This window comes from Myxococcus sp. CA056 (assembly GCF_013336715.1).
Lineage (GTDB): Bacteria > Myxococcota > Myxococcia > Myxococcales > Myxococcaceae > Myxococcus > Myxococcus llanfairpwllgwyngyllgogerychwyrndrobwllllantysiliogogogochensis.
Window position 1 is genome coordinate 1 of sequence record NZ_JABUMT010000018.1, and the last position, 57,671, is coordinate 57,671.

Below are 57,671 nucleotides of genomic sequence, written 5' to 3' on the forward strand. Positions count from 1 at the left end.
CGAGCTGGGTGAAATCGAGTCCTCCCTCCGCGCGCATCCCGAGGTGCGCGAGGTGGCCGTCGTCATTCGGGAGGACGTGCCCGGCGACAAGCGCCTGGTGGCCTACGTCGCCACGACCGACGGCAACCCGCCCACCGGCGAGGACCCCAAGGCGTGGCTGCGGCAACGGCTGCCCGAGTACATGGTGCCCGCGCACGTCATGTACCTGTCCGCCCTGCCTCAGACGACGCACGGCAAGGTGGACCGCAAGGCCCTGCCGGTTCCGGAGACGTCCGTGACGACGACACCGGAGGATGCGGCACCGCGAAGCCCGCTGGAGGCCCAGCTCGCGACCATCTGGGCGGAAGTCCTGCATCGCGACACCGTGGGCCGCCACGACAACTTCTTCGAGCTGGGCGGCCACTCGCTCATGGCGACGCAGGTGGTGTCGCGCATCCGCGCCGCGCTGGGCGTGGAGCTTCCGCTGGCCAGGCTGTTCAGCGCCCCCACGGTGGCGGAGCTGGCGGCGAAGCTCGGTTCGGCCACGAAGGTGAAGGCCCCGGCCCTCACGCGCGTCCCGCGCACGGACGACCTGCCGCTGTCGTTCGCCCAACAACGCCTGTGGTTCATTGACCAGCTCGAGCCGGGGTCCACGCTGTACAACAGCCCGCTCCCCCTGCGCCTGGAAGGCACGCTGGATGAGCGCGCCCTCCGTCAAACCTTCGACGAGCTGGTCCGGCGCCACGAGTCGCTGCGCACCACGTTCAGTTCCGAGGCGGGCCAGCCCGTCCAGAAGATCAGCCCCGCGACCTTCGTGCCCGTGCAGAAGGTGGACCTGTCGGACATGGACCCGGAGGACCTGCGCACCGCGGAGGCCTACCGGCTGGTGAACGAAGAGGCCCGTCGTCCGTTCGACCTGGCACGCGGCCCGCTGCTGCGGACGCTGTTGCTGAAGCTCCGGCCCCAGGAGCACATCCTGGTCCTCCACGTGCACCACATCGTTTCGGACGGCTGGTCGCTCGGCGTGTTCGTGCGCGAGATGACGGCGCTGTACGAGGCCTTCCGTCGAGGGCTCCCGTCGCCGCTTCCGGAGCTGTCCATCCAGTACGCGGACTACGCCGTCTGGCAGCGCTCATGGTTGCGAGACGACACGCTCACGGAGCAGGTCGGCTGGTGGAAGCAGCAGTTGGAAGGAGCGCCCTTCGCGCTGGACATGCCCACGGACAAGCCACGTCCGGCGGTGTTCAGTCACCGGGGCGCCCTCGTCGATGTGCGCCTTCCGCTGAATCTCTCCCAGGCCGTGGAGGCGCTGGCGCACAAGGAAGGCGCCTCGCCCTTCATGGTGCTGCTGGCCGCGTTCCAGACGTTGCTCCACCGGTACTCGGGGCAGGATGACATCCTCGTCGGCTCGCCCATCGCCAACCGCAACCTGGGGGACACGGAGGGGCTGATTGGCTTCTTCGTGAACACACTGGTGCTGCGCGCGCGCTTCGGCCCGAAGCAGGGCTTCCGCGAACTGTTGGCGCAGCTGCGCGACAGGACGCTGGGTGCGTACGAGTACCAGGGCGTTCCCTTCGAGAAGATGGTCGAGGAGCTCCAGCCGCGGCGCGACGCGAGCCGCACCCCGTTGTTCCAGGCCATGTTCACGCTCCAGAACGCGCCGCTGCCGGAGATCGTCCTGCCGGAGCTGTCCGTGTCTCCGGCCGACCTCGACGAAACGGGCCTCGCCCTGGTCGAGCTGGGGCTGGACCTGACCCGAACCCCCGAGGGCTTCAACGGTGCCTTCAGCTACAGCACCGACCTCTACGAGCCCGCGACGCTGGAGCGCTTCTCCCTGCACTTCCTGATGTTGCTGCGAGCCATCGTCGCGCAGCCGGAGACGCCGCTGTCGGAGCTGCCGTTGCTGTCACCGGAGGAGCGCCAGCAGTTGCTCCTGGAGTGGACGGGCGAGCGCGAGGAGCTGCCCGCCGATGCGCGCATCCACGCGCTCATCGAGGCGCAGGTGGCCAGGACTCCCGACGCGGTGGCGGTGGTGTCGGGCGAGGACTCCGTCACCTATCGCGAGCTGGAGGCCCGGGCCACGCGGCTGGCGCGGCGCCTGCGCGAGCTGGGTGTCGGCCTGGAGACGCGCGTCGCCGTGTGCATGGAGCGCTCGGTGGAGTTGCTGGTGTCGCTGCTCGGTGTGATCAAGGCCGGTGGCGCCTACGTGCCGTTGGACCCGGAGTACCCGGCGGAGCGACTGGCCTTCATGTTGGAGGACAGCGGCGCGCGCGTCGTGGTGTCGCGCGGACCAGCGCGCGAGAAGCTGGGAGACCTGGCCGGGCGCGACTGGCTGGACGTGGACACCGTGCCTCGCGAGGGTGACGTGGCGGCGCTCACGGTGGACGTGCCTCCGGAGGCGGCGGCGTACGTGCTGTACACGTCCGGCTCGACGGGGCGCCCCAAGGGCGTGGTGGTGCAACACCGCTCGTTGGTGAACTTCACGCGGGCGGCGTGGAAGACCTATCCCGTGGAGCCGGGCGACCGGATGCTTCAGTTCGCGTCCATCAGTTGGGACACGAGCGCGGAGGAGATCTATCCCTGCCTCACGCGAGGCGGGACGCTGGTGCTGCGCACGCCGGACATGTTGGACGCGCCGGCGGTGTTCCTCGCGAAGTGCGAGGCGGCGGGTGTGACGCAGCTCAACCTGCCCACGGCGTTCTGGCACGAAATCACCGCGAGCCTGGAGGAGGGCCGCGCCCGTTTGCCGAAGCAGCTCAAGTGGGTGGTGATTGGCGGTGAGCGCGCGGCCCCCGAGCGATTGGCCGCATGGCGGCGCGGCGCGGGCACGGCCATTCCCCTGCGGAACACCTACGGGTTGACCGAGGTGACGGCGGTGGCCACGGCGGTGGACCTGATGGCGGTGAGCAACGACGAGGGCGCGCGGGAAGTGCCCATCGGTCGACCGCTGACGAACGTGACGACGTACGTGCTCGACAGTGCCTTCGAGCCCACACCGACGGGCGTGGTGGGCGAGCTGTACATCGGTGGCGAGGGCGTCGCGCGCGGCTACCTTGGACGCGCGGACCTGACGGCGGATCGCTTCACCCCCAATCCCTTCGGCCAGGGCGAACGGCTCTACCGCACGGGCGACAAGGCCCGCTGGAAGCGGGACGGGGGCCTGGAGTACCTCGGTCGAGGCGACACGCAGGTGAAGCTGCGCGGAGTCCGCATCGAGCTGGGTGAAATCGAAGCGGCGCTCCGCGCGGTCCCCGAGGTGCGGGACGCGGTGGCGCAGGTGCGTGAGGATGTCCCCGGTGACAAGCGCCTGGTGGCGTACGTGGTGCCCTCCGGGGCGACGCAGGACGCGGTGCCGGAGCTGGACGTGCTGGCCTTGCATGACCAGCTCCAGCGGCGGCTGCCCGCGTACATGATGCCGGCGGCCTTCGTGCCGCTCGCCGTGTTGCCGCTCACGCCCAACGGCAAGGTGGACCGCAAGGCCCTGCCCGCGCCGGATGCGAACCTCCACCGCGTCACCCGCGCGCACGAGCCGCCCGCGACGCCCATGGAGGAGCGACTGGCGGAGCTGTGGCGCGAGTTGCTGCGAGTCCCCACGGTGGGCCGTCGCGACAACTTCTTCGAGCTGGGTGGCCACTCGCTGATGGCCACGCGGTTGGTGGCGCGCGTCCGCGACGAGTTCAGCGTGGAGCTGGGACTGCGAGCCTTCTTCGAGGCCCCCACGCTGGCGGTGCTCGCGGAGCGCCTCACCAGCGCGACGTCGAGCAACTCCCTGCCGGAACTGGGACGGCGTCGTGGACAAGGCCCCGTGCCCCTGTCCTTCGCGCAGCAGCGTCTGTGGTTCCTGGACCAGCTCCAGCCGGGCACATCGCTCTACAACATGCCCGTGGCGCTGCGCCTGTCCGGGCGCCTGGAGCACACCGCGTTCGAACGAGCCGTGGACGAACTGGTGCGCCGCCATGAGTCCCTGCGCACCACGTTCCTCGCGGTGGAAGGCGAGCCTCATCAAGTCATCCACCCCGCCCTGCCCGGAAACCTCCGGGTGGTGGACCTCACAAGCCGGTCCGCCGAACAACGGGCCGAAGAGACAACGCGGCTCGCGATGGAGGATGCGAGCCTTCCGTTCGACCTCGCCTCGGGGCCGCTCATGCGCACCACGTTGCTGGTGCTGGAGCCGAACGAGCACGTGCTGCTCTTGTGCATGCACCACACCATCTCCGACGGCTGGTCCCAGGCCGTGCTGGTGCGCGAACTGGTCCAGCTCTACGAATCGTGCCGCCAGGGCCTGCCGTCTCCGCTGCCGGAGCTGCCGATTCAGTACGCGGACTACGCCCTCTGGCAGCGCGACTGGCTCCAGGGCGCGACGCTCCAGACGCAGCTCGACTGGTGGAAGGGCCGGCTCTCGGGTGCCCCGGGCATGCTGGACCTGCTCACCGACAAGCCTCGCCCGGCGGTGCTCTCGCACCAGGGCGCCAGCATCCCCCTGAGCCTGTCACCCGCGCTCAGCAACGCACTGGAGGCCCTCGCTCAACGTGAGCGCGTCACTCCCTTCATGCTGTTGCTGGCCGGCTTCCAGACCTTGCTGCACCGGTACTCAGGGCAGGACGACATCCTCATCGGCTCGCCCATCGCGGGGCGCCACCACGCCCGGACGGAGGGCCTCATCGGCTTCTTCGTCAACACGCTGGTGCTGCGCGCCCGCTTCACGCCGGACCTCACGTTCCGGAGCCTGCTGGCCCAGGTCCGCGACATGACGCTCGGGGCCTACGAGCACCAGGACATCCCCTTCGAGCGACTGGTGGAGGAGCTTCAGCCGACGCGTGACTTGAGCCGCACGCCGCTGTTCCAGGCCCTCTTCGCCCTCCAGAACACGCCAGACGCGGAGATGGCACTGCCGGAGTTGATGCTGCGAAGCGTGGACGTGGAGTACACCGTCAGTCGCTTCGAGCTGGAGTTGGCCCTGACCCGAACGCCGGAGGGCTACAGAGGAGGACTGGCCTTCAAGACGGACCTGTTCGAGCGCTCCACCATCGAGCGACTGGGGGCGCACCTGCTGCGCCTGCTGGAAGCGGCCGTCGCCGAAGCGGACGCGCCGCTCTCCACCCTGTCGCTGATGACGGAGGCCGAACGCCAGCGCGTCCTCGTCGAGTGGAATGACACCCGCGCGGACTACCCGTCCGAGGCCACCCTGCCCCTGCTGTTCTCCGAGCAGGTCCGGCGCACGCCCGAGGCCATCGCCCTCCAGTTCGAGGGCCGGCACCTCACCTACGCGGAGCTCGACGCCCGCTCGAATCAGCTTGCTCGACACTTGCTGTCCCTGGGCTTGGGGCAGGAGCCGCGCCTCGCCGTGTGCATCCCGCGCGGCCTGGAGCTGTACGTGGCGCTGCTCGGCATCCTCAAGGCCGGCGGCTGCTACGTCCCGCTCGATGCGAGCCATCCGTCGCGGCGCATCGCCTTCATGCTCGAGGACTCCAGCGTCGCCGGTGTCCTCACCGTGAGCTCGGTCCAGGGCGTGCTGCCCTCGGGTGCCTGGCCCGTGGTGGCGCTCGACACCGATGAGGTGCGCATCGCGACCCAATCCGAGGCTCCGCTCTCAGTACCGCTCTGCTCGGACAACCTCGCGTACGTCACGTACACGTCGGGCTCCACCGGCGTGCCCAAGGGCGTGGCCATCACCCACCGGGGCGTGCAGCGGCTCATCGCCGGCATGGGTGTCTCGTCTCGCGAGCCCGGCGAGGTCATCCTCCAGGTGACTCCGCTGACGTTCGACCCCTCAGCGCTGGAGATCTGGAGCGCGCTGCTCACGGGAGCGCGGCTCGCCGTGTACCCGCCGGGGACACCGGAGGTGGCGGAGCTGGCCCGCGTCATCGACCAGCACCACATCACCTCCGCGGTGCTCGCCACGGCCCTCTTCGACGTCATGCAGCGGCACGAGCCGGAGGCCCTGTCCCGACTGCCTCGGCTGTTGGTGGGAGGCGACGTACTGCCCGTCCCCACGGCTCGCGAGCGGCTGGCGCGAGGGCTTGCGCTCATCAACGCGTACGGCCCCACGGAAGCGACCGTGGCGGCGACGCTGCAGGTGCTGTCACCGGGCATGCCCCTGGGCGACTCCATCCCCATCGGCCGCCCCATTCCGAACACCCAGGTCTACGTCCTCGACGCCTCGCTGCGGCCCGTCCCGGTGGGCGTGCCCGGCGAGCTGTTCATCGGAGGCCCGGGCCTGGCACGTGGCTACCAGGGACGTCCCGCGCTCACCGCCGAGCGCTTCGTGCCGCATCCCTTCTCCACCACGCCCGGTGAGCGCCTCTATCGCACGGGAGACCGCGTGTGCTGGACGCAGGACGGTGTGCTCCGCTTCCTCGGACGCATCGACCTCCAGGTGAAGTTGCGCGGCTTCCGCATCGAGCTGGGTGAAATCGAGTCCTCCCTCCGCGCGCATCCCGAGGTGCGCGAGGTGGCCGTCGTCATTCGGGAGGACGTGCCCGGCGACAAGCGCCTGGTGGCCTACGTCGCCACGACCGACGGCAACGCTCCCTCCGGCGAGGACCCCAAGGCGTGGCTGCGGCAACGGCTGCCCGAGTACATGGTGCCCGCGCACGTCATGTACCTGTCCGCGCTCCCGCAGACGACGCACGGCAAGGTGGACCGCAAGGCCCTGCCGGTTCCGGACGCGTCTGGCTTCGACACAGGGAGTCCGCACGAGCCGCCCGCGACGCCCATGGAGGAGCGACTGGCGGAGCTGTGGCGCGAGTTGCTGCGAGTCCCCACAGTGGGCCGTCACGACAGCTTCTTCGATCTGGGCGGCCACTCGCTGATGGCGACCCGACTGGTGGCGCGCATCCGCGACGAGTTCAGCGTGGAGCTGGGACTGCGAGCCTTCTTCGAGTCCCCCACGCTGGCGGGGCTCGCGGAGCGCCTCACCAGCGCGACGTCGAGCAGCTCCCTGCCGGAGCTGGGAAAGCCTCGCGGCCAGGGCATCGTGCCCCTGTCCTTCGCGCAGCAGCGCCTGTGGTTCCTGGATCAGCTCCAGCCGGGCACGTCGGTCTACAACATACCGGTGGCGCTGCGCCTGTCCGGGCGCCTGGAACCCACCGCGTTCCAGCAGGCCGTCGACGAACTGGTGCGCCGCCACGCGTCGCTGCGCACCACGTTCCGCGCGGTGGAAGGCGAGCCTCATCAGGTCATCCACCCCGCCCTGCCCGGAAACCTCCGGATGGTGGACCTCACGAGCCGGTCCGCCGAGCAGCGGGCCGAAGAGACGACGCGGCTCGCGATGGAGGATGCGAGCCTTCCGTTCGACCTCGCCTCGGGTCCCCTCATGCGCACCACGTTGCTGGTGCTGGAGCCGAACGAGCACGTGCTGCTCTTGTGCATGCACCACGCCATCTCCGACGGCTGGTCTCAGACGGTGCTGGTGCGCGAGCTGGTCCAGCTCTACGAGTCGTTCCGCCAGGGCCTCCCGTCACCGCTGCCGGAGCTGCCGATTCAGTACGCGGACTATTCCCTCTGGCAGCGCGACTGGCTCCAGGGTGAGACGCTTCAGACGCAGCTCGACTGGTGGAAGGGCCGGCTCTCGGGAGCAGCCGGCATGCTGGACTTGCTCACCGACAAGCCTCGCCCGGCGGTGCTCTCGCACCAGGGCGCCAGCATCCCCCTGAGCCTGTCACCCGCGCTCAGCAACGCGCTTGAGGCCCTCGCTCAACGTGAGCGCGTCACGCCCTTCATGCTGTTGCTGGCTGGGTTCCAGACCTTGCTGCACCGGTACTCGGGGCAGGACGACATCCTCATCGGCTCGCCCATCGCGGGTCGCCACCATGCCCGGACGGAGGGCCTCATTGGCTTCTTCGTCAACACCCTGGTGCTGCGCGCCCGCTTCGCTCCGGACCTCACGTTCCGGGGCCTGCTGGCCCAGGTGCGGGACATGACGCTCGGGGCCTACGAGCACCAGGACATCCCCTTCGAGCGGCTGGTGGAGGAGCTTCAGCCGACGCGTGACTTGAGCCGTACTCCGCTGTTCCAGGTCCTCTTCGCCCTCCAGAACACGCCAGACGCGGAGGTGGCACTGCCGGAGCTGACGCTGCGAAGCGTGGACGTGGAACACTCCGTGAGTCGCTTCGAGCTGGAGCTGGCCCTGACCCGAACGCCGGAGGGCTACAGCGGAGGCCTGGCCTTCAAGACGGACCTGTTCGAGCGCTCCACCATCGAGCGACTGGGGGCGCACCTGCTGCGCCTTCTGGAAGCGGCCGTCGCCGAAGCCGATGCACCGCTCTCCGCCCTGTCGCTGATGACGGAGGCCGAACGCCGGCGCGTCCTCGTCGAATGGAATGACACGCGCGCGGACTACCCGTCCGAGGCCACCCTGCCCCAGCAGTTCTCTGAGCAGGTCCGGCGCACGCCCGAGGCCATCGCCCTCCAGTTCGAGGGCCGGCACCTCACCTACGCGGAGCTCGACGCCCGCTCGAATCAGCTTGCTCGACACTTGCTGTCCCTGGGCTTGGGGCAGGAGCCGCGCCTCGCCGTGTGCATCCCGCGCGGCCTGGAGCTGTACGTGGCGCTGCTCGGCATCCTCAAGGCTGGTGGCTGCTACGTCCCGCTCGACGCGGCGCATCCGTCACGGCGCATCGCCTTCATGCTCGAGGACTCCAGCGTCGCCGGTGTCCTCACCGTGGGCGCGGTCCAGGGCGTGCTGCCCTCGGGTGCCTGGCCCGTGGTGGCGCTCGATACCGACGGGGGACGCATCGAGAGCCAGTCCGCGGAGCCACTCTCCGTGCCGCTGGCTTCGGACAGTCTCGCGTACGTCACGTACACGTCGGGCTCCACGGGAACGCCCAAGGGCGTCGCCATCACCCACCGGGGCGTGCTGCGCCTCGTCTCCGGCATGGGCTTCGCGTCTCGCGAACCGGGCGAGGTCATCCTCCAGGTGGCTCCGCTGACGTTCGACCCGACGGCGCTGGAGATCTGGAGCGCGCTGCTCACGGGGGCGCGGCTCGCCGTGTACCCGCCGAGCACTCCAGAGGTGACGGAGCTGGCCCGCGTCATCGACGAGCACCACGTCACCACCGCGCTGCTGGCCACCGCCCTCTTCGACGTCATGCAGCAGCATGAGCCGGAGGCCCTGTCCCGACTGCCCCGGCTGTGGGTGGGTGGCGACGTGCTGCCCGTCCCCAGGGCTCGCGAGCGATTGGCGCGTGGGCTCGCGCTCACCAACGCGTATGGCCCCACGGAAGTCACCGTGGTGACGACGCAACAGGCGCTGCCACCGGGCGAGCCCCTGGGCGACTCCGTCCCCATTGGCCGGCCCATTCCGAACACCCAGGTCTACGTCCTCGACGCCTCGCTGCGGCCCGTCCCGGTGGGCGTGCCCGGCGAGCTGTTCATCGGAGGCCCGGGCCTGGCACGTGGCTATCAGGGACGTCCGGCGCTCACCGCCGAGCGCTTCGTTCCGCATCCCTTCGCCACCACGCCGGGAGAGCGCCTCTATCGCACGGGAGACCGCGTGTGCTGGACGCAGGACGGCGCGCTCCGCTTCCTGGGACGCATCGACCTCCAGGTGAAGGTGCGTGGCTTCCGCATCGAGCTGGGTGAAGTCGAATCCGCCCTGCGCGCGCATCCCGAGGTGCGCGAGGTGGCCGTCGTCGTCCGGGAGGATGTGCCCGGCGACAAGCGCCTGGTGGCCTACGTCGTCACGGCCGACGGCAAGGCCCTCACCGGTGAGGAGCCGAGAGCGTGGCTGCGGCAACGGCTGCCTGAGTACATGGTGCCCGCGCACGTCATGTACCTGTCCGCGCTCCCGCAGACGACGCACGGCAAGGTGGACCGCAAGGCCCTGCCGGTGCCGGACGCGTCTGGCTTCGACATGGGGAGGGCGCACGAGCCGCCCGCGACCCCGTTCGAGTCGAGACTGGCGGAGCTGTGGACGGAGCTGCTCCAGGTCCCCCGCGTGGGCCGTCACGACAGCTTCTTCGAACTGGGCGGCCACTCGCTGATGGCCACCCGACTGGTGGCGCGCATCCGCGCGGAGCTGGGCCTGGAGCTGGGCGTCCGTACACTCTTCGAGTCCCCCACGCTGGCGGGGCTCGCGGAGCATCTCCAGCGCGGGCTGTCCATGGAACGAGGGCTCGCGGTGCTGCCGCCGCTGGTGCCCGTGCCGCGAGGAGGCGCGCTCCCGCTGTCCTTCGCGCAGCAGCGATTGTGGTTCCTGGACCAGCTCCAGCCCGGACAGGCGCACTACAACATCCCCTGGGCGCTCAAGCTCCTGGGCACGGTGAACCTGACGTCGCTCCAGCGTGCCTTCGACGCGCTGGTCCAGCGTCACGAGTCACTGCGCACGACCTTCACGATGGAAGGCGGTGAGCCGCGACAGGTCATCCATGCGACGGCGACTCCGCCGTTCCACGCGGTGGACCTGACGAAGCTGCCTCCCGAGCAGCGTGAGGCCGAAGTGCTCCGCCTCTCCACGGAGGACGCGCTCCGTCCGTTCGACCTGGCCGCGGGTCCCCTGCTGCGAGTCACCGTGCTGCACGTCACGCCGACGGAGCACGTCCTGCTCGTGTGCATGCACCACATCGTCTCGGACGGTTGGTCCATGGGCGTGCTGGTGCGTGAGCTGACCCAGCTCTACGAGGCCTTCCAGCGAGGAGCGCCGTCGCCCTTGCCGGAGCTGCCGGTGCAGTACGCCGACTACGCGGTGTGGCAGCGAGGCTGGCTCAAGGGTGAGGCCTTGAGTGAGCAACTCGGGTGGTGGAAGCGTCACCTCGATGGCGCCGCCCCTGCGCTGGAGCTGCCCACGGACAAGCCTCGTCCGGCCGCGCTCTCGTCCCATGGCGGACTGGCGTCCCTGCGACTGTCTCCCGCGCTGAGCGACGCGGTGGACGCGGCGACCCGCCGCGAGAAGGTCACGCCCTTCATGCTGCTCCTGGCCGCGTTCCAGGCCCTGCTCCAGCGGTACTCGGGACAGGACGACGTGGTGGTCGGCTCGCCCATCGCGGGCCGTCGACATGCACAGACCGAGGGCATGCTGGGTGTCTTCATCAACACCCTGGCGCTGCGCGCGCGCTTCACGCCGGAGCTGACCTTCCGAGGTCTGCTGGCCCAGGTGCGTGACACGACACTCGGCGCCTATGAGCACCAGGACCTCCCGTTCGAGCGACTGGTGGAAGAACTCCAGCCCGCGCGGGACCTGGGCCGGACGCCCCTGTTCCAGGCCATGTTCGTGCTCCAGAACGCACCGACTCCCGAAGTCGCGCTGTCGGACCTGACGCTCAAGAGCGTGGACGTGGAGCACAGCTCGACCAAGTTCGAGCTCAATCTCCACATGGTCCGAGCGACCGACGGCTACCAGGGCGGTCTCGTCTTCAGCACCGACCTGTTCGAGCCGGCCACCGCCGAGCGCCTCATGCACCACTTCCAGCACCTGCTGGAGCGCGCGCTCGCCACGCCGGATGCTCCGCTGGCCACGCTCTCGCTGCTCACGGATGACGAGCGGAAGCGACTGCTCCTGGACGCCCCCTCGGTCGAAGCGAGTGTGCAGCCGGGGCATCCCTTCCATCGCCTCTTCGAGCAGCAGGCCGCACGGACTCCCGAAGCCCCCGCGCTTCGCTGCGAGGACCAGGCGTGGAGTTACCGCCAGCTCGACCAACGCGCCAATCAGCTCGCGCATCATCTGCGCGCGTTGGGTGCCGGGCCGGATGTGCCCGTGGCCCTGTGCCTGGAGCGTGGCGTGGAGGTGGTCGCCGCGCTGCTCGCGGTCCACAAGGCGGGAGCGGCCTACGTCCCGCTGGAGCCGTCACAGCCCGCGGCGCGCCTGCGCGGCCTCGTGGAAGAAGTGTCCGCACCCATCGTCGTGACGGAGGCGCGCCTCGCGGGTGCCTTCGACGGACTCGACGTCCGGTGCGTGCGGATGGATGAGGACGCGGCGCTGCTCGCGAACCAGCCTGTCCACGCGACGGGAGTCGAAGTCGGCCTGGAGCACCTGGCCTACGTGCTCTTCACGTCGGGCAGCACGGGTCGGCCCAAGGGCGTCGCGGTGCCGCACGGCCAGCTCATGAGCTACGTGCACGCGGCCATCGACCGGCTGCGGCTGACCGAGTGCTCGAGCTTCGCGATGGTCTCCACCTTCGCCGCGGACCTGGGCAACACAGTGCTGTTCCCCGCGCTCGTCACGGGTGGGCTGCTGCACGTGTTGACGCAGGAGCGGGCACGAAGCCCGGAAGGAGTGGCCGAGTACTTCCAGCGCCACGCGGTGGACTGCGTGAAGATCGTCCCGTCGCATCTGGCCGCGTTGCTGACGGTGCCGGAGCCGCGACGTGTCCTTCCGCGCAAGCGACTGGTGCTGGGCGGCGAGTCGTCGTCGTGGGCCCTGCTGGAGAAGGTCCACGCGCTCGCGCCCGAGTGCGAGGTCTTCAATCACTACGGGCCGACGGAGACGACGGTGGGTGTCCTCGCGGGGCGGGTGGAGCTGCCGCCCGGTGACAAGGCCCCCGCTCAGGTCCCGCTCGGTCGGGCCTTGGGACAGACACGTCTGTACGTGCTGGACGCGGGCCTGCGGCCCGTCCCCGTGGGGATGCCCGGCGAGCTGTACGTGGGTGGCCCCCAGGTGGCCCGAGGCTACTTCGGGCGTCCCGAGCTGACGACGGAGCGCTTCCTCGCGGACCCGTTCAGCACGGCGAGCGAGGCACGCATGTACCGCACGGGAGACCGGGTCCGGTGGCTCGCGGATGGCCGCATGGAGTTCATCGGACGCATGGACTTCCAGGTGAAGGTGCGCGGCTTCCGGGTCGAACCGGGCGAAATCGCCGCGGTCTTGCGCGAGCACGAGTCCCTGCGAGACGCGGTCGTGGTGACGCGAGACGATGGCGCGGGAGACAAGAGGCTCGTGGCCTACGTCGTGGCCTCGACGCCGCCCGCGCCGGATGTGGCCACGCTGAGAACGTGGCTCCAGCAGCGCCTGCCCGAGTACATGGTGCCGTCCGCCTTCGTCGCCCTGCCCGCCCTGCCGCTGACGCTCAACGGCAAGGTGGACACGCGGGCCCTGCCGGAACCGTCCGTCGATGCGTCCGGAACGGAGTCCGCGCTGCCGCCGAGGACACCTCTGGAGCTGCGGCTGGTGCGCATCTGGGAAGAGGTGCTCGGAGTCCGCGCCGTCGGAGTCCGCGCCAACTTCTTCGAGCTGGGGGGGCACTCGCTGATGGCCGTGCGCCTCATGGCGGCGGTGAGCGAGGCGGTGGGCCGCCCGGTTCCGCTGGCCGCGCTCTTCCAGGCGCCCACGGTGGAGCAGCTCGCGGTCCTGCTCAACGACAACGCCCCTCTCACCCCGTCCACCGTGGTGCCCTTCGGAGCCCCGCGCACTGGCGGGAAGACGCCGTTCTTCTGCGTGCACCCCGTGGGAGGCAACGTCCTCGCCTACGCCGAACTGGCCCGTCGACTCGGAGCGGAGCGTCCCTTCATCGGCCTCCAGGCCCGGGGCGTGAACGGGGAAGCCGCACCGCGAGGCACCGTCGAGGAGATGGCCCAGGCCTACGTGACGGCGATGCGTGAGGTCCAACCCTCGGGGCCCTACCTGTTGGGAGGCTGGTCGCTCGGCGGTGTCATCGCCTACGAGATGACCCAGCAGCTCCGCGCGCAGGGGGAGCAGGTGGAGCTGCTCGCGCTCATCGACAGCTACGCCCCGGATGTGACGCGGGCCCAGGAGCCGTCGGAGTTGGATCGGTTGCAGGTGGTCGGCATGTTCGCGAGAGATTTGCTCGGGGCGTCGCTGACGAACCTCGCTCTCGACTTCGGCGCGCTCGCGGCGCTGGAGCCGGACGCGGTCCTGGAGCACCTGCTCGCGGCGGGCACCCAAGCGGGAGTCCTTCCTCCCGGAACGGACCCCGAACAACTGAAGTCCCTGCTCCGGGTGTTCGAGGCGAACCTGGGTGCCGCGCGTCGCTACGTGGCGAAGCCGCTGTCCACGCGCGCGGTGCTGTTCAAGGCCACCGAGCACGACGTGGAGCTGCCCACGGATGGCGGCTGGTCCGCGCTCATCGGTGAAGGACTGGAGCGTCACCCGGTGAAGGGAGACCACTACGGACTGCTGCGTGAACCCGGCGTGCAAACCCTGGCCGAGCGACTGCGGGATGCGCTGAAGTCCTCGCGCTGAGCAGGAACGTGAGGTGGCTGCCGCGACTCGGACATGGAGGTCCGACGCGGCAGCCACGTGAGGACTCGCTTCCACTGCGTCATGTGCATGTTCTCCATTCGTTGTGGGCTCTGAACCCGTCAACGGCTTGGAGAGACCTGGACGCCGTTGTGATGGGGCGAACTGTTAGCCGCTGGAGCGGAGCACGTGCGCAGCGGCTCGCGAGGCCTGTCTCGGGGCCGCGGTCGAACTCGAGTCACCCGCGACGAAAGGACGTGCGAGGGCGGTGAGACACCGGCCCGCTTCGCTACCAGGAGAGTACCCATGACGTGCAGGCAATGGCGCTGGCGTGTTGCCGCGACCCAGCGGGAGCTCGATGACGTGGCTCGCATCCGCTGGGCTGTCTTCGGCGGAGAACTGGGATTGCTGCCGGAGCAGTCCGCGCTGTCTCGGCGGGAGGTGACGTGCGTCGACACGCTCGACACCACGGTGCATGTGCTCGTCCATGCCGGCGACGAGCCGGTGGCGACCATGCGAGTCGCGTTGCCCAACGCGGAGGTGGCGGCGAACCTGGGTGCGAAGGTGGGGCTCGAGATGGAGCAGCGAGTGGACCTCTCGGGCCTGCTCCAGCCGGGAAGGCTGTTCGCGGAGCCCTCGCGCTTCTGCGTGTTGCCGAAGTGGCGGCGCTCGGAGGCCGTCACGTGGCTGCAGGCGGGCATGTACGCGGAGAGCCGGCGGCGCGGAGTGACGCACTGGATTGCGTCCGCGAACCTGGAGACGGACTCGCCCGAGGACGCGCTCCTCTCCTGGCAGGTGGCGGCCCACCGGGGATGGCTGAGTCCTCACTGGCGCGTGGCCGTGACCGACCCGTGTAGGGCCCCGGTGCGGCCCCGCAGTCCCTTCTACACGCCCGAAGAACGGGCACAGGCGGCGCAGGGGCTGTTGGACGGACTGCGGCTGCCCAGGGCGCCCTCGCTCTTCGCCAGGACGATGGGGGCGCGCTTCATCGCGGAGCCGCTCTACGACACGTATTTCCAGTGGTTCACGCTGCCGCTCGTCATGGCGCTCGATGAAATCCCGGCGGACTCCATGGCGCGATTCCACGCGATGGAGAACGACGTGAGTCCCACCGCCTAGACCGGAGCGGTTGCTCCCTTCCTTTCACCTTCAACACGCGGCGACCGGGAGCCCCATGGGCACCGGACAGGAGACGTACGTGCGAACACAGGCGAAGAATCACGCGGGAACGACTTGGTTGGTGGAGCTGGACGCGGAGGCGCGAGGGCTGGTGGCGGCGGTGGATGCGCGGCCCGACGGCCACCGCCTCTTCGAGGGCTCCCTTGATGCCGCGGGCTACATCCACTACCTCGTCCAGACCTACCACTACGCCCGATGGAGCACGCCGATCCTCGGCGAGGCGGGCGAGCGGCTGAAGCGGCTGGGCCGGCACCCGGAGCTGGCGCAGTTGCTGATCCAGAAGGGAGAGGAGGAACGGGGGCACGACCGGTGGTTGCTGTCGGACCTGAAGAACCTGGGGTGCTCGGAGGAGTCCGTGGAGACGGCGGCGCGGAGCCCGGCGGTGGAGGCCTATACGGGGTGGAACTTCTTCACGTCCCGCGCGGGCGTGCCGACGGCGGTGTTGGGGACCGCGTACGTGCTGGAGTACCTGTCGCAGACGCGGGCGGGCGTGTGGGCCAGGCGACTGAAGGAGGTTTCCGCCATTCCCAACATCCACAAGTCCGTGACGTTCCTGCGCAGCCACGGGGCACTGGATGGCGACCACGTGGCGGAGATGGCGCGGCTTCTCGAGCGATTGACGGAGCCCGAGGACCAGGAGGCGATCCTCTTCTCGGCCCGCGTCGCCCGGAGCGTCTACCCGTGCATCTTCCGGGAGGTCGGAGCCTCCACCCTACCCCTCGCGGGGTAGAGACAACCGCACGCAGGCTGGGGGAACCTCCCGTTCGAACCCTGGCCTTCGGGAGGACGCCTCACACGGGCCTGTTGAGGAGGGCTGCCTGGTAGAGGAAATCGGCGCGACCATCGACGCCCAGTTTGCCGAAGAGGTTTCGCACGTGGGTCTTCACCGTCTGGCCCGAGATCTTGAGCTCATCGGCGATCTGTCCGTTGGACCAGTTTCGAAGCACACCCCTCGCGATATCGAGCTCGCGGGGCGTGAGCTCGCGCTGCATGTGCAAGGGGAGCGGGATGGAGTGGGGAAACTCGGTCAGCAGGAGGGCCCATTGGCGGGGGCCGTCACTGGCGGGCAGCTCGACGAACCGGCACGTGCGGTAGCCCTCGGGATGATTGATGACCCATAAAGTCTTTCCGAGCCGCGAGTCCAAGTCCATCCGAACCAGGGCGTCCAGCCGCTCCTTGAGGACGCGAGGGAGGCCGGAGGCGTGTACGTCCGAAGGGGTGAACCAGCGCTCCAGCAGGGCCGTGGCGTGCGGGGAGCGGAACACCTCACGCGTGGGAGGCTCCAGGATGAGGAAGGCGGAGTCCTTGCGTTGGAAGAGCTCCTGGAGCAGTTGGGTGCGGGCGGTCAGGTCCTGGTAGTCCTGGCAGTTGCCCACGGAGTTGGCCAGGTGCCTGGTGAGGCTGGAGAGCGCGGTGATGCTCTGGGAGGAGAAGGCGGACCGCGTGTGCCGGTAGAACGCGAAGGCGCCGACGACGCCGGGGCGGATGGGCACGAGGACGGCCATGATGTGTTCCAGCGGCAGCGCGAGCTCCACGCTGCGTTGGTAGACGAGGGTTCGTTCGTACTCCCCGCGGGAGAGCAGCTGCGTGTCGCAGGTGGGCACTTCGGGCTGGGCGAGGATGGGGGCCCGGAGGAAGTCATGGTCGACCAGTCCGGCGTACTCCTTGAGTATCGGGATGGGGTGGCCGGGGACGTGCCATCGGAAGTCGAGCGAAGGCGCGACGCGCATGAGGCATAGGGCCATGGAGTCGGCCTGGACGAACTCGAGAAGCGGCGCTCGAGTCGCTTCAAGAACCTCCGGAAGGGACCGCGAACCGCCCAGGGCCACGGTGACGGTGTCCCGGACCCTGAGCTCGCGAGAGTTGAAGTCCCGTGGGTTGAACATCCGCCGCTCCTTGGCAGGCAACCCCGTGAGGTATGCGGGGCTGTCCCCCGTCCTTAGAGCCGGACTGAAAATCTGTCCCTCGCCCTTCGGGGCAATTGACGGAACCCTGGCAGCGCTCCTTCCACGCACAACGCCATTCCAGTTCGGAGCCCCTTCGAGTTGGAGGCGAGTGATTGAGCATTGAAGAGAGCAGGTCAATGAATTCGTTCAAGACCCATGGCGGGCCAACGAATACTTCTTTGCGGCCAGCCGATGATTTCGGTGGGGCTGGCAAGTCCATGCATCGAGACCGATTACCCCCTCACGGAGCCCCCTTGACCGCAGTCCACGCCGCTTCGTCCTCTTCCGTTTCACCCCCCCACTCTGCCGGTGCTTCAAAGAAAGCCCTGTGGACGGGGCGCATCTTGAGCGGCCTCGCCGTCCTCTTCCTGATCTTCGACGCCGTAGGCAAGGTGCTCTCCGCGCCGCAGTTCGTGGAGGGCACCCTCCAGCTCGGCTACCCCGCGAGCGTCGTCGTAGGACTGGGAGTGCTCCAGCTCGTGTTCCTCGCGGTGTACCTCGTCCCGCGCACCTCGGTGCTCGGCGCGGTGCTGTGGACAGGCTACCTGGGCGGCGCCATCGCGACCCACGTTCGAGTCGAGAGCCCGCTCTTCACGCATGTGCTCTCCCCCGTCTACTTCGCGGCGTTCCTGTGGGTCGGGCTCTGGCTGCGCAATGAGCGATTGCGCTCCGTCCTCCCCTTTCGTGAGGCGCAGTGACTCGGGGGCGGCGAATGGCGCAGCCAAGGCCACTCCGAAGAACTCGCAAGCAATCGCTGGTTTTCAACTGAGACATTCAACTCCGCAGGGACTTCAAGAGAACCCCATGAAGACAATGAACAGGTTCACGCTCGCTGTGATGGCCATCCTCTGCTCGACCCTCTGGGTGACGGGATGCGACTCTGAAAACCCGCCCCCCAAGGCCCCGGAGAATCGCACCCCGGGCGCCTACGCGTCGGTGAACGGCATCAATCTGTACTACGAGCGTCATGGCACCGGTAGACCGGTGGTGCTGCTCCACGGTGGATTGTCTACCATCGATACGACGGAGCCCTTTCTGTCGACGCTCGCCCGGAGCCGGCAGGTCATCGCGGTGGAGCTCCAGGCCCATGGCCGCACGGCGGACATCGATCGCCCGATGAAGTACGAGCTGATGGCGGACGACATCGCTGCGCTCATCAAGCACCTTGGGTTCGAGAGCGCGGACGTCTGCGGCTTCTCCCTTGGAGGCGGCGTCGCGATTCAGCTGGGCATCCGGCATCCGAGCGTGGTGCGCAAGCTGGTAGTCGTCTCGGCGCCCTTCAAGAGCAACGGCTGGTACCCCGAGGTCCGGGCTGGGATGGCCTCCATGGACGCCGACGCGCTGGCAGGCTCTCCCCCGCACGAGGCCTATGTCAGGGTTGCGCCCAGGCCGGGAGATTGGCCCGTGCTGGTGTCCAAGCTGAGGCAGCTGCTGGCTGGGGAAGAGTATGACTGGACGGACACCCTTCGAACCCTCAAGGCGCCGACGCTGATCGTGGCCGGGGACACCGACAACATGCCTCCAGCCCACCTCGTCGAGATGCTTGGAGTGCTGGGCGGCGGTAAGGCAGACGGCGCGATGGGCAACCCGCCGAGCTCCCGCCTGGCCGTGCTGCCGGGTGTGAGCCACTGGAGCATCCTGACTCGAACGGATCTCCTGGAGCCCATCGTCCCGGCGTTCCTCGACGAGCCGATGCCGGCCGCAAAGCCCTAACCTCCGGAGAATGCATGTCATTCAAAGCGTGTCTCGACTCCATCAAGGAGAAGACGGGCACTGACTGGAGGACTTCGCCAGGCTTGTCGCCAAGCAAGGACTGACCAGGCACGGAGAAATCGTGGCCTGGCTCAAGGATGTGGAGCCGGGCCCGACGCCGCCCCAACGCGTCAGTAATACTCTTCCGACTTGAAGAAGCGGTTTGGCGCGCATCCTACAGCGGCCCGAAATTCACGGTGGAAGTGAGATTGATCGCAATAGCCAGCGTCGAGGGATAGCCGCGACAGGCTCATGCCCGGTCGGTAGGAGTCGACGACCTGGCGCAACCGGATGATGGACGCAAGGTGCTTGGGTGACGTGCCGACGGTGCGGCGGAAGCGCTTCTCGAACGCGTCCTGGCTGATGTGGAGTGACTTGGCGAGCGCGCCAATCCGAAGCGAGCCGTGAGCCGCGCGGATGGCGCGCACTGCCGCTGCGACAATCTGATCGGGCTCCCGAGGCCTCAACCGTGCGCACAAGAACTGCTCCACAAGCTCCGACCGCTCCGTGGCATTCTCCGAATCCGCTATCCGGGACGAGAGGCGATCCACATCTGTGCGTGGCACCAGATCGTCGAGTGCCTGAATCGTATCAAGGAACTCGTGCAAGGGCTCCGCGAAGAACTGCGCGGCCCCTGCCTCTTTGAACGTCACGAGGACGTTCCCCCCGTTCGCCGAGGCCCGTATCCGGCGCACGATGGAGCCCATGCCTGAGATGGCGCTGCTTGGGAGCTTGCGCTCGGAGCTCCCCTGAATCTGGCTCGCGGAGCCCCTGAAGGCGATGCCGAGAGTGATGCCGGGGTCGGGAAGCAACGTGCGCGTCCCTTCCTGGCCTCCCTCGAGCACCATGATCGAACGCACGAAGGGCGCAAGTTGCTCGCCAGGCGCGAACAGCCTGACAGAAGGCACGAACGGCATCATTTGTTCGCTGGGAGGGAACAGCCTCGGCATGACACATGCTCATGGCACCAAGGGCGCCACGGTTCAACGAAAATGCCAAGACCCGCTCTGCGTCGCCAGCTCAGACACTGAAGTCGCCTCACCCTCGCGGTTCTCGCTCGGCAGCGTGTCTCCAGCGAACAATTCGTGACGAAGCTGCTTTGCTTTCCTTGTCTGAGAAAGCGCAGTCCTCCATGACGATCATGAGCATGCGGTACGCCCGATGACAGACACTTCGGTCACGAAGCCGCACTGCTTGCTCGACGCCATCAGGTGTACCAGCGCGCCCGCGCCCGTCACCGTGTTCCTCAAGGGGAACACGGCCCTTCGTGTTTCCGGGGTCCGGCGTCGCGGGTGCGCGCTGATGACTGGAGCCAGTCCCCTGATGACTGCAGTCATCGGCTGGGGGCCCAAGTGGAACGCTCCGCTCCAGTGAAGTCGCGGGGTTGCGGAGACAGGATGGCTGGCATTCGCGCTGCAATGAGGGAATGCACGGGCGAGACGACGAACTCCTCGCCGCGACGGTCCCCCATCGCTGTCCTGAAACAGGTGACGCCCATGATCAAGACCAAGCCCTCGTCTCTCTCCCCCTCCAAGCTGCGTCAGAACACGCCGGACTCCGCCTCGGTCACCCCTCCGAAGAAGACGCCCTCCGCTGTCCCCGCGCAGCAGGACGCGAAGGTTCGCAACCCCTCGGGTGCGCCCTCGCAGGCGCAGCGGCCGACGGATGGGTTCGAGGGCAGGAACCCCGCGCCCGGCGGTCGGGGCACGCGCGCGCTGGATGCGCTCTCGAATGTGTCGGGCGCCGCCCTGCCCGCGATGGAGACGCTCTCGAATGTGTCAGGCGCCGCCCTGCCCGCGATGCAGGCGTTCTCGCCCATGATGGCCGGAGGACAGCCCGCGATGCAGGCGCTCTCGCCCATGATGGCCGGAGGACTGCCGTCGATGGAGCAGCTCTCGCCCATGAACGCACCCATGCGGATGGGCGGGATGCCTGCGATGGACACCCTCTCGCCCATGAACGCGCCCATGCCGAGGGGCCTACCCTCGATGGACGGGCTCCCGCAGGGTCTCGGGCTCCCCACCGCGCCGCCGATGATGACGCCGAACATGCTGGAGGGCATGCAGGTGCCCTCGCTGCCGGGCCTCGTCGACTTCGCTCCCCGTGGGCTGCCCTCGCAACTCCAGGACTTCGCTCCTCCGCCCTCGCTCCAGGACTTCGCTCCCCCGCCCTCGCTCCAGGACTTCGCTCCTCCGCCCTCGCTCCAGGAGCCCGTCAACCCCGCGCCGCGCGGGCTGCCCCCGCAGTTGAGGGACTTCGCGCCGGCCCGTGAGGCCACGCCGCGCGCCGCGCCGCAGGCCGAGCCGGAGTCCTCGGGCATCCCGAGCGCCAATGACAAGCGCCCGGCCGGGGACAAGCGCTCGGCGGCGCAGATCGTCGACGACTCGCCCGCGCTGAAGAACCTGGGCCGTCAGAAGGACATCAAGTTCGACCAGCTCTGCAAGCAGACGGGCATCGACCCCAAGCTGGACCTGAAGGACGCGAAGCAGAACCCGGACGCGGTGTTCCGCCTGGCCAAGGTGCTGGAGTTCATCGACAGCGCGAAGGCGTCGACCGGTGGGGACCGGGACAGCAAGGTGAAGAACGGCAAGGGTGACGGCAACATCGAGGGCATCACGAAGAGCGGTGATGCGCGGCACGGCACCGAGGCCGGAATGGTGAAGGACTTCGCCGAGCAGGGTTACTCGTTCCTGGGCGAGCAGAAGCTGCCGACGACGAAGGACACGCACGTCAAGGCGGACGGGAGCAACAAGGACAACTTCCAGTGGGCCGCGGGTGAGGCGGGCAAGCACCTGTGGTTCCTGCCGGCGGTGAGCAACGTGCTGACGGGCATCGGCAACTCGGAGGGTGGCGCGAAGGGCGTCTTCGAGGGCGCGGCCAAGGGCTACGTCAACACGCTGAAGGGCGCCGCGGAGGGTGTCCTCGGGGCCGTCACGACGGGCCGGGTGAACCCGGCCTCGCTCCTGCTTGGTGGCGCGGCGGGCGCGCTGGCCAACACGGAGGCCGCTCCGCAGCCGGTGAAGGACATCGCCAGCATGCTGTGAGCTTGAATCGAAGTGGGTGACCCGAGCGGGGGATCTGCTCGGTAGAGGGGCCCTCGGAGCAACCTTGCGGCGGCAGGGAAGCTCCGAGGGCCTTTCTATTTCTGGGACCGCGATGCGCCGTCCTGAGTCGGCCATGCGTCTCCAAGGACGTGGCTGAGGGTTCACGTGCATTGACTGCCGGATCAGGCCGAAATCATCGGTCTATTTCCCAGGAGGAGTTTCACCCCTCAGCCACTTGACGAGCCGCGTGCGCTGCCGGCCCCTCAGGCTGCTCATGACCGACACCTGCTCGAGGTCCCAATCGCTCCGCAGCCGCTTCGCGGCCAGGGCCATCCACTCGGGGAACCGCGTGGGCTCGCAGGCCCCCAGCCCGAGCGTGTCGTTCTGGAGCCTCTCGCTGTCGAAGTCGAAGACCGGCACGATTCGCCCTGGCTCCCCGTCCGGGCCCCAGGTGGACATGGAGAAGCTGAACCAGACCGGAGCCCGGCTGTCGACCGTCAGATGACAGTGGTAGCGGTAGGTCATCGACCGCGCGTCTCCCTCTTCGCCGCCCGTCGCGTAGAGCTTGAACCAGAAGACGTCCAGTTCGCCGAACCCCAGCGCGCGCGCCAGCTCCAGCGCCGGCGAGCGGGCACGACGCGCCTGGAGCAGCGCCTCCATCCGCTCGAACAGGGCATCCAGGGCCGGCGTGGAGCGCGCGTGGGTCCGCAGGTCCTCCAGCCTGTCCAACTCCCACCCCTGAGACTGCACCGCCCGCTCGACATGGGGGATGAGCGCGTCGAGCGACGCCTCGGACGCGTCGATGGTCAGCACCGCCAGCATGTCCAGGGACACCTCCTCGCTGGCCACGACGACGGTCTGGATCGCCTGGAGCAGTACGGGGTTCTCCGCCAGCCCCTGGAGCTTCGCCTTGCGCTGCTTCGAGCCCCAGCCATACGTCACATTCAAATCCAGCATCCCCTGGAGCGCTGTCCGCCACGACGCACACAGGGCCTCGTCGGAGCCCTCCCGGTCCACGCTCTCGCGCAGGAAGAAGACCGCCGGACGCACATCCCTCGCGAGCCGCTCCAGCACCGCGCGGATGACAGGCGCGGGCAACCGCTGACAGTGCTGCCCGAAGGACCCGAAGAACGAGCGGTCCGCTGGAAGGAGCTGCAGCGCCGCCCTCGCCGCGAGCATCGGGTCCACGTCCACCGGGAGCTTCTTGAGCACCTTGATGAGGCGCTCCCAGTCCGGAGCCGGCTCCCCCAGCAGCGCGTGGAGTTCCTCCGAGGCACGTCGTCGACTCATTCCTCCACGTCTACCAGAGCCCCACCCGCACCGCCCCCCGGAGGCGCACACACCCGGGAAGGGGCTGACGCGCGAGGCCCCTGACGGCCAATCGCCAAACGACCGGTCGCCACCACGCCCCTCTCAGCGCGGCGCCGGGACGCGCTCCCCGAGGACCCAGTCACTTGGGGAGCGCGAATCCCGCCGCGGTGGGCGGAAACCTCAGCGCGGTGTGACCTTGAGCAGCTTGCCGTTGGTGGCGTCGGTCAGCAGGTAGAGGGCTCCATCGGGCCCCTGCACCACCTCGCGGATGCGCTCGTTGCGGCCCTTGAGGAGATGCTCCTCGCCCACCACGCGGTCATTGCGAATCATGAGCCGCACCAGGGCCTGGCTGACCAGACCTCCCACGAAGATGTCGTTGCGCCACTCGGGGAACAGGGTCCCCGTGTAGATGGCCATCCCCGAGGGGGCAATCACGGGGTCCCAGTAGTACACGGGCTGCTCCATGCCCGGGCCCTGCGGGCTGTCGTGGATGGGCGCGCCGGAGTACTCCTCGCCATACCCGATGGTGGGCCAGCCATAGTCCTTGCCCGCCTCGGGCCGGTTGAGCTCATCCCCTCCCTTGGGCCCCATCTCCACCGTCCACAGCCGGTTCTGGCTGTCGAGCGCCGCCGACAGGATGTTGCGGTGACCCACCGACCAGATTTCGGGCTTCGCGCCCTGGGTGTTCACGAACGGGTTGTCCTGGGGCACCGAGCCGTCGGGATGGATGCGAACCACCTTGCCGAAGTGACTCTTCACGTCCCGCGCCTGCACCCGGCCCGCGAGGATGGAGCGCTCTCCGAGCGTGACGAACAGCTTGCCGTCGGGGGTGAACACCAGCCGTCCCCCCGAGTGCAGCGTCGACTCGAGTGTCGGCATCATTCGGAAGATGACCTGAACGTTTTCCACGCGAGGCTGCGAGCCCTCCTCCACGAGCTTCGCGCGCGCCACCGCCAGCCCGTTGCCACCCTGGCGTGGCTCGGCATAGGTCCAGTAGACGAGTTTGCTCTGCGCGTAGTCGGGACCGACTTCCACGTCGAGCAGTCCGCCCTGGCCACGGGCATCCACGGCGGGCAGCCCCGTGACAGCGGGAGACTTCGCGCCCTGCGGAGTGACGATGTAGAGCGAGCCGGTGGCCTTCTCCGTCACGAGCATGCGCTGGTCGGGCAGGAAGGCGATGGCCCAGGGGTTCCTGAAGCCAGAAGCAATCTCGGTGACCTGGATTGCCGTCTTCGATTGAATGGCCGGCGCGCGTGTCTGCTCGGGGAAGGCTCGAGAGAACTCGGGCACGTTGGGCGGACCCTGCGGAACCTCAGGGCCGCTGGGAAGCGGATCCGGCGGGACACCCGCGTCTTCCGGCGGGACACCCGCGTCTTCCGGCGGGACACCCGCGTCTTCCGGCGGGACACCCGAATCCTGCTGCGGGACGCCCGAGTCTTGGGGCGTTGGCGTGGGATCAGGGTCCTCGCTGCAACCAGCGAGGAGGGCGGCGACGATGAGGGGCACCGAGAGGATGCGCATGCGACTCTCTCCTGGGGGATGGGGCGGCGGGAAGGTGCTGACCTGCCTGCTGGCGCGCAAGTCTCGTGGCGGGAAGGCCGCGATTCAACCCACGGCCGTGCGGTGCCGGGCATCCGACGATGTAAAATCACCGTGTCACGGGAGGAGACGGAGGGAATGGGCCAGGGGGAGCACCTGGCACACCGGACCTCACTTCGCGCCTGGGAGTGCGGACAGCGCGGCTCCCTGCGGCGCGAGCGGAAGGGAGCATCCGGCGGACGTCACCCGTCGGTCGGACACGCTTCCGTGGCGCTCCCGCACTTCGTGTGGTGGGTCCGTGAGCGTTTGGGGCGCCACCCAGAAACCCCAGTGTCCATTCACGGTCGCTTCATTCGCAGTTCTTGCCGCAGACGCTCCCGACCTTTTCTACACAGAGGCTGTCCCAAGAAACGGAGCAGCAGAATGGATCGACCGCGCAGATCGCTGAAACGCAGTCAGCCTTCGCACTGTCACAGTGGTTCACGAGAGAGGCACCTGGCGTGCAGAGCGAATGCGCACAAGTGCCGTCCGATTCCGAGCACGTCAGGCTGCCACAGACTGTTCGGACCTCGCCCACACAACGGCTGTCCCATGAGGAACTGCAGCAGTACGCGTCGGCCGTGCAGACCGACGAGACACACGGGTCGGAAGCCGGTGACAACGGAACTCCGGACGTGCACTTGTCGTGTATGGGGGCGCGCGCCCCGATGGAAAGGGACGTTCCGCTGCTCACGATCACCGCGGTCACCGCAGTGGGGGCCGAGGCGGAAGCAAGGCCAAAGAAGAAGCTCTTTTTTCCAGTCCCGGGACTTCCTCCAGCGCAAACCGGGGTTGCGAAGGTGAAGGTGAATTCATTGCCCACCTTGTTGGCGGAGGAGAGCCCGATGGTGCCGCTCCCACCGGAAGTCACGACATAGACCTGATCGGTCGGCCCCGTGCCGTTGTACTGAAAGGAGGCCACAGGACCGAAGGAGACTCGTAGCGACTGGACGCAAGGGATGTGGGTGATGCCGGTGGCATTGGTCAGGTCGACCACGTACTCGTAGCCGTAGTACCCCTGAGCCGGGGCACCGGTCGCTCCTGTGAATGTGCGCGTCTGCAAGCGCGCGGTCCCGGAGGCTCCTGGCAGAGGGATGGTGGCGCTCGAGTCGGTGACAGACAGCGTGCAACTGGTGTCGAAGACACAGTTGATCGCTGGCGCACCGACATTGACGACGCTGAGAGCTTCGGCTGCGGCAGGCTTCGACAGGACAAGCAGCGTCAACGACACAATCAATTGGATGCGAAGCATGTCATGACCCCATGTGTATTCATTGTGTTCGACATCAGGCCGGACCTTGCTTCTTCCGCAGCTCTGCCATCCCACAACCCGGCTCGCACCTGCTCAGCAAGGCTAGACGGAGAGCGTACAAAGGAAAAGTCTCGGTGCTATGACAATCTTCGTGAAGGCAGACCACTCTCGGTGGTGGAGTGACGCAAGAGTGATGGAATTACCCTCCGGGCGGCCGTTTCCGATCTCGCCGGACATGTTGGTGCTTCACGCCCACACGGTGACCCACGGGTTCCAGGATGAGACGATGTCGCTTGCGGAGATGCCTGGAGGCGTCCCCCGGGCCCGACGTGGTACTTGCAGCCCCTGTTGAACACCCAGCCCCCTTGCCGTGACAGCCCAACAACGCCTCTCAGCAACGTCATACGTGGAATCCACGATAGTAATTACCTAGCCGCAATCCGGGAATAAGTGATAGTTGACGCACCATCCGTGAACGGGGGTGCGCATGTCAGTGAATAAAGACCTTTCCAGCCGCATGGCCTTCATCGTTTCCCTGCTCATCGCCAGCGTGGCGTGGCGTGGGGCCTGGGCAGCGGGTTGGTCGCCTGCGGCGCCGATGTTGGGTCTCCGGTCGCTCCACAGCGCGACCCGGCTGGCGAATGGCAATGTGCTGGTGGCGGGCGGCTTCTACATCACAACGACCTGGAACTTCCCGACCGCCGCCGAGCAGTACAACCCCTCGACCAACACGTGGACATCGGCCGGCACCCTGCTCCGTGGACGCCGGGCCCATACCGCCACCCTGTTGCAGGACGGTAGGGTGCTCGTCACGGGAGGAGAGAGCCCCACCGGCACCCTGGCCCAGGCCGAGCTGTACAACCCGGCGACCAACTCGTGGACGGACGTGGCCTCCATGATCAGCCCGCGCGCCTTCCATACGGCGGTCCGGCTGCAGAACGGGAAGGTGCTGGTCGCCGGGGGCGCTCCCGTCAATTCGTCGACGAACGCGGCCGAGCTGTACGACCCGGCGACCAACATCTGGACGGCCGTGCCTTCCATGAGCAGCGCCCGCAAGCAGCACAGCGCCGCCCTGCTGGAGGATGGAAGGGTGCTGGTGGCGGGGGGCTACAGCGGGGGGACTCCCTTCTGGTCCAGCGCCGAGGTGTACAACCCGGCGACCAACTCCTGGTCGTCCGTGGGCTCCATGAGCACGGCCCGAGCGCTGTTCCCCCTTGCGGTCCTCCCCACCGGCAAGGTGCTGGCGGTGGGGGGAAACAGCGGAACGGGCCTGCCGCCCAGTGTGGATGCATTCGACCCTGCGACCAACACCTGGGCCCCGGTGGCGCCCATGGGAATCGGTCGCTACATGCACACCGCGACCGTGCTCGCGAACGGTCAGGTCCTGGCGGCGGGGGCCTATAGCCGGGACAGCGCCGAGCTCTACGCACCGGCGACCAACACCTGGACGAGCGCCGGCGTGATGAGCAGCCCCCGCGGTGAGCACACCGCGACCCTGCTCGCCAATGGGAAGGTCCTGGTGACGGGCGGAACCGGTGGCAGCGGCCATCTCGCGACGGCCGACCTGTATTCGCCCGACGTGGGGAGCGACCTGGGGAGCAGCCTGGGCTCGGGGCTGGTGCAGGCGGACACGTGCACCGCCACCAACGATTCCACGCCCGCGTGCAGCGCCGGCAGCACCGCGCCAGACCGGAGCTTCACCTGGACGGCGCCTTCGTCCGGCACCTTCACCGTGTCGACGACGGGCTCCTCCTTCGACACCGTGCTGTCCCTCTTCGACGCGAACACCGGCGCGGCGCTCGGATGCAACGACGACGTGAACGCCAGCACGTTCCAGTCGTCCGTCGCCGTGACGCTCTCGGCGGGACGGCAGCTTCGCATCGTCGTGGATGGCTACCGGACGCGGTGCGGCACCCTCACCCTCAACATCCAGTAGTCGCGGCCAGTCAGGGCGGGGCGCCTCCGGAGACGACGGGGGCGCGGTGGATTCGTGTCTGTTCAAACCCAGCATGGAGGCTTGCCATGAATCTGAGACGTCTGTGCAGCATCTTCGTCGTGCCCGCGCTGCTTGCGACTGGCTGCGGAGCGCTGGAGGACTCGAAGGCCGTGGGCGATGAGACGCGGGAGGCTAACGCGGACCTCGCCACGTCGGCCGTCTTCTCGGGCACGGTGCGCAACTCGGCGGGCGCCGTGCAGGCGGGCGTCACGGTGGTCATCAACGGAATCTCCCGGACCACGGACACCACCGGCCGGTACTTCATGTCCGTCGTGGCGTCGGCCAACGGCTACGTCCTCACCCTCCGGAAGAACGGACTGGCCTCGGCGACCGAGTTCTATTCGGCGAGCAAGACGAGCCTCAACCACACCCTGGAGACGGGCTACGTGCAGACCGTCAGCCCGACGGTGGACAGCACGGTGACCACGCCCAGCGGCGTGAAGGTGAACCTGAAGGCGAACACGCTCGTCAACGCCAGCGGCGTGCCGGCCACGGGCCCGGTCAGCATCACCGTCGCGAGTTATGACCCGATGCGCATGCCGGGCGACTTCACGGCGGTGAACTCCAGCGGGCAGCAGGTCGCGCTCGAGTCCGTGGGCGCCGTCTTCGTGGGCGCCACCGATGCCAGCGGCGCGGCCCTCAACCTGGCGACGGGTGCCACCGCGACGGGCTTCATCCCCGTGCCCACGCAGGTGGGTAACATGCCGGCGTGTGTCTCCGACGGCACCTGTCGACTCGCGATGTGGAAGTTCAACGAGACGACGGGCAAGTGGGAGGAGAAGTCCGCCAGCATGCAGTTCGGCCCAACGGGCACCACCTTCACCATGCAGGGCACGAGCAGCATCTCCGGCGCCGTCCCCATCAGCACGGGCGGGCTGGGCATGTGGAACGCGGACATCGAGAAGCGCGAGCCCGCCTGCACCATTATCGAACTCGTGGGTTTCCCGGAGACCTGCTTCGGCACGACGGGCACCGTCCAGTTCAGCCTGAAGCTGCCCAACGCTGCGGGCACGCTCATGCCGCGCACCGACACGATGTCCCAGGCGTCGCCCTTCATCGTGCTCTACAACATCCGCGCGAACGCCTTCCAGGAGGTGGGAATCACGTTCCCGGCCGGCGCTCCCACGAACTGCGCGAAGAACCTGGACATCTCCTCCACGCCGGCCGCCTCGGCCGGCTACCCGTTGTACACCACGGCGGGCGGAGTCACCCGGTTCAACTCGGGCGCTCCGTGGGGAGGCACCGGCTACCCGAAGGACCCGAGCGGCAACATGATCGACTTCGACGACGTGGCCCAGGGCACGCACCCCTGCAAGTCGCGCGTGCAGTTCACGACAGAGCTGTAGTCGCTTCCCACCGGCCTGTCCCCTCAAGTCCCGAGCGGGACAGGCCGCTCGTCGCTCGGCGTCGAAGCCTCCGACCGTTCGATTCGGAGGGAAATGACTCACAGGGAATGCGGCACCCGGACAAGGAGAAACCCGATGAACAGTGATTGTGGCTGGAGAAGTGTTCTTCTTGGCGCCTGCGCTGTCCTGAGCCTGTCCTGCGGTGAAGGCCCGCTGCCCGAGGAGGAACGGGCGGGTGCTGGCATCCCGGGAAATGAGGTCGGTACCGTGGATGAGGTGGGCCAGGCGCTGACCGACGAGCTCGGCTCCGTGCTGGGCTCACCCGTCGCCACGAACAATACGTGTGCCGCGCTCAATGAGCACACTCCGGCCTGCACCACCCAGACCACGGCTCCGGACCGCGCCTATTACTGGACCGCGCCCTCCACCGGCATGTTCACCTTCACCACGACGGGCGCTACCTTTGACACGGTGCTCCTGCTCCTCGATGCGTCCACCCATGCGTCGCTGGGCTGCAACGACGATGCGAGCAGCACGACGTTCCAGTCCTCGGTGACGGTGAACCTCACCGCCGGCACGCGGGTGAAGATTGTCGTCGATGGCTACAGCACCCGCTGCGGCGACTTCGCGCTCAACATCTCCGCGCCGACCTTCGCGGGCTGCGCAGCGGTGAAGGCCGCGATTCCCAGCGCTCCCGATGGGGAGTACGTCATCAACCCGACCGGCGCCCGGCCCATCTCCGCCTACTGCGACATGCGGTTGGGGGTTGAACTCTGCACGGAAGATGTGGGCGTTCGCCGGGGACGGACGCGTGAGGGCTCGAACCTCGACTACGTCATGATGAGCCTGCTTGCTCGCACGTCCGGGCTCTGTAGCGTGTGGGCCCTCCGCGGCGCCAGCGACAATCGTCCCATCGACTCCCTCGTCGCCGCTGGGAACCCGAGCATGGGGACCTGTCAGGCCCTGGGTTTCGTGAGTGATGGGACAATCACCCTTTGTGATTTCGGTAGCGAGCGGGGGACCTGCGGCTACAACGTGAGCAGCGGCTATTATCGATATGGCAATGGCTGCATGGGTTGTTCCTTGAACGACGGCTATTACACCTCGTACAAGCTCCAGGGCCCGATGCGGATCTCCACGGTCATATCGAGCATGGACGGCAGCACCCGTTCAGTCTGCCGCACGCGCTGACGATAGGGGGCGCTCCAGTCGCCTGGACCTATTCCAGGATGCGCCCATGCTGGAGCACGGACACGATTCGCTCCTCCTGGGTGGGGGATGCGGGGGTGGCCCTGGAGCGAGGGCCAACCCACCCGTTGAATCAGTTGCGGACGATGATGTAGCTGAGCCGAAGCCAATGAAGCTCACGTCGCGCGAGACCAGCAGGTAGCTCACCTGGCCCGCGTTTACGACCGACAGGCCCTTGTTGGAATAGCGGTACTCACTTCGCGCCTGGGAGCGAGGACAGCGCGGCGCGCACCGCGTCCACCGCGTACTGGGAGAACTCCCGCTGCATCCTGGGCAGCCGCTCCGCCTCCGCGAGCGCCGTCTCCAGGTCCTTGCGCGCCTCGTCCTCGCGTCCCGCCCGCTCCAGCGTCCGCGCCCGACTCAGCCAGACCGCCAACCGTCGGCCGCCCTGGGCCCGCTTCAGCGCACGGTCCGTCGCGGCGAGCGCCTCGTCATAGCGGCCGAGCTCTCGGAGGTTCGCGGCCACCCGTGTACTGGCGGAGAAGTCGTCCGGGAGCTCGCGCTCCGTCTGGACGAAGAGTTCGAGGGTGTCCGCCAGGTGCCCGCTCAACTCGGCGGCGCTGTAGAGCTGCGAGTCCCACGCTGCCCTGCCCCGCGCGGTGGTCTCCTCGGCGCGGTACGCGAGCACCTTCGCGTAGTACTCCTCGGAGAGCTTCCGGGCGCCCTCCTTGTCGCCCCTCGCCGCGAGCAGGTCCGCCATGGAGTCGTAGAGCCAGGTCTGGCTCTTCGTGCCGTGCTTCTGGGCCTGCTCGAAGGCCTTCTCGAAGTAGACCTCCAGCGCCTTCATGGCCGGCGCGGCCCAGGGCTTGGGTTCGTTGGCGTAGCTCGCGCACGAATAGCCGGTGCTCGCCGGGCCCGCTTGCCCCTCCTCGTCGAGGCTGGGGACGGTCCTCACCGCGTACTCCGCGCAGGCCTGGAAGGCCTCCGCGTTCCACAGTGCATTGAGCGCGGACTCCACCGCCCGGGTGCGACGGATCCAATCCCTGGGGCCCTGCTCCACCGCCTCCTGATACTTCCGCGCGGCCAGTTCGTGCTCCCTCCGGGCATGGGCGCGGTCGCCCTCGAGCAGCAGCAGCTCCGGCCCCGACACCTGGGCGCTCAGCGCGCGCCGCGCATCGTCGAGCAACGCCAGGACATCCTCCAGCGCCGCGCCTCCCATCCAGCGCACCGCGGGAGTCTCCGTCTCGGAGTCGAGCACCAGCAACGTGGGCAGGTTGTCCACCGGGAAGCGCTCGAGGAGCGGCTCATTGATGGGGTCATCCACGTCCACCGCGAGCAGGACGTAGTCCTTCGCCTTCGCGATGAAGTCTGGCGCGGCGAAGACCTGGGCCTCCATGGTCCGACAGGGCGGACACCACACCGCGCCGAAGTCGATGAAGAGCGGCTTGCGCTCAGCGCGGGCCTGGGCGAGCGCCGCGGCGTAGTCGTTCTGGATGAACGTCGCGTAGTCGGGGGGACGTGCTTTCGTGGTGGCACAGCCCACGAGGACGATGAGGCAGACGGGGAGGAGTCGCTTCATGGGAAGCGACTCTAGTCCACCGCCCTGCCCCATCCACCGGGCTCGCGGCTCACCTGGGCGGGTTCACCACGACGTAGGAGACCTCGGTACCGGAGTAGCGAGGCTGGTACCAGGTGCCTTCGCAGTTCTGGTACGTGACGCCGCTGACCACGGCCGTTGAACACGCCGGAGGAAGCGAGCGGGCCACGGAGCCAATGGCCGCCGCGGTGACAGTGGCGGTCGCCGTCACGGCGGCGGCCGTCGCGACCGGGTGATAGTTCCGGTCGACATCCACGTCGATGTCGCGGTGCACGTCGACATCCCGATTGACGTTGGAATTGACGTGAGTCCTCGTCGTGGTGCGGACCGCACGCGCCTCGGCGCTTCCTGCGAGCAGTCCGAAGCCAAGGACGACCGCGAGGGACTTCGGGAATGAATGGGGGCTCATGGGTTCAGGCTCCTGGCTCACGGGCTTCTTCCGGGATTCGACGGGCCTGCATCGAATTGAATCCGGTGGGAGCCCTTCGGGGGGTTGAACGCGAACACCGCGTTGCCGACGTTGGGCTTCAGGTTCCAATCGAGGACCGCGACGTGCTGAGGCTGCGTGGGGTCCTGGGTGTTCGTGATGACGAGCTTCCGAGGCAGGGGCTTGTCCCCCTTCTCGATCCAGACCTGCCAGTCCACGCCTTGCTGCTTGAAGGCGTACTGCTCGGTCTCCACGCCGTCGATGGTGGCGGGCCCCACGTCGATAGCCGACTGGATGTCCTTGATGCCGCTCTTGTCCGTCCCCCAATAGAAGAGGTCGACCAATGGAATCTCGACACCGTAGCGATGCTCGGCGGTGGCGATGGTCTGCGCCAGCGTGGGAGGAGCATCGAACGAGGCGTAGTAACCGCCCTTCGGGCCATTCACCGTGAAGGTCTTCCCGTCATAGAAGAACTGGCGCTGCTTCCGGTCAGACTTGATGTCGACCCTGAGCTTGTCGGGGCGGCGCGCGCGGAGCTCTGCTTCCGAGGACAGCTGGATCTTCTGACCGCTGTCCAGGACCTCGTCCGTGGTCGTCTCCGCCGTGATCGCGAATGCAGGCAAGCTCCTCAGGAAGCCGCCCATCTCCTCCAAGGCCTTGATGGCGTTGGGGTCGACCGCGGGCGCATCCTTGGGACCCGCGGCTGCCTGCCCTGGTGCCGCGAGCGCGGGCGAGAAACCACTCACCAGTCCGCCCGCGCAGAGCACCAGCGAAAGCAGCCGCTTCCTCGAACCCATGCCTTGAAGCCCCATGCCGAACGCCTCCCCTGCGGATGTCCAGAAGTCAGCTCCGCATCAACTTGGAGATGCGTGGGGCATGAGCAAGTCCAGGCGGGCCTTGCTCACTTCATGCCACCAGGCCTGGAGCAAGCCCCCGCCGCGCACGCCAGGTCTTTGAGATGACTGAAGGCTACGCGCTCACGACGGCCACCACGGCGGGCGCCTCCACCGGGTCGACCAGGGACTTCTGCTCCCACGCGCGGCTCTTCCACCGAATCCACATGGAGATGCCCCGCAGCCACTCATCGGCGGCGACGGCCAGCCACACGCCCGCGAGCCCCAGGTTCAGCTTGAAGACCAGGACGTAGCCCAGCGGCAGGCTCATGCAGACCATGGACAAGAAGCCCATGTAGACGGTGAAGGGAGCATCCCCCGCGGACCGCAGCGCGTTCACCAAGACCAGATTGAAGGAGCGCCCCGTCTCCAGCAGGAGCCCCAGGACGATGACCTGGGACGTGAGCCGGACGATGTCGCCGTCATGGGTGAACAACCCCACCAGCGGCGCGCGGACCAGGATGGCCGCCACGTCCACGACGAAGGTGATGGCCACCGCCCACTTCAGACTCTGGAGCACCCGGCGGTACGCCTCGTCGACCTGCCCCGCGCCCACCAGCCGGCCGACGATGATGGCCGTGCCCATGCCGACAGCGAGGCTGAACAGGAAGATGTACTGGGAAATGGCATTCGCGTACTGCCGCGAGGCCAGCGCCGTGGGCCCCAGGAACGTCACGTAGTAGAGGAACACCGCCTGGCAGGACTGGTACGTGCCCTGCTCCACGGCGGAGGGAATCCCCACCCGGAGGATCTTCCGGAGCGTGTCGCGGGAGAACGTCACGTAGTCGCGCGCCCGCATCTTCACGTCCATCACCCGGTACAGGAGCCAGGCGAACACGACGAGCGCCACCGCGCGGCTTCCCACCGTGGACAGGGCCGCGCCGGCCACTTCCAGCCGGGGAACGCCAAGCAGCCCGAAGATGAGCAGCGCATTGCCACCCACGTGCAGCGCGTTCATCCCCAGCGCGATGAACATCGACTCGCGCGTGAAGCCGTAGGTGCGAATCAGGCTGGAGCAGACGTTGATGAGCGCCTGGAGGAAGATGAACCCTCCGGCGATTCCCATGTACGTGCGCGCGTGCTCCAGCACGATGCCGTGCAGGTTCATCCGCAGCAGCAGCGCATCCCCGAACAGCAAGAGCCCCGCGCTCACCGTCACGCCGAGCAGCAGGTTCAGGGTGATGGCCACCGCGGAGATGCGCGCGGCCTCCTCCGAACGTCGCGCGCCCAGGTACTGGGACACCACGACGGAGGCACCGTTGCTCACCACCTCCATGATGAGGATGCAGATGAACAGGTACTGATTGACGACGCCGACAGCGGAGACCGCGTCGTCGGACACACCGCTGAGCATCAGCGTGTCCGCCGTCCCCATCATCATGAAGAGGAGGAGCTCCAGGAAGATCGGCCAGGTCAGCCGAAACAACCCCATCCGGGTGGGGCCCTGCACTGTCGTGTCTGCCATGGTCCGCCGCGCTGAACTCGCGCGAGGGACTAACAGTCGCCGCACTGCGTCGCCAGCCCGTTCGCGCCTGCCTGCCATGGACTCAGGGAGCCTCGCGGCTCCTATGAGCTCAAATGACGAACGTGCGCACGTGACGGGCGAGTCACGCGCGTCGTCAGTGCTTCATCAGCTCGCGCGAGGAGTCCACCACCGGCGACTTCTCCGAGGAGGTGGAGCTCACCTTGAACAGCGGCTCGGAGCCGCCCTTCACGTTGTTGCGAGACGCGCTCGGGGGCGCGGACTCGTTGGAGGAGAGCGACGGAGTCGACACGGGCGAGTTGGGAGCCAGGCTCTCCTGCTGCTTCTTCGCCGCCGCGCGGCTGCGTCGCCACAGGAAGTAGCCGATGCCAGCCACCGCGAGCACGCCCATGACGGCGTACTGGCCTTCCTTGAACTTGGAGATGAGCATGTCCAGCTCGCCGCCGAAGTGGAAGCCGAGCCACACGAAGATGGGCGCGGACAGGAGCGCGGCCAGCCCATCCCAGAAGATGAAGCGCCAGTAGGACATGCCCACCGAGCCCGCGGTGAAGTACGTCACCGCGCGCACGCCCGGCATGAAGCGCGCGATGCAGACAATCTTCTGTCCGTGGCGCTCGAAGAGCCCTTCTACCCGCGCGCGCTTCTCCGCCGTGACGATGCGCGCGAAGAAGCCTCCGCCCTTGCCATCGCCGTTGCGCCCCAGCTTTCCGCCCAGCCGACGGCCGGCGAAGAAGATGAGGCTGTCACCCACGAGGATGCCGGCGAAGCCCACCGCCATCATCACCGGGAGGCTCGCGGCGCCCTTGTGCGCCAGGAAGCCGCCCAGGATGAGCGAGATGTCCTCCGGCAGGGGAACCCCCAGGCCGCAGGCCACGAGGATGCCAAAGACGGTGGCATAGGCGATGAAACCCTGTGAGTCGCCGAGCAGGTTGGTGAGAAGGTCTTGCACGCGTTGTCCCGTCCGTTCACTTCCGATTGGCTTGCTGGGTCACCGCCCGAGCCAGCCCATCCAGCGCCCACACATCAACCGGGCGCGTGTCCTCAAAACTCCGCGACAGGGTCTTCAAACCGAAGTACCCCTCGCGCTGGGCCGCCTCGTAGGCCCCCGCTGGTGCCCCCGTCGCCGTCAGGGCCAGCGCTCGGCTCAGCAGCGCCACCCCGTAGTCGTCGACCGTCCCCTCGCCCGCCCCTTTCGCCCGCGCGTCCTTCAGCGCCGCCGCCCCACCCGCCCAGCGAGCACCCAGGCGGCCGGCCAGTCGCGAGGACAACAGCCCCCGCGCCAGCTCGCGCACCACGGGCTCGGGCTCGGGGGCCCGCGTCGCAGGCCCCACCACAATCACCCACCCGCGCCCCGTGTCGACCGGTCGCACGCTTCCCTCGGCTTCGAGCAGATTAACCACCACCCGGGGTGCTGGCTCACCTTCCCGTAGGCCCAGAAGTCGGGCTGCTTGTTTGAACGGGCCGTCCAGCAGGGGCAACCAGGCGCGTTGCGCGGCGCGGAAGTCGGGCAGCGTCTCCGCTCGGAGCGCCGCCACGGGCCACTCACGCTCCACGCGGGCCAGCAGCGCCTCCAGCCCCACCAGGTCCCCAGGAGCGCCCGGCACATCGGGGCCTCCGAGGATGCGCGCCAGGTACACCTCCACCGGCTCCGGGTGCGCGGCGAAGTAGGCCCGCGCTTCCTCGAGCACCGACGGGGCCGCTGTCGCCAGCTTCTCCCGGACGAGCGTGCGAGCGCGGCCGTAGCGATAGGTGGGAACGGGGTGGGCCCGCTCGACGGGGCCGGCGTCGTAGCCGGCGCGGTTCAGCAGGGCGAACAGCGTGAAGACGCGGACATCGGCGCGCACCTCCAGGCCACCCGGAGTGTACTGGCTCGCGAACCAGTCCTCCTCGGGGGCGATGGAAACCTGAGCGGTCGACCCGGCGTGCGCGGGGGCCGACGCATGGACCCCGAGCAGTAGGAGGAAGGCCAGGTGGGGGGCTCGCATACCGGCGCCCACGCTACCACGGGCCTCTCAGACGGCCGGAGCCTTTCCGATGAGGGTGCGAATCATGTCCCGGTTGTCGCGGGCCTTCTGGCCGAAGAAGCCGACGATGCCCATCAGCAGCTTCACGCAGGCCTGCGGCTTGGTGGCCAGGAGCTTCTGGAAGTCCGCGGCGCGAATCTCCAGCGCGGAGACATCCGTGACGGCGGTGGCGGTGCAGAGCCGCTCACCCTTCTGCACCAGGGCCAGCTCGCCCAGGGGTTCGCCGGTCCCCACTTCGCCCAACGGGACGTCGTCACCCGAGGGGCTCCTGGCGCTCAGTCGCACCGTGCCCTCACCGACGATGAGGAGCGACTCCCCCGTCTTGCCTTCGGTGAACAGCGCGGTGCCCTTCGGGAAGGCACGCGGCACGGCCACGCCCGCGAAAATCTGGATGCCGGTGTCCGTGAAGCCCTTGAAGAGAGGGCACGCCTTGAGGGTGTTCGCAGGCACGAGAGCCATGGTGCGGGGTCCTAACACGGACCGCGAGGGCCGGCGAGTCAGCGGCTGGCGCGGTACTCGGAGGCCAGTTGCACGTAGTGATGGGCGGACATCAGGAGGAACTCGCGCTCCGCTTCGGTGAGGGGCCGCTTCACCTTGCCGGGAGCCCCCATCACCATGGAGCCGGGAAGTATCTTCGTCCCGGGAGTCAGCAGCGTCCCCGCGCCGATGATGCAGTCGTCCCCCACCTCCACCTCATCCAGGAGGATGGAGCCCATCCCGACGAGGACGCGGTTGCCCACGGTACAGCCGTGCAGCACGACGTGATGCCCCACCGTCACGTCGTCACCGATGACGGTGCTCGACCTGCCGCCGGTGACATGGACCAGGGACAAGTCCTGGAGGTTGGTGCGCTTGCCCACGCGGATGGGATTCACGTCGCCGCGCATCACCGTGTTGAGCCAGACGGAGGAGTCCTCGCCCAGCTCCACGTCCCCCACCACCTGGGCGGAGTCGTCCACGAAGCAGCTCGGGTGGACGCGGGGGGTCACCCCGCGAAACGCTCTCAGCGCCATGCAGTCACCTCTTGCGCGAGCGGCCCTCAGGCCTCCGCGACGACGTGGAACGGCGAGACGGGCGGCGCCACCGGCAGCGGCTCCACGGTGGGCAACTGCAACACCGCCAGTTGCTTTCCGGAGAGCTGGTTGGGCGTGGAGCGATCCACCTTCACCGTCACGAAGGAACCCGTGGGCGCGTCGCCCTCGAAGTTGACGGTGCGGTTCTCCGGCGTGCGGCCGAAGCGCTTGGCGGCGTCGTAGCGCGAGTGGCCCTCCACCATCACCTCCACCACCGAGTCCACCAGGGCCGCGGTCGTCTCCGCGCTGATGCGACGCTGCAGCTTCTGCAGGCGCTCCAGCCGGGCGATCTTCACCTCGTGCGGAATGGGGCCCCAGTCCTTCTCGCGCAGCGCCGCGCCCGTCTTGGGGCGGGGGCTGTAGATGAAGGAGAACTGGTTGTCGAAGCGGACCTCCTCGGTCAGCTTCATCGTCATCTCGAACTCCTCCTCGGTCTCCCCGGGGAAGCCCACGATGATGTCGGTGGTGACGGCGATGCCCGGCCGCGCCTCGCGCAGCTTGTTGAGCCGCTCCATGTACTGCACCACGGTGTAGTCGCGGCGCATCATCTTCAGGATGCGATCACTCCCGCACTGCACGGGCAGGTGGAAGTGCGGCGCGATCTTGGGCTGCGTGCGGAACGCCTCAATCAGCTCGTCGGAGAGGTCGTGCGGATGGCTGGTGGTGAAGCGCACGCGCTCGATGCCCGGCACCTCGGCGGTGCGCAGGAGCAACTGGGCGAAGGACACGCCGCCCAGGTACGAGTTCACGTTCTGGCCGATGAGCGTCACCTCGCGCACGCCGACCTTCGCCAGCGAGTCCACCTCCAGGAGGACCTCCGGGAAGGCGCGGCTCACTTCACGGCCGCGGGTGTGCGGGACGACACAGAACGAGCAGACGTTGTCGCAGCCCTTCATCACCGTGACGAACTCGGTGACCTTGCCGCGAGACGTCTCCGGGTCCGCGCGCGGGAAGACGTACTCCTCCGAGTCCACGAAGGCGGTCTCCACCACCCGCGCCCGCTCCGACTCCACGCGGCCGATGATGTCCGGCAGGCGGGCGATGTTGTCGGGGCCGAAGACGAAGTCCAGGTACGGCACCTTCTTGATGAGGCGGTCCTTCTCCTGCTGGGCCACGCAGCCGCCCACGCCGATGAGCGCGCCGCGACTGGCCTTCACGGGCTTGTAGCGGCCCAGGGCGGACAGCATCTTGTCCTCGGCCTTCTCGCGGATGGAGCAGGTGTTGAGGATGATGAGGTCCGCGTTTTCCGGCACAGGCGTCGGCTCGTAGGACATCTTCGCCAGCACCTCGCTCATGCGGAGCGAGTCGTTGACGTTCATCTGGCAGCCGAAGGTGTGGATGAAGTAGCGCTTCATGGGGATTCTCTGAGCAAGAACGTGCCCTTATGCGACGGTCGGGCACGGAAATCAACCGAACCGGGGCCCGCGGTCATCCCTGACTGAGCAGTCCGGTCATCCGGGTGTGGAGATCCAGGAGGGAGCCCTCGCGTTCCCGGAGGAGCGCCAGGGTGGCCTCGCCATAGCGGCGGCCCAGGGCCACCGTCTCCCGCTCCTGCTTGCCCAGCTCGTCCCGGACGCGGGTCCGCAGCTCCTCCGCCGAAGCCTCCGAGGCCCCTTCGAGCTGACGCAGCTTGTCGTCCAGCTTCCGAGCCGTCCACCGGCGGCCGCCGAAGGCGCGCAGCATGGCGATGCCCTGCTCCAGCGCCTGGGAATCCAGGCCGGAGGCCGTCTGGGCCAGGGCGTGGGCACGGGCCAGGGCTTCCGAGCCTCTGGCCGAGCCCACGTCGGCCAGGAAGGCCTCCTGGTAGCGCACCAGGGCATCGAGCAAGGCACCGTCCACGGGCGGCATGGCCATGCGAAGGGTCCGGTCATCCGCCGCGGAGAGGTGGGTACCCGTCTCGCGGTTGGGGACGTCCTGGTAGCCGTGGTCGTCGAAGAGTGAGGGGGCCATGGGACTCCTGGGGAAAGGCCGGGCAGGTGTAACAGGGCCCGTCCCGTCGCGGTAGGGTTCGCGACACTCCTCTCCTGGCGCGAATCTGAACATGCCCAGGTAGCGCGCCGCCGAGCGTCCCCACCCGCGGAACCTGCACTCGCCAGGATGCGCTCGTTCAGCTCACGAAGGGGCTCCCTGCTTCCCTGAAGGCGAGGCCACCCCCGCTGCCGCCGCGGCCGATACGCCAACAGGGGCGGCGCCCGCCGCTGCCGCTGCCGCCGCTTCTGCCGCTGGCGAGGCGCCTGCCGCCCCCATCGGACCCATGGCGGGCAGAACGTCCGTGCGCTCATAGTCCGAAATCAAATTCAGGAGTTCGGGATTGAACGTCCCCGTCGCGACAGGGGGATGAGTCAGAGCCCCGGCTGCGCCGCCCGGCCCTGGATTCAAGGCGTCCTTGACGGCTGCGGCCCTTTTAGCAACAGAACCCGGGCTTTTATCCAGAACCCCCTGCTTGACATTGAAGTCAAAGATCACCGCGCGATACATTGCAACCATCTTCCGGGTCAGCGCCACAACCAGATCGAACTCTCCGCGATCCTCCAGTTCGACAATCTCTCCAACCAAAGCACCGAGATCCGAATTGATTCCCAGCAACCGCGCCCGGTTATTTCGCAGCCAGTGCCGCTTGACAAAGCACTGCAGTCGCCCCTGTATATCGTGATTGCTCGCGATCAGATCCATGGAATTGACATATCGCCGCAAAAAATCCCTGTCATTGCAGCGCTCGATAATCCAATCCCTCTGCCGAACATCGACTCCTCCATCCGGATAGTTGGCACATACCCTGATAAACTCAGCAACATCACCACCGCCACTCCTCTTGACAAAATTATCAAACAATGCCTGCTTGTGTATTATACCTTTGCCATCAGGCCAGAGTTGATAGGCCATCGGGATGCCTGCTGAAATAGCCTCACCGAAAGACTGATCCCCCTCTGCGATAGTGAATGACCTATCCGCGGCGCGCCACAGTTTCTGCATGACGGAATAAGGAATCACCGCGCCCGGTTCCATGGCCACAACCTTTGTCGTCCGATCATCCTGGATCAGAGTAGACACACTGAACCACTTATTCTTCTCGACCTCCAGAACGCGGAGTCCTCGAGTCCGACAATACTCGCCGATGTATGACGCCTTATTGCGCCGACCTTTACCGCCCGCTCCGCCCTGTTCCATGAGATTGTGATTGACGGGCAAGACGATGGCATTCTTGATGCCGACATCAAACACGACGCGATCCAGTAAAAGATCGTATCGAGCCTTGGACTTCTGGCCGGCACCATAACCAAAAAAGAACCGACACCCCTGGTGGTACTTCCTCAAGAAGTCACAAAGCGCCTTTGTGGACTTCTCGGCATCGGACTTCTCGGCATCGGACTTCTCGGCATCGGACAGCTTCAACTCGGCAAGTGGGATCGGCGCTCTCAACTCCTTGTTGATCATGATACCGATTTCACCGTCCCCCAACCCCGACTGCCTTGTGAAGACGTCCAGCGCCCTCCCGACGCGATAGCTATACTCCGATACAGCCAGATCCCCCTCCGTAGTGGTGGCAGCAGGAGTCTCCAGGGAGATATCCGGACTCCATCCCACTTCCTGCACCTTACTGACCCACGGAAAACTCGACAGCATCGTGTCGAATTGGGAATGGTTCGAGGTGGCGACGATCCTCCATCCCGTCCCCTGGTGAAGCAGACGCCCCGTATGCAGGCCGTTGATCAGGTCGCCAAAACCATTCTGGTCCGCACTGTTGACCAGGATGTCCACATACGGGAGCTGCAAATCCGAATAGAGCGAGTCCAACTGGATCTGCTGTTCAGGCGTCAGCGGCTTGCGTCGACGATGCCCCCCTCTCCCTTCCCAGTGTTTTCCCAGTGAAGAGGCCCCTGCGGCGGCAGCGGCAGCGGCTGACCCTGTCGCCGCCCCCTTGGGGTTCTTCGGGACCTGTTCTTTGCTTGGTTTGGATGCCACGGCGCTGGCGCCCGAGCCAGCGGCCGACTGGGCGCGCAAGCGTTGATAACGCTGCTGGAGCGTCTGCAGGGTCGATTGGAGTCGAGTCGCCAGGTACTGTTTCGTGGCCCAGTCGACGGGGACGCCTTCTGCTTTCAGATCTTCCGTGCAGGAGGTGCAGAAAACGGCCTTTGCACCCTGGCCCGCCCCCACGCTCTTCCCACAAATTCCACAAGACATGTATCGGATCCATCGCGAGGACTTCGCGCGTAAAAGACATGCGTGAGCTTCGTGTCGACGTCCGTGGGCGGCGTCCGGGGAGGACGTAGGCCGATGAGGGCTCCCAAGCGGCGTTACCCAGGTCGTCATGCATGGCGCAGGGCAGGCAAGAGGGGGCCTGCGCCAAGATCGAGAGGCACGATGCGGTTTCTCGCCGTGCCACTGCGGGCGACTTTCCATAGCAAGCGCAGTGCCGCGACTCACCAAGCTGCCCTGGAGGGCGAGAGAGCGCTCCAGGGCAGGCACGGTCCGCGTTCCCCAAGAACGCGTTCGCGTCCTGGGCGGACGCCTGGCGCGAGGATGGGAAGTACAACACGGTGCCGTCAAATCTGAGGGCGGGAAACAACGAATCATGGACCTCCCGATTCGTGAGGGTCCCCTTGGTCACCCCGCCGTGGCCTGCGCTTCCAACGTTGCCGCGCGTCGAATGCGCGGTTGAACGTGTCCACGTTACGCGTCGAACGCCTTCTTCCACGCCGGCCACTCGGTGCCTCAGGACGGGCCCGAAGATACCTGACAAGCCCTTGTCACCCCTGGCGGGCAGGTTCCCCCTTCATCCATCCGCGCGGTCCAGGAGAACGCTTCATGAAGCTCTACTTCCACCCCTTGTCGGGAAACTCGCGCCGAGTCCTGCTCGTCGCCACCCACCTCGAAGTACCTCTCGAGCGCGTCGTGGTGGACCTGCCAAACGGCGAGCAGCGCGCGACGCCGCATCTGGGCCGCAATCCCAACGGCCTCGTTCCTGTCCTCGATGACGATGGCTTCCTTCTCTGGGAGTCGCGCGCCATCATGCTGTACCTGGCCGAGATGACGCCGGGACAAACCCTGCTCCCCACGGATGCGCGTGGGCGCGCAGACGTGACGCGCTGGCTCTTCTGGTGCTCGGCGCACATGGCGCAGGCATGCACCATCCTGGTCTTCGAGAACTTCGTGAAGGCGGTGGCGGGCCATGGGCCGCCGAACCCCACCGAGGTCGCACGGGGCGAGGCGCTCTTCGCGCGGCACGCGCGCGTCCTGGACGAGCACCTCGCCGGCAAGACGTGGGTCTCACAGGAACGTCTGACGCTCGCGGACTTCTCGTTGGCCGCGGCGTTCGCCCTCGCCGGACCGGCGCGACTGCCTCTCGGAGAGCATGCGAACCTCCGGACCTGGCTCGGTCGCGTGCAGGAGCTCGAAGCGTGGAAGCGCACCGCACCGTCCATGCCGCCATCCGCGAGCTTGAGAACCTGAGGCCTCACGCCCCCCACGGGCACTTCATCCTACCGATCATTCTGAGCCACCCCACGCGCCGAGGAGCCCACCGGCGCGCAGCAGCGTCCCCTGAAATGACCGTGTCGAACCGCCGCACAGTCATTCGTTGTAGGGATGGAGCCACGCCTCACATCCCCACTCCAGGAGTCACCCGCATGCGCTTCATGCTCATCCCCCGCCCTTCCACGCTGGAGCCCACGCCCCCGGAGGCCGCCTTCGACGAGGCCGTCTTCATCGCGCAGATGAAATACAACGAAGAGATGCACAAGGCCGGCGTGCTCATCGCCTCCGAGGGCCTCAGCCCGTCCCCGGGCGCGCACGTCGTCTTCAAGGGCGGCAAGGCCAGCGTGAGGGACGGCCCCTACGCGGAGACGAAGGAGCTCATCGGCGGCTTCTACGTGCTGGAGGTGGCGTCGAAGGAGGAGGCCATTGAATGGGCCCGCCGCTACCCGGGCGGGATGGGCAATGACGACGTGATGGAGGTCCGGCCCCTCACCGGCACCGGGGACATTCCGCCGGCGCTGGTGACACTCATCGAGCAGGTAGCCCCCACCTGGAGCCAGACCTTCAAGAAGTCGCAGTGACGCGGCGGCCCCTGAACGCGTAAGGGACTTGCGAAGCCCCCACGAGCTCGCGTGGTAATGTCGCTCATGGATTTGCAGTCATCGGAGCGCCCCTTCCTCGAACAGCTCTTCGCGCCGCACTCGGGTAGCGAGTTCCTGGCGGAGTACTGGCCCACGCGGCATCTGGTCTGCCACGGCCCGCTCGAACGGCTCGGGGAGCTCGCGGCGCTCCCCGAGCTCCATGACCTCGAGCGGCTGCTGCACACCTACCGCAACCCGGTGATGGTCGCGCTACCGGACCGGCGCGATGAGCACAGCGTCATCCGGGTGGAGGCGCAGACCGCGGCGGCGCTGTACCGCAGCGGGATGGCGCTCATCCTCGACTCGGCGGAGCGCTACCTCCCCCTGGTCGAGCAGTGGCTGCACATGGTGGCGTTCGAGCTGGGACTCGCGCGCAACGCCGTGGCGCGGGCCATCTTCTATGCCTCGCCGTCGGGTGGCGGCAACAGCCCCCACTTCGACGCGAACGCGAACATCGTCGTGCAGGTGCGCGGCACCAAGCGCTGGACGCTCGCACCCAACACACAACTGCCCCTGCCCACGGACCGCTGGGCGATGAACATGGGCCCGCCCTCGCCCGAGCTGGCCAGCTACCTGGAGCAGGAGCTACCCGAGCAGATGCCCGAGGGTGCCGAGGTCATCACGCTCGAGCCCGGCTCGGTGCTCTTCGTCCCGCGCGGCTACTGGCACTCCACCGAGGCCTCGCAGGACACGCTGGCGCTGAACTTCACCTACAGCCAGCCCACCTGGGCGGACGTGGTCAGCGCGGCGCTGCGACAGCAGTTGCTGAAGGACGTGCGGTGGCGCGCGCTCGCCGATGGAATCGGCTCGCCGGACCCCGAGCGCAGCGGAGCGTGCCACACGCGACTCTCCGAGTTGCTGCACGAGCTGCAGGCCCACGTCCTGGAGTTGGAGGCCCGGAAGATCGTGGAGGAGAGCTAGGGCGCGGGCTTCGGCCGCCCCTCAAGCCGGAACGAGCTGGTCAGCGATGCGGGCCAGGTCGGAGACGGAGGTCACGACCACGGCCTGGTGACAGTGCTTCTCGTACGTGAGCATCTCGCTGTCACCAATGCCCCAGTTGCCGCGCTGCTCGGGGCAGATCCACAGCAGTCGCTTCGCCTTGCGACGCAGGTCCTTCAGCGCCCAGACATTGTTGGCGTTGTAGTTGTTGCGCCCGTCCCCGATGATCATGACGGTGGTGCGGCGGGTGATGCTGCCCAGGTGGTCCCGGGTGAAGTCCGCCAGCGCGCGGCCATAGTTCGAGTTGGCGCTCAGGGACACCGTCTTGCCCGCCGTCGCCATGTCGATGGCCTCGTCCACGTCGAGGTCCTTGAAGTACTGCGTCACCTCGCCCACGTCGGACACGAAGACGAACGAGCGCACGCGCACGAACAGCGACTGCATCGTGTGCATGAACAGCAGCATCATCCGAGCCGCGTTGCGGACCGAGTCGGACACGTCGCACAGCACCACCAACTCCGGACGCTCCGGCCGGCGGCGACGGAACTGGGGCAGCATGGGCACCCCACCCCACGTCATGTTCTTGCGCAGCGTACGGCGGACATTGAGCGCGCCCTTGCGGTGCGAGCGCTGCCGGCGAATCAAGCGACTGCGCAGCTTCTCCGCCATCGTGCGCACGGCGGACTCCATCTGGTCCACCTCCGCCTGGGTGAGCAGGTGCAGCGGCTTGTCCTGCACCGTGTCGGTGCGACGACGGATGCGAGCCTCCGCCTGCCGCTTCACCTCCTGGCGCGCGGCATCTTCAATCTTCCGCATCGCCGCGGCGACGTGGCGCGAGACAATCTCCACACCCTCCGGAGACAAGCCGCGCGCATGCAGTTCATCCTCCAGCGACTTCATGTCGGAGCGAGCCCGCTCCATGCCGGCGCCCGCCAGCATGCGCCGCGCGAAGAAGCCCCCCTGGAGCGGACTCTCCAGCTTCGACAAGTCCAACTGGAGCGAGGCCGTCCGGAAGATCTGCGCCAGCCGCGCCCGGTCCCCTTCCAGCACCGCCTGCGCGAGCGGAGACATCTCCGGCAGCAGGAGGTTCATCTGGTAGATGACCATCTTCAGCGTGTCCCCGTCCAGGTAGCCCTCTTCCTGGAGCTGCGCGGCCAGGGACTTGTCGATGGCCTCGAACGTCGCCGCCGCGCCGGAGAAGAAGAAGTCGAACGCGCGGTTGAATGTGTCCACGTCCAGCTCACGCTTCACCAGCGTGGTGCGCATCACCGCGCGGAACAGGGACCGGTCCACCAGCCCCACCTCGGCGGTGGCCCGCAGCGCGTCCTGCACCTCGGAGGTACTCACGCGCACACCGTTCTGTCGGAGCACCTCGGCGAATTCGACGATGCGCGCGTCCATCAGCGTCCCTTCCCCGTGCCCGGCCGCTCGAAGGACATCACGGCCTCCACGTGGTGCGTCTGGGGGAACATGTCCACCACCTGGAGCGCCTGCGGCTTGTAGCCCGCCTCCACCAGCCCCGCCGCGTCCCGCGCGAGCGAGGCCGGGTCACACGCCACGTACACCACCCGACGGATGCCCAGCGCCACCATCCACTTCGCCAGCCCCGGAGCTCCCGCGCGCGGCGGGTCCGCCAGGCACACGTCGAAGCGCCGGCCCTCGGACACCAGCCCGTCGCACACCTTGCGCGCATCCCCCTGCACGAAGCGCACGTTGCTCACGCCCGCCTCGCGCGCACTGCGCTGGGCCAGCTCCACGCCCACCGGGGACGACTCCACGCCCAGCACCGACGCGGAGCCCGCAGCCAGAGGAAAGGTGAAGTTGCCATTGCCAGAGTACAGCTCCAGCACGGAGTCCTCATCCCGCGCCGCCAGCTCGAAGATGGCCGATGTCACGAGTCCCACGTTGGCCTCCGCGTGCGCCTGCGCGAACGAATCCGGTCGCAGGTACAGCGGCACCTCCGGCCTCAGCGGCGAATACGAGCGCAGCGCCGGCTTGCCCAGCACTCGGGGCGAGCCCTCCTTCGGCACCAGCACCGCGCCCTCCAACCGCAGCGCCCGCACGGCGGCCTCCGCGGCCTCCACGTGTCGCGCCGTCACCTGCCCCGTCAGATTCACCGCGAACGCGGCCTTGTCGCCCTCCGCGAGCAGGAGCACCTCCTCGGTGTCCTTCGCCAGCGGCTTGAGCAGCGGCGCCAGCTTCCCCGGCAACGCGGTCAGCACGGGCGTGAGGGCGCCACACTCGGACACCGCGAGCCGCTCGTGGCTGCGCCGGCTGAAGTAGCCCAGCGCTCCCTTCCCCGCCGGATGCAGCACCGCGCGTCGGCGGTAGCCCCAGTCCCGAGGCGCCACCAGGAGCGGTCGGACGGTGAAATCCTCGCGCCGCAGGTGGCCCAGGTGCTCCAGGGTGGAGAGGACGATCTCCTGCTTCGCGCTTCGCTGGGCGGACTCGGCCAGGCCCAGCCAGTCGCACCCGCCGCACTCGCCGGCCAGGGAACACGGCGCCTCACGACGGTCCGGTCCGGAAGAGACCACCTCGCGCAAAAGCCCACGCAGCACGCGTCCCTGCGACTCCAGATGGACGCGCACGGTGTCGCCCGGGAAGGCGCCAGGGATGAAGACGGTGCGGCCCTGCCAGGAAGCCACGCCCTCGCCGAGCTGGCCGAGGCGGTCGATGGTCAGGGAAACGGGGGTCTCAGGGAGGGGCAGCATGCAGGCGCTCGGTGGGGGCGCCCGCGCGGGCCGCCGTTACTTCCGGGTCGCTTCCGACGGGAGCTCCGAGCGCAACCGCTCCACGAACTCCCCGATGCGCGACCGCTTGTCTTCGTCAACGTCCAGGAACTCCACCGCCATCCCCGGGGACTGCGGAGACGCGGTGCCGAGCGCGTTGGTGCGCGTCACCCGGCCCTTCAGCTCCACCGGGAAGTGCGCTCCCGGCAGTGTCACGAGCAGCTTCACCACCGTGTCCACCGGCAGGGGCTTGTCGGTGTTGATGTAGAGGCCGCCCTTGGAAAGGTTGACGGCCCAGTCCGTCACGAAGCCAGCCACGCTGCGGTAGGCCACCGGCAGCTCGTACTCGACTCGCGGCGCGCGGTGGTCGATGGGGTTCAACTTCTCCGAGGTATCGGCCATGAAAGGGGCTCCGCCGGGGAAGTCGTCCATACCACCCTCCCCCAGCGGCGCACCTTAGCCTTGCGCGCTCAGACTTTCATCTCGCGCACGTCCGGAGCGATTTTCAGCTTCGGCTCGGTGAGCTTCTGGACCAGCTCCACCGTCACGCCCGGGGCCAGCTCGCGCAGGACGAGCCCCTCCGGCGTCACGTCCAGGAAGGCGTGGTCCGTGACGATGTGGTGCACGCACTTGAGGCCCGTCAGGGGCAGCGAGCACTTCTTGAGGATCTTCGGCTGACCCTCCTTGTTCGCGTGCTCCATGGCCACGTAGATGCGCTTGGCGCCCACCGCCAGGTCCATGGCGCCACCCATGCCCTTGACCATCTTCCCGGGAATCATCCAGTTGGCCAGGTCCCCCTCTTCGGAGACCTCCATGGCGCCCAGCACGGCCATGTCGATGTGGCCGCCGCGGATCATCCCGAACGACAGGGCCGAGTCGAAGAACGCGGCGCCCTTCACCGTCGTCACCGTCTCCTTGCCCGCGTTGATGAGGTCCGGGTCTTCCTTGCCCGCCTCGGGGTACGGCCCGATTCCCAGCAGGCCGTTCTCCGACTGGAGCACCACCTCCACCCCCTCGGGGATGTAGTTGGGGACCAGCGTGGGAATGCCGATGCCCAGGTTCACATAGAAGCCGTCCCGCAGCTCCAGGGCGATGCGCTTCGCGAGTTGTTCACGAGTCAGTGGCATGGGGTCCTCAGGCCGTCTTGCGGACGGTGCGCCGCTCAATCCACTTCTGGAGGTTCTTCGCCAGGACGATGCGCTTCACGAAGATGCTCGGGAGGTGCACCTGGTCCGGGTCCAACTCGCCGGGCTGAACAATCTCCTCCGCCTCGACGATGGTGACCTTGGCCGCCATGCACATCATCGGGGAGAAGTTGCGCGCCGTCTTGTTGAAGATGAGGTTGCCGTGGGTGTCCGCCTTCGCCGCGTGGATGATGGCGAAGTCCGCCTTCAGCGGTGTCTCCAGCACGTGCAGCCGGCCGTCGATGATGCGCGACTCCTTGCCCTCGGCCACCTGCGTCCCCGCGCCTGTCGGCGTGAAGAAGCCACCGATGCCACAGCCGCCCGCGCGGATGCGCTCGGCCAGGGTTCCCTGCGGGTTCAGCTCCACCTCCAGCTCGCCGGAGAGGTACTGCCGCTCGAACTCCTTGTTCTCCCCCACGTAGCTCGACACCATCTTCTTGACCTGCTTGTTCTGGAGCAGGATGCCCAGGCCGAGCTCGGTGGTGCCGCAGTTGTTGGAGATGATGGTGAGGTTCTTCACGCCCTTGCGGTGAAGCGCCTCGATGAGATTCTCAGGGTTGCCACACAGCCCGAAGCCGCCGCTCATGAGCGTGCAGCCATCCGGGATGTCGGCGACCGCCTCGTCCGCGCTCGCGTAGACCTTGTTCATTCGCCCTCCCGATAACGGAAACGGGGTGAAGGCCACCAAGGCCCCCACCCCGTCCCTCTCCCCGTGGGGAGAGGGTTGACTACCTCTCCACCATCAGCGCGATGCCCTCGCCGCCGCCGATGCACAGCGACGCGACGCCCCGCTTCTTGCCCAGGTCCTTCATCGTCTGCAGCAGCGTCACCAGCACGCGCGCGCCGGAAGCGCCAATGGGGTGACCGAGCACCACCGCGCCACCGCGCACGTTCACCTTCGACGGATCCAACCCGAGGATGCGGTTGTTCGCGAGCGACACCACCGCGAACGCCTCGTTGATCTCCCACAGGTCCACGTCCGCCGCGGCCACGCCCTTCTTCTTCAGGAGCGTGTTGATGGCGTCCGCCGGAGCAATCGTGAACTCCACCGGCTTGCGCGCGGCCTGCGCGTAACCGGTGATGCGGCCCAGAATCGTGCGGCCCTCGGCCTTCGCCTTCTCCTCGCTCATCAGCACCAGCGCCGCGGCGCCGTCGTTGATGGAGGACGCGTTGGCGGCCGTCACCGTGCCGTCCTTCTTGAACACCGGCTTGAGGCCCGGAATCTTGTCCGGCTTCGCGTTGCGCGGGCCCTCGTCCTCGGAGACCGTCGTCACCTCGTCCGGCTTCTTGCCGGGGATCTGCACGGGGACAATCTCGGCGGCGAACAGGCCGTCCTTCTGGGACTGAATCGCGCGGCGGGTGGACTCCAGCGCGAACTCATCCTGCTGCGAGCGGCTGATGCCCTGCGACGTGGCGCACTCCTCGGCGCACAGGCCCATGTGGACGTTGCCATACACGTCCCAGAGACCGTCGAGGATCATCGCGTCCTTGAACTCCACGTTGCCCATGCGCGCACCACCGCGCATCGTGTGGCTCACGTACGGCGAGTTGCTCATGGACTCCATGCCGCCGGCGACGACGACGTCCGCCTCACCCAGGGCAATGGCCTGTGCGCCCGCGATGACGGCCTTGAGGCCGGAGCCACAGACCTTGTTCAGCGTGGTGGCGGGCACCGTCTCGGGCAGGCCCGCGAAGATGGTGGCCTGACGAGCGGGCGCCTGACCGACACCGGCCTGGAGCACACAGCCCATGATGACTTCCTGGACGGTCTCCGGCTTCACGCCCGCGCGCTCCAGCGCGGCCTTGATGGCCACCGCGCCGAGCTGCGGCGCCGTCAGCTTGGCGAGCGCTCCCTGGAAGGCGCCGATGGGGGTACGGGCCGCGCCCACGATGACGACGTCACGAGCCATGAAAACTGCCTCCTCTTGAGGATGTACGGATGTCCTTCGATAACAGCGGCGGTCGCCCTTATCACCGGGCACTCCCCGGAGTTCAAGCGTCCTCGCTCAGCGTCCGGACATGAGCGTCCACTGCGCGCGACGCACCGCGAAACGACGCCCAAGCCCGCGAAGTTCCTCCTCCTTCCGCCCACTCACCACCCGACCGGTCGGACGCTCGCGCCACGCGAGTCCAAGGTATTTGACCTTGAGGTACAAAACGACCTAACAGACGGCCATGGCACGTCCGAGGAAGTTCCAGGCCGAGACGGCGGTGGCGAGGGCGATGGAGGTCTTCTGGGAGAAGGGCTACGCGGCGGCGTCTCCCCAGGAGCTGGGAGCGCGGATGGGGCTGGGGCGCGGCAGCCTCTACAACGCCTTCGAGAGCAAACAGGGCCTCTTCGAGTGCGTCCTGCGTCACTACCACGAGCACGAGGCGCCCAAGCTCCTGGCGCTGCTGACCCGACCGGGCCCCATCAAGGAGCGGCTGCGGGCGCTGCTCCTCGCGGTCATCGAGACCGACGTCGCGGACCCCGAGCGCCGGGGGTGCCTGGCCATCAACACCGCCATCGAGCTCGCGGGGCGTGACGCCGCCGCGGCCCAACTGGCGGCGCGAATGTTCGAGCAGACCGAAGCCGCCTTCCTGTCGCTCATCGAAGAAGGTCAGCGCGCTGGCGAGGTCGACGCTACTCGTGACGCGCGGGAGCTCGCGAGCTTCCTCCTCAACAACCTCACTGGCCTCCGCGTGCTCGGAAAGACGGCGGAGGACACCACCCGTCTCACCCGCATCGTCGATGCCCTCTTGAGGTCCTTCTAGTCATGCGCGTCTCACGCTCCATTCTCCCCTCCCTGTTCCTGCTGTCCTTCACTGGTGGCTGCGCGCACCAGGCCGCGTCCACCAACGCCGCGTCCACACAACATCCCCCGGAGCTGCGCCTCTACGCCCTGGATTGCGGACGCATCGACATCCACGACATGGGGTTCTTCACGGACGGGAGTCAGCCCAACGGTCAGCGCGGGGAGATGTCCGTCCCCTGCTTCCTCATCCGCCATCCCCAGGGCGCGCTGCTCTGGGACACGGGGCTGGATGACGTCATCGCCCAGAGCCCGGACGGCGTGGCGGATCCAATTGGCCCGCGCTACTTCGTCCAGAAGACGCTGCACGCCCAGCTCGCCCAACTGGGCCTGAAGCCCTCGGACGTGCGCTACGTGGGCTTCTCCCATCTGCACGCGGACCACGCCGGCAACGCCAATGCCTTCACCGGCTCCACGTGGCTGCTCCAGCAAAAGGAGCTGACGTGGGCCACCGCGACGCCCGCGCCCTTGGGCGTGGACCCCACGAAGTTCTCCACGTGGCGCGATGCGAAGGTGGAGCCGCTCGACGGAGACCGCGACGTCTTCGGCGACGGCAGCGTGCGCATCCTCTTCACGCCAGGCCACACGCCCGGCCACCAGTCGCTGCAGGTGAACCTGCCTCGGACGGGAACAGTCGTCCTGTCCGGAGACCTCTGCCACACCCGCGCGAACTGGGAGAACCACGGCGTGCCTGGCTTCAACACCAGCCGCGAGGAAACCCTCTCATCCATCGCCCACGTGGAGACGCTGGTGAAGGACGCCAAGGGCCGCTTCGTCGTCCAGCACGCGCCCGAGGACTTCCGCGCGCTGCCCGCGTTCCCCAGCTACCTGGAGTAGTCGTCTGGAACGGCAACGGCCGGGCCCCCTTTACGGGAACCCGGCCGTCACGCCGTGAGGCGGTGCTGAACGAAGACTACTTCTTCGTCAGCTTGCCCATCACGTCGCCGAGGCGCGCCTTGGAGCCTTCCGCCTGCTTGCGGAGGTACTCGCGGTAGTCGTCGCCTTCGCCGATCAGCGCCTTCATGGACAGCGCGACCTTCCGGTCCGGCGTGTTGATGTCGATGATCTTCACCTCGACATCCTGCGCCTCCTGCACCACGTCACGCGGGTTCTCGACACGCTCCTCCTTCAGCTCGGAGACGTGGACGAGGCCCTCGATGCCCGGCTCGATCTCCACGAACGCGCCGAAGTCGGTGACCTTGGTGACCTTGCCCTTCACGCGGCTGCCGACAGGCAGGCGCTCGGACAGCGTCTCCCAGGGGTCCGGCTGGAGCTGCTTGATGCCCAGGCTGAACCGCTCGTTCTCGACGTCGATGTTGAGGACCACCGCCTCGACCTCGTCGCCCTTCTTGAACATCTCGCCCGGGTGCTTGATGCGCTGGGTCCAGGAGATATCGGACACGTGCACCAGGCCGTCCACGCCCTCCTCGACACCGACGAACACGCCGAAGTCGGTGACGTTGCGGATCTGACCCTTGATGACGGAGCCGATCGGGTACTTGTCCTCGAGCAGCGTCCAGGGGTTCTGCTCGATCTGCTTCATGCCCAGCGCGATGCGCTTGGCCTTGGGATCGATATCCAGGACGACGGCCTCCACCTCCTGGCCGACCTCCAGGATCTTGGACGGGTGCTTGAGGCGCTTGGTCCAGGACATCTCGGACACGTGGACGAGACCCTCGACGCCCTGCTCGATCTCGATGAACGCGCCGTAGTCCGTGATGGACACGACCTTGCCCTTGACGCGCGTGCCGACCGGGTACTTCTCGTCGGCGCGGTGCCACGGGTCCTCCTGGATCTGCTTCAGGCCCAGGCTGACGCGCTCCTGCGTCGGGTCGAACTTGAGGACAACGACGCGGACCTCGTCGCCCACATTGAACATCTCGCTGGGGTGACCGATGCGGCCCCAGGACATGTCCGTGATGTGGAGCAGGCCGTCGATGCCGCCCAGGTCGATGAAGGCGCCGTAGTCCGTGAGGTTCTTGACGACACCCTTGAGGACCGCACCCTCCTTCAGGTTCTTCAGGGTCTCCTTCTTCATCTCCTCGCGCTGCTTCTCGAGGAGGACCCGGCGCGACAGGACGATGTTGCCGCGCTTCTTGTTGAACTTGATGACCTTGAACTCGAATTCCTTCGAGATGTACTGGTCAAGGTTGCGCACGGGCCGGATATCCACCTGGCTGCCGGGCAGGAACGCCTTCACGCCGATGTCGACGGAGAGGCCTCCCTTCACGCGGCCCACGATGGTGCCCTTGACGATTTCATCGCGCTCACAGGCGGCGCTGATCTCGTCCCAGATGCGCATCTTGTCGGCCTTCTCCTTGGAGAGGACGACCATGCCGGTGTCGTTCTCGCGGCTCTCCAGGAGGACCTCAACGGGGTCGCCCGCCTTGACGGAGACCTCTCCGCGAGGATTGGTGAACTCGGAGATCGGGACCTGACCCTCGGACTTGTAGCCGATGTCGACGATCGCGAAGTCCTTCGTCACCTGCACCACGGTGCCCTTGACGATCTCCCCTTCCTTCAGGATGCCGTCGCCACCGCGCTGCTTGAGCGACTCTTCGAACATCGCCGCGAAGTTTTCTTCCCCGGCGTCAGTCTCGACCTGCTGGTTCACGTTCTGCTGCATGGAAATGGAAGTCCTTTGAAACGGCACAGCTGCCCCCTGATTTGAGGAACGCGGGCCCCTGCGGGGCGCAACGGGAGTCCGCGGGCGTCCCCACCTCTGGGGACTTTTGAATGGTGCTGAATGAGGCCGCGCACCCTAGACACCGGTTATTCCGGTAGTCAAGCGAGCACGTGCCCCATGTGCTGATCGGCGGATGCGTTGACCCGGGAGTGTCAAGACCCGGGACAGCCATCCGCACCCCTCGTTCTAAGAACGCTCGCCCTCCTGCGCAGCCCTCCCGACTCAGAGGACCCCGCGAGCGCCCGGTTCGCCTGTTCGGCCAGCGAGCGCGACAACCTACTCGAAAAATCCGCTGAAATGCGACCCACATCGTCTGGCTGCGTTCCGCTCGTGGGTCGAGGTCCACGAGTCCGGTGCCCGGCGTGAGTCATGGGGGAGGTGCGCCCGGGGGGGTGAATCGTTCCCGCATGTCGGCGGCCGCGGGCCTCTTCCTTCCCTTGCCTCCTCTGCTGCTCACGACGCCATCCCTTCTCGAGGGCAGACGACTCGTGTCGCGGTCCGTTGCCACGTGTACTGGGAATCCAAGAAGGGCATACAATGCCGCGTTCATTTCTCGGCTGGCACAGGACATCCATGCGTCGTTGGAGCCCTTCCCTCCTTCTGATGGTCCTCGTCGGCGTGGGCGCGGGCCCTGTGTCCGCGCAGGGCGTGGACTCGAATCGGCTCATCCTGTCCAGGGACCGGAACGTGGAGGTGCTGCTCGTCGATGACCAGGCAGGTGGTGGGGCCTCCAGCACGCTGGGGTGGTTCTATTACGACGAGTTGGTGGCCCGGGGGTACATCGACATCGGGGACCCGGCCAACCCGAACGACGACGTGCTCCTCGACCTCGAGGGGAATGGCATCCCGGACTTCCACGAGGACTTGTTCAACCTGAACCCGGAGCGGGTCTACATCGGAGAGAGCACGCGCTGCATTCCCGAGCGCATCTTCTTCCACCGACGGGAGTCGGGCGAGGTGCTCCGCTTGAGAGAGCCGGAGCTGCTGACGGGCTCCTGCCTCGCTCCTGGCAGCTATGCGGCGGATGCGGGGCCCAAGCGATGGCCGGACGGAGCGCCGGGCTACCCGGTGCGTCCAGGGGGTTCGGTGGTGGGCCAGCGCGTACTTGATGCGACCGACCTGGTGACCGCGAGCGGAGACTTCCGCCCGGGAGTGGTGCCAGGACTGGTGGACGCCTACTTCAGCGACCGGGGTGTCTTCCCGCACGTCCCCAATCTGCTCGAGCCGGATGATTCGCAGAACGGCCACCTGGGCCTGGGGCACATCATCCTGTTGAGCACGGATGATGATGGTTCGCTGTGCCCGGCCTCGCCCGCGGTGGAGTGCCTGACGCCTCGAGTGGCCTCACCGGGTCCAGGGGGGCCAGCTTCGTTGGGCCCCATCTGGGACCGGTCTGGACTCTTCGACGGGCGGCCCGACTACAAGGCGAGCGCGTTCGACCCCTTCGGCCGGGTCATTCCGGGGCGGGACGTGACGGCGTCCATCACGGAGGATGATCGCCGCGTGAGCCTGGGGACCGTGGACGGCGGGCGGGAGATCGTCTTCTTCCTCGTGACGTACGTGGAGCAGATCTACGGCGGGGCCACGGACACCTGCTTCCTGCCGGGGACGACGCCTGAGGGACGGCTCCAATGCGAGCTGTGGGGGCATGGCGACATCAACGTCCACTTCTCGAAGACGCTGCTCAACCTGGACCTGCACCAGCAGGAGTCGACCGATGTCCTGGCCTCGATTCCCCCTCGGGAGTGGCTGTCTCCTCTTGCGTACAATCGGCTTGGGACACAGGAGTACGGGAAGTTCCAGATCACCGAGACCACGCCCATCGAGGCCTGGAGCTACCAGCAGCGCACGCCCCACCTGCTGATGCTGGCGCCCATGGAAGCGACCGACACGTGGCTGATGGGTTGGGAGTACATGAACTCCGGTGGAAATCGGATGTTCTATGACGGGGTCTTCCTCCTCCGAGGCGTGGGAATCGAACCCACGGTGACCCAGGTGGAGGGCCAGGGCGGTCCCGTGATCGAGGGAGAGTTGGCCTTCTTCACGGCCACCGTGACCACCGTGGATGGCGTGCCCCTGACGATGGGCAGCGTGAACTTCTACGTGGATGGCGATTACGTCACGTCCGAGCTGCTCGACGGCGCGGGAACCGCCACGGTCTCTCTCTCCTTCTTCCCGATGGGCGAGCACACGCTCCTCGCCGAGTTCGGGGGGATTGATGACCTCTACGCCTGGAGCAACTCCGAGGAGCTGCCGGTGTTCGTTGAAGCACCGGATGGCGGGAGCCTGCCGGATGCCGGGGTCCCTGATTCGGGCACCATCGATTCAGGCACCATCGATGCGGGACCGGACGGCGGGCCTGCTCCAGCGGACGCTGGCGAGGACGACGATGCGGGTACGCCGCCTCCCGTGGATGCTGGCGAGGATGACGACGGAGGCACCACGCCGACTCCCGACGCTGGCGATGGCGGTGGAACGACTCCCGAGCCCGACGCTGGCGATGGCGGTGGAACGACTCCCGAGCCCGACGCTGGCGATGGCGGTGGAACGACTCCCGAGCCCGACGCGGGCGATGGCGGTGGAACGACTCCTGAGCCCGACGCGGGCGATGGCGGTGGAACGACTCCTGAGCCCGACGCGGGCGATGGCGGTGGAACGACTCCTGAGCCCGACGCGGGCGATGGCGGTGGAACGACTCCTGAGCCTGAGCCCGACGCGGGCGAGGATGGTGGAGTGACCCCGCAGCCAGAACCCGATGCTGGCGAGAATGATGCAGGCACGGACGACGCGGGCAGCACGACGGACCCAGAAGGACCCAATCCGTCGGGCCCCCGCGACTTGACGGTCACCGGCTGGGGATGTGGTGCCACCGACGCGGGCAGCTCATCCCTCATGATGCTGGCGCTCTGGATGGGAGTGTCAGTCCTCCGGTCGCGCGGCCGGAGGCTTGACTGAAGTGGCCTGGACTCTCGGGGCCCATCAATCCCTGGCGCCCCGAGAGTCCCTTGCAGCTCAATGACCTGCAT

Annotated in this window: 38 protein-coding genes; 15 read left to right on the top strand and 23 right to left on the bottom strand. The window is 67.6% G+C overall.

Annotated elements, in window-relative coordinates; all coding sequences use genetic code 11:
* From HUA76_RS39540 to HUA76_RS39550, 3 genes are all read left to right on the top strand, one after another.
* The coding region (locus HUA76_RS39540) for a non-ribosomal peptide synthetase (RefSeq protein ID WP_174463803.1) at nucleotides 1-14,113 on the top strand (14,113 nt) is incomplete at its 5' end.
* Nucleotides 14,114-14,416: 303 nt separating this feature from the next.
* A complete protein-coding gene (locus HUA76_RS39545; protein ID WP_174463804.1) occupies nucleotides 14,417-15,229 on the top strand; it encodes a GNAT family N-acetyltransferase in 813 nt (270 codons plus the stop codon).
* Between the two features lie 55 nt (nucleotides 15,230-15,284).
* Nucleotides 15,285-16,019, top strand: a complete 735-nt coding sequence (locus HUA76_RS39550) for an iron-containing redox enzyme family protein (protein WP_174463805.1) — start codon at nucleotides 15,285-15,287, stop codon at nucleotides 16,017-16,019.
* A 61-nt stretch (nucleotides 16,020-16,080) separates the two neighbouring features.
* On the opposite strand, the gene HUA76_RS39555 is transcribed toward HUA76_RS39550, so the two are convergent.
* Nucleotides 16,081-17,175 carry a helix-turn-helix transcriptional regulator gene (locus HUA76_RS39555; RefSeq protein ID WP_174463806.1) on the bottom strand — a complete coding sequence of 365 codons (1,095 nt, stop codon included), beginning with the start codon at nucleotides 17,173-17,175 and terminating at the stop codon, nucleotides 16,081-16,083.
* Between the two features lie 404 nt (nucleotides 17,176-17,579).
* On the opposite strand from HUA76_RS39555, the gene HUA76_RS39560 reads away from it, so the two are divergent.
* Complete coding sequence (locus tag HUA76_RS39560; RefSeq protein WP_305794258.1) at nucleotides 17,580-17,933, top strand: DoxX family protein; 354 nt, start codon at nucleotides 17,580-17,582, stop codon at nucleotides 17,931-17,933.
* A 106-nt stretch (nucleotides 17,934-18,039) separates the two neighbouring features.
* A complete protein-coding gene (locus HUA76_RS39565) occupies nucleotides 18,040-18,948 on the top strand; it encodes an alpha/beta fold hydrolase (RefSeq protein ID WP_217440837.1) in 909 nt (302 codons plus the stop codon).
* A 170-nt stretch (nucleotides 18,949-19,118) separates the two neighbouring features.
* On the opposite strand, the gene HUA76_RS39570 is transcribed toward HUA76_RS39565, so the two are convergent.
* Nucleotides 19,119-19,937: a helix-turn-helix domain-containing protein gene (locus HUA76_RS39570; protein WP_174463808.1), complete on the bottom strand. Its 819-nt coding sequence runs from the start codon at nucleotides 19,935-19,937 to the stop codon at nucleotides 19,119-19,121.
* A gap of 546 nt (nucleotides 19,938-20,483) precedes the next feature.
* Here HUA76_RS39570 and HUA76_RS45000 point away from each other — a divergent pair.
* Nucleotides 20,484-22,031: a hypothetical protein gene (locus HUA76_RS45000; RefSeq protein ID WP_217440857.1), complete on the top strand. Its 1,548-nt coding sequence runs from the start codon at nucleotides 20,484-20,486 to the stop codon at nucleotides 22,029-22,031.
* A 201-nt stretch (nucleotides 22,032-22,232) separates the two neighbouring features.
* Here HUA76_RS45000 and HUA76_RS39580 read toward each other — a convergent pair whose 3' ends face one another.
* The 3 genes from HUA76_RS39580 to HUA76_RS39590 form a co-directional block, all read right to left on the bottom strand.
* Nucleotides 22,233-23,321, bottom strand: a complete 1,089-nt coding sequence (locus HUA76_RS39580; protein WP_174455533.1) for a hypothetical protein — start codon at nucleotides 23,319-23,321, stop codon at nucleotides 22,233-22,235.
* A 201-nt stretch (nucleotides 23,322-23,522) separates the two neighbouring features.
* The gene (locus tag HUA76_RS39585) at nucleotides 23,523-24,863 is read right to left on the bottom strand and encodes a PQQ-dependent sugar dehydrogenase (protein ID WP_174463809.1); all 1,341 of its coding nucleotides are present in this window, start codon (nucleotides 24,861-24,863) and stop codon (nucleotides 23,523-23,525) included.
* A gap of 367 nt (nucleotides 24,864-25,230) precedes the next feature.
* A complete protein-coding gene (locus HUA76_RS39590; RefSeq protein WP_174463810.1) occupies nucleotides 25,231-26,172 on the bottom strand; it encodes a hypothetical protein in 942 nt (313 codons plus the stop codon).
* Between the two features lie 517 nt (nucleotides 26,173-26,689).
* Here HUA76_RS39590 and HUA76_RS39595 point away from each other — a divergent pair.
* The 3 genes from HUA76_RS39595 to HUA76_RS39605 all read left to right on the top strand — a co-directional run bounded on the left by HUA76_RS39595 (nucleotide 26,690) and on the right by HUA76_RS39605 (nucleotide 30,705).
* Nucleotides 26,690-28,108, top strand: coding sequence for a kelch repeat-containing protein (locus HUA76_RS39595; RefSeq protein WP_174463811.1), 1,419 nt, complete (start codon nucleotides 26,690-26,692; stop codon nucleotides 28,106-28,108).
* Nucleotides 28,109-28,194: 86 nt separating this feature from the next.
* Nucleotides 28,195-29,514, top strand: a complete 1,320-nt coding sequence (locus HUA76_RS39600; RefSeq protein ID WP_174463812.1) for a carboxypeptidase-like regulatory domain-containing protein — start codon at nucleotides 28,195-28,197, stop codon at nucleotides 29,512-29,514.
* Nucleotides 29,515-29,781: 267 nt separating this feature from the next.
* Entirely contained in the window at nucleotides 29,782-30,705 is a 924-nt protein-coding gene (locus tag HUA76_RS39605; protein ID WP_174463813.1) for a fibrinogen-like YCDxxxxGGGW domain-containing protein, read from the top strand.
* 250 nt (nucleotides 30,706-30,955) lie between these two features.
* Here the strand turns inward: HUA76_RS39605 and HUA76_RS39610 are convergent, their stop codons facing one another.
* The 11 genes from HUA76_RS39610 to HUA76_RS39660 form a co-directional block, all read right to left on the bottom strand.
* Complete coding sequence (locus HUA76_RS39610) at nucleotides 30,956-32,281, bottom strand: tetratricopeptide repeat protein (RefSeq protein ID WP_174463814.1); 1,326 nt, start codon at nucleotides 32,279-32,281, stop codon at nucleotides 30,956-30,958.
* A gap of 49 nt (nucleotides 32,282-32,330) precedes the next feature.
* Nucleotides 32,331-32,708, bottom strand: coding sequence for a hypothetical protein (locus tag HUA76_RS39615; RefSeq protein ID WP_174463815.1), 378 nt, complete (start codon nucleotides 32,706-32,708; stop codon nucleotides 32,331-32,333).
* Between the two features lie 17 nt (nucleotides 32,709-32,725).
* The gene (locus HUA76_RS39620; protein WP_174463816.1) at nucleotides 32,726-33,523 is read right to left on the bottom strand and encodes a DUF2092 domain-containing protein; all 798 of its coding nucleotides are present in this window, start codon (nucleotides 33,521-33,523) and stop codon (nucleotides 32,726-32,728) included.
* A gap of 172 nt (nucleotides 33,524-33,695) precedes the next feature.
* Entirely contained in the window at nucleotides 33,696-35,084 is a 1,389-nt protein-coding gene (locus HUA76_RS39625) for an MATE family efflux transporter (protein ID WP_174455541.1), read from the bottom strand.
* Between the two features lie 154 nt (nucleotides 35,085-35,238).
* On the bottom strand, nucleotides 35,239-36,051 hold the full coding sequence (locus tag HUA76_RS39630; protein ID WP_174463817.1) for a DedA family protein: 813 nt from the start codon (nucleotides 36,049-36,051) through the stop codon (nucleotides 35,239-35,241).
* A gap of 16 nt (nucleotides 36,052-36,067) precedes the next feature.
* Nucleotides 36,068-37,087, bottom strand: coding sequence for a hypothetical protein (locus HUA76_RS39635; protein ID WP_174463818.1), 1,020 nt, complete (start codon nucleotides 37,085-37,087; stop codon nucleotides 36,068-36,070).
* A 27-nt stretch (nucleotides 37,088-37,114) separates the two neighbouring features.
* Complete coding sequence (locus HUA76_RS39640) at nucleotides 37,115-37,585, bottom strand: cyclic nucleotide-binding domain-containing protein (protein WP_141644409.1); 471 nt, start codon at nucleotides 37,583-37,585, stop codon at nucleotides 37,115-37,117.
* 38 nt (nucleotides 37,586-37,623) lie between these two features.
* Nucleotides 37,624-38,139, bottom strand: coding sequence for a gamma carbonic anhydrase family protein (locus HUA76_RS39645; protein ID WP_141644408.1), 516 nt, complete (start codon nucleotides 38,137-38,139; stop codon nucleotides 37,624-37,626).
* Nucleotides 38,140-38,165: 26 nt separating this feature from the next.
* On the bottom strand, nucleotides 38,166-39,554 hold the full coding sequence (miaB, locus tag HUA76_RS39650; protein WP_174463819.1) for a tRNA (N6-isopentenyl adenosine(37)-C2)-methylthiotransferase MiaB: 1,389 nt from the start codon (nucleotides 39,552-39,554) through the stop codon (nucleotides 38,166-38,168).
* Nucleotides 39,555-39,627: 73 nt separating this feature from the next.
* Nucleotides 39,628-40,149, bottom strand: a complete 522-nt coding sequence (locus HUA76_RS39655) for a hypothetical protein (RefSeq protein WP_141644406.1) — start codon at nucleotides 40,147-40,149, stop codon at nucleotides 39,628-39,630.
* Nucleotides 40,150-40,311: 162 nt separating this feature from the next.
* Nucleotides 40,312-42,381 (bottom strand): hypothetical protein, encoded by a 2,070-nt coding sequence (locus tag HUA76_RS39660; protein ID WP_174463820.1) that lies wholly within the window; start codon nucleotides 42,379-42,381, stop codon nucleotides 40,312-40,314.
* Nucleotides 42,382-43,005: 624 nt separating this feature from the next.
* On the opposite strand from HUA76_RS39660, the gene HUA76_RS39665 reads away from it, so the two are divergent.
* The 3 genes from HUA76_RS39665 to HUA76_RS39675 all read left to right on the top strand — a co-directional run bounded on the left by HUA76_RS39665 (nucleotide 43,006) and on the right by HUA76_RS39675 (nucleotide 45,236).
* Nucleotides 43,006-43,650, top strand: a complete 645-nt coding sequence (locus tag HUA76_RS39665) for a glutathione S-transferase family protein (RefSeq protein WP_174463821.1) — start codon at nucleotides 43,006-43,008, stop codon at nucleotides 43,648-43,650.
* 176 nt (nucleotides 43,651-43,826) lie between these two features.
* Nucleotides 43,827-44,255, top strand: a complete 429-nt coding sequence (locus HUA76_RS39670; protein ID WP_174463822.1) for a YciI family protein — start codon at nucleotides 43,827-43,829, stop codon at nucleotides 44,253-44,255.
* A 66-nt stretch (nucleotides 44,256-44,321) separates the two neighbouring features.
* The gene (locus tag HUA76_RS39675; protein WP_174463823.1) at nucleotides 44,322-45,236 is read left to right on the top strand and encodes a JmjC domain-containing protein; all 915 of its coding nucleotides are present in this window, start codon (nucleotides 44,322-44,324) and stop codon (nucleotides 45,234-45,236) included.
* A gap of 21 nt (nucleotides 45,237-45,257) precedes the next feature.
* On the opposite strand, the gene HUA76_RS39680 is transcribed toward HUA76_RS39675, so the two are convergent.
* The 6 genes from HUA76_RS39680 to HUA76_RS39705 all read right to left on the bottom strand — a co-directional run bounded on the left by HUA76_RS39680 (nucleotide 45,258) and on the right by HUA76_RS39705 (nucleotide 51,077).
* Nucleotides 45,258-46,655 carry a VWA domain-containing protein gene (locus HUA76_RS39680; RefSeq protein WP_141644401.1) on the bottom strand — a complete coding sequence of 466 codons (1,398 nt, stop codon included), beginning with the start codon at nucleotides 46,653-46,655 and terminating at the stop codon, nucleotides 45,258-45,260.
* Nucleotides 46,655-47,965, bottom strand: a complete 1,311-nt coding sequence (locus HUA76_RS39685; RefSeq protein ID WP_174463824.1) for a class I SAM-dependent RNA methyltransferase — start codon at nucleotides 47,963-47,965, stop codon at nucleotides 46,655-46,657. Before HUA76_RS39685 ends, HUA76_RS39680 begins: the two co-directional genes overlap by 1 nt.
* Before the next feature lie 36 nt (nucleotides 47,966-48,001).
* Complete coding sequence (locus HUA76_RS39690; RefSeq protein ID WP_141644399.1) at nucleotides 48,002-48,385, bottom strand: TIGR02266 family protein; 384 nt, start codon at nucleotides 48,383-48,385, stop codon at nucleotides 48,002-48,004.
* 68 nt (nucleotides 48,386-48,453) lie between these two features.
* Nucleotides 48,454-49,110 (bottom strand): CoA transferase subunit B, encoded by a 657-nt coding sequence (locus HUA76_RS39695; protein ID WP_141644398.1) that lies wholly within the window; start codon nucleotides 49,108-49,110, stop codon nucleotides 48,454-48,456.
* A 7-nt stretch (nucleotides 49,111-49,117) separates the two neighbouring features.
* Nucleotides 49,118-49,816, bottom strand: coding sequence for a CoA transferase subunit A (locus HUA76_RS39700; protein ID WP_141644397.1), 699 nt, complete (start codon nucleotides 49,814-49,816; stop codon nucleotides 49,118-49,120).
* Nucleotides 49,817-49,895: 79 nt separating this feature from the next.
* Nucleotides 49,896-51,077, bottom strand: coding sequence for an acetyl-CoA C-acetyltransferase (locus HUA76_RS39705; RefSeq protein ID WP_141644396.1), 1,182 nt, complete (start codon nucleotides 51,075-51,077; stop codon nucleotides 49,896-49,898).
* 265 nt (nucleotides 51,078-51,342) lie between these two features.
* Here HUA76_RS39705 and HUA76_RS39710 point away from each other — a divergent pair, with 265 nt between their 5' ends.
* The gene (locus HUA76_RS39710; protein ID WP_174463825.1) at nucleotides 51,343-51,921 is read left to right on the top strand and encodes a TetR/AcrR family transcriptional regulator; all 579 of its coding nucleotides are present in this window, start codon (nucleotides 51,343-51,345) and stop codon (nucleotides 51,919-51,921) included.
* A 2-nt stretch (nucleotides 51,922-51,923) separates the two neighbouring features.
* Entirely contained in the window at nucleotides 51,924-52,796 is an 873-nt protein-coding gene (locus HUA76_RS39715; protein ID WP_174459114.1) for an N-acyl homoserine lactonase family protein, read from the top strand.
* Between the two features lie 76 nt (nucleotides 52,797-52,872).
* On the opposite strand, the gene HUA76_RS39720 is transcribed toward HUA76_RS39715, so the two are convergent.
* Nucleotides 52,873-54,585 carry a 30S ribosomal protein S1 gene (locus HUA76_RS39720; RefSeq protein ID WP_141644393.1) on the bottom strand — a complete coding sequence of 571 codons (1,713 nt, stop codon included), beginning with the start codon at nucleotides 54,583-54,585 and terminating at the stop codon, nucleotides 52,873-52,875.
* A gap of 663 nt (nucleotides 54,586-55,248) precedes the next feature.
* Between HUA76_RS39720 and HUA76_RS39725 the strand changes: the two genes are divergently transcribed.
* Nucleotides 55,249-57,600: an Ig-like domain repeat protein gene (locus tag HUA76_RS39725; RefSeq protein WP_174463826.1), complete on the top strand. Its 2,352-nt coding sequence runs from the start codon at nucleotides 55,249-55,251 to the stop codon at nucleotides 57,598-57,600.
* Nucleotides 57,601-57,671: the final 71 nt, after the last annotated feature.

Bases quoted from the DNA above. Each gene is read 5' to 3' on its own strand.
- HUA76_RS39715 (WP_174459114.1), top strand. From the start codon at position 51,924: ATGCGCGTCTCACGCTCCATTCTCCCCTCCCTGTTCCTGCTGTCCTTC.
- HUA76_RS39695 (WP_141644398.1), bottom strand. From the start codon at position 49,110: ATGCCACTGACTCGTGAACAACTCGCGAAGCGCATCGCCCTGGAGCTG.
- HUA76_RS39690 (WP_141644399.1), bottom strand. From the start codon at position 48,385: ATGGCCGATACCTCGGAGAAGTTGAACCCCATCGACCACCGCGCGCCG.
- HUA76_RS39545 (WP_174463804.1), top strand. From the start codon at position 14,417: ATGACGTGCAGGCAATGGCGCTGGCGTGTTGCCGCGACCCAGCGGGAG.
- HUA76_RS39710 (WP_174463825.1), top strand. From the start codon at position 51,343: ATGGCACGTCCGAGGAAGTTCCAGGCCGAGACGGCGGTGGCGAGGGCG.
- HUA76_RS39685 (WP_174463824.1), bottom strand. From the start codon at position 47,965: ATGCTGCCCCTCCCTGAGACCCCCGTTTCCCTGACCATCGACCGCCTC.
- HUA76_RS39555 (WP_174463806.1), bottom strand. From the start codon at position 17,175: ATGTTCAACCCACGGGACTTCAACTCTCGCGAGCTCAGGGTCCGGGAC.
- HUA76_RS39645 (WP_141644408.1), bottom strand. From the start codon at position 38,139: ATGGCGCTGAGAGCGTTTCGCGGGGTGACCCCCCGCGTCCACCCGAGC.
- HUA76_RS39635 (WP_174463818.1), bottom strand. From the start codon at position 37,087: ATGCGAGCCCCCCACCTGGCCTTCCTCCTACTGCTCGGGGTCCATGCG.
- HUA76_RS39610 (WP_174463814.1), bottom strand. From the start codon at position 32,281: ATGAAGCGACTCCTCCCCGTCTGCCTCATCGTCCTCGTGGGCTGTGCC.
- HUA76_RS39565 (WP_217440837.1), top strand. From the start codon at position 18,040: ATGAAGACAATGAACAGGTTCACGCTCGCTGTGATGGCCATCCTCTGC.
- HUA76_RS39570 (WP_174463808.1), bottom strand. From the start codon at position 19,937: ATGCCGAGGCTGTTCCCTCCCAGCGAACAAATGATGCCGTTCGTGCCT.
- HUA76_RS39700 (WP_141644397.1), bottom strand. From the start codon at position 49,816: ATGAACAAGGTCTACGCGAGCGCGGACGAGGCGGTCGCCGACATCCCG.
- HUA76_RS39660 (WP_174463820.1), bottom strand. From the start codon at position 42,381: ATGTCTTGTGGAATTTGTGGGAAGAGCGTGGGGGCGGGCCAGGGTGCA.
- HUA76_RS39585 (WP_174463809.1), bottom strand. From the start codon at position 24,863: ATGCGCATCCTCTCGGTGCCCCTCATCGTCGCCGCCCTCCTCGCTGGT.
- HUA76_RS39675 (WP_174463823.1), top strand. From the start codon at position 44,322: ATGGATTTGCAGTCATCGGAGCGCCCCTTCCTCGAACAGCTCTTCGCG.
- HUA76_RS39640 (WP_141644409.1), bottom strand. From the start codon at position 37,585: ATGGCTCTCGTGCCTGCGAACACCCTCAAGGCGTGCCCTCTCTTCAAG.
- HUA76_RS39665 (WP_174463821.1), top strand. From the start codon at position 43,006: ATGAAGCTCTACTTCCACCCCTTGTCGGGAAACTCGCGCCGAGTCCTG.
- HUA76_RS39595 (WP_174463811.1), top strand. From the start codon at position 26,690: ATGGCCTTCATCGTTTCCCTGCTCATCGCCAGCGTGGCGTGGCGTGGG.
- HUA76_RS39600 (WP_174463812.1), top strand. From the start codon at position 28,195: ATGAATCTGAGACGTCTGTGCAGCATCTTCGTCGTGCCCGCGCTGCTT.
- HUA76_RS39625 (WP_174455541.1), bottom strand. From the start codon at position 35,084: ATGGCAGACACGACAGTGCAGGGCCCCACCCGGATGGGGTTGTTTCGG.
- HUA76_RS39720 (WP_141644393.1), bottom strand. From the start codon at position 54,585: ATGCAGCAGAACGTGAACCAGCAGGTCGAGACTGACGCCGGGGAAGAA.
- HUA76_RS39550 (WP_174463805.1), top strand. From the start codon at position 15,285: ATGGGCACCGGACAGGAGACGTACGTGCGAACACAGGCGAAGAATCAC.
- HUA76_RS39620 (WP_174463816.1), bottom strand. From the start codon at position 33,523: ATGGGTTCGAGGAAGCGGCTGCTTTCGCTGGTGCTCTGCGCGGGCGGA.
- HUA76_RS39615 (WP_174463815.1), bottom strand. From the start codon at position 32,708: ATGAGCCCCCATTCATTCCCGAAGTCCCTCGCGGTCGTCCTTGGCTTC.
- miaB (WP_174463819.1), bottom strand. From the start codon at position 39,554: ATGAAGCGCTACTTCATCCACACCTTCGGCTGCCAGATGAACGTCAAC.
- HUA76_RS39670 (WP_174463822.1), top strand. From the start codon at position 43,827: ATGCGCTTCATGCTCATCCCCCGCCCTTCCACGCTGGAGCCCACGCCC.
- HUA76_RS45000 (WP_217440857.1), top strand. From the start codon at position 20,484: ATGATCAAGACCAAGCCCTCGTCTCTCTCCCCCTCCAAGCTGCGTCAG.
- HUA76_RS39680 (WP_141644401.1), bottom strand. From the start codon at position 46,655: ATGGACGCGCGCATCGTCGAATTCGCCGAGGTGCTCCGACAGAACGGT.
- HUA76_RS39590 (WP_174463810.1), bottom strand. From the start codon at position 26,172: ATGCTTCGCATCCAATTGATTGTGTCGTTGACGCTGCTTGTCCTGTCG.
- HUA76_RS39580 (WP_174455533.1), bottom strand. From the start codon at position 23,321: ATGAGTCGACGACGTGCCTCGGAGGAACTCCACGCGCTGCTGGGGGAG.
- HUA76_RS39725 (WP_174463826.1), top strand. From the start codon at position 55,249: ATGGTCCTCGTCGGCGTGGGCGCGGGCCCTGTGTCCGCGCAGGGCGTG.
- HUA76_RS39705 (WP_141644396.1), bottom strand. From the start codon at position 51,077: ATGGCTCGTGACGTCGTCATCGTGGGCGCGGCCCGTACCCCCATCGGC.
- HUA76_RS39655 (WP_141644406.1), bottom strand. From the start codon at position 40,149: ATGGCCCCCTCACTCTTCGACGACCACGGCTACCAGGACGTCCCCAAC.